The sequence below is a fragment of the Pseudomonas bohemica genome (assembly GCF_002934685.1).
Taxonomy (GTDB): Bacteria; Pseudomonadota; Gammaproteobacteria; order Pseudomonadales; family Pseudomonadaceae; genus Aquipseudomonas; species Aquipseudomonas bohemica.
The window spans coordinates 7,762-65,432 of record NZ_NKHL01000103.1 but is presented as its reverse complement, the minus strand read 5'-3'; the positions used below and the strand labels follow the sequence as shown (position 1 = coordinate 65,432).

Sequence of the window (57,671 nt, the reverse complement as noted above, 5' to 3'; positions counted from 1 at the left end):
CTCGACGAAATCGCTGCCTGCGTAATGCTGCTCAAGGCAAGCGTGCAATCTGCCGCCGGTCAAGCCCGACGACAGCAGACGCAGTTGCAGCGCAATGGTCAGCACGATGCCCTGACGAAACGAGCCGTAGGCCGGGATGAACACGGGCCGCTCGAACAGCCCGCTGAACTGCTGGATCTCCGGCACATGTTTGTGCGCAAGGCCCAGGCCGTAGATCAGGAACGGCGTCGCTTGCGCGGCGTCCGGCCCTTCGAATTCATCAACGCCGGCGCGGCCTTTGCCCGAGTAGCCCGACACCGCGTTGATGCTGACCGGGTAGTCCCGAGGCACCAGGCCTGCATCCAGCAGAGGACGCAACAGGCCCACCGCGCCAGTGGGATAGCAGCCGGGATTGCTGACCCGTTTGGCCGTGGCGATGGCCTTTTGTTGCGCCGCGCTGATCTGCGCGAAACCGTAGACCCATTCAGGGTCGGTACGATGCGCCGAACTGGCGTCGATGACCCGCACGGCTGGGTTTTCAATGCTGGCGACCGCGGCGCGGGCAGCGTCGTCCGGCAGGCACAGGATTGCGATGTCACAGGCGTTGATCGCGGCCATGCGGCTCTGCGGATTCTTGCGCCGGTCTGCGGGCAAGGTGACCAGTTTCAGGTCGGCGCGGCCTTGCAGCCGTTGGTGGATCTGCAGGCCCGTGGTGCCTTGGTCGCCGTCGATAAAAACCACTGGAAGCGTCATGTCCGAATCACTCTGAAAATCATCAATGGCGATCATCTTCGGGCCGCGCGTAAGATAGGAAAAGTTGAATTTAACAATGATAGGATTCAGTTTTTCTGAAGATAGAACCCTTATGCGCGAAATCAGCCTGGACCGTTTACGTACGCTGGTGGCGATTGCCGACCATGGTTCGTTCGCCGAAGCGGCGCGGGTGCTGAATCTGGCGCCGCCGACGGTCAGCCTGCATATCGCCGACCTCGAAGAACGAGTGGGTGGCTCGTTGCTGTCGCGCACCCGAGGCCGGGTTCAGCCGTCGGCCATTGGCGAAACCCTGATCGAACGCGCCCGGCGCCTGCTCGCTGACGCCGAGCAGGCCCTCGAAGACGTGAAGCGTCAAGTGCAGGGGCTGGCGGGAAGGGTGCGTCTTGGCGCATCGACCGGGGTCATCGCGCAGCTGATACCTCAGGCGCTGGAAACCTTGAGTCAGCACCATGCGGGTATCGATGTGCAGGTCGCGGTTCTGACCTCGCAGCAGACCTTGCACAAGCTTGCCGATGGCAGCCTGGACATTGGCGTGATCGCCTTGCCACAGGCACCGGTCAAGGGGCTGACGATCAGACCCTGGCGACGGGATCCGGTCATGGCGTTCGTGCCGGCGCGCTGGGTGTGTCCCGATGTGATCAGCCCTGGTTGGCTGGCAGGGCAGCCGCTGATTCTCAACGACAACAGCACCCGGCTGTCGCGCCAGGTAGCGGAGTGGTTCGCCAGCGAGGGCCCGCAGCCGACGCCGCGCATTCAGCTCAATTACAATGATGCGATCAAGAGCCTGGTCGCCGCGGGTTATGGCGCGACGTTATTGCCCCACGAGGCGTCCACTCCATCGCCGGAAAGCCGCATCGTCATGCGTTCGTTGCAACCATCATTGTGGAGAGAACTGGGCATCGCGCACCGCACCACAGAGATCGAGCGTTCGACGGGGCATGTGCTTGAGGTGTTGTGGGGGCTGGAGGCGTTGTAGCGTTGCGGGCTTCTGTAGCAGCCCGGCGCGCCGGCAGTGGTTTTTTTGCTCAACCACCGCCTGCGGGCCGAGTGCTACCAAAGCAAGCGTCGATCAGTCGTTGCTGCTCAACCGATGCACTTAACAGGTTATTTCTGAGTGCATTTGCCGTCGGTCCACGCGGCTTCGTCCAGTGGCGTCAGACCCGCCATGACGAAAGCGCTGCAGGCGAACTTACGACCACGGGCGGTGGTGGCGTCGTAGGTCAGCTGGGAGCCGCCGATCGAGTTCTTCTTCTGATAGTTGATGTTGGAAACGGTGATTTCATCCGAGGACGCCAAGCCCAGGGTTTTTGCCGTTTCGGTCTGCATCTGGATCATGTTGACCTGCGTCGAACCGCAAGCGGACAGCAGAACGGTAATCCCGGCAAGCGCCAGAGTGCGTGGCATCCATTTATACATTTTCATTCTCCATCCAAAAGTAAGGTCAGTCGTGGCTTTTAAACGCTGGCTCAGGGGCAGCACTGGACATCGCGGCTGTCGCAGCTATTGACGTGCTGGCTGCGCGAGATAAAGCACAGCCTTCTTGATCAGTTGAGTCTGTATTCCGAGACGACACCGTCGATGACATCCACATTGACGGTGGTATGGCTCGTACGTTGATCTGTCGTATTGGCACCCGTTACGTTGCTCACATCGTTGGTCGCGCTGGGGACGTTGGAACTGACGCCGTACATGGCAAGACCGGTATCGACCGGCACATGCTTGTAAACGGTTGGATTCATGGGTCTATTCCTTTGGGTACAACTTCCGGCAGGCGGCGAGCATGAGCGATTCAGTTCTTATTGTGTGCCTGCTCAGGATGCTTCTCGAAGGATCATCTGAACGGGCAAAGAGCTCAGCGCGAAGAAGATATGACCATTTGGTTCCGGCTGCAACACACAACGGATCCAATGTTTGTGACGCATGTCTCAAAACGGATACAGTTGATAGCAATGCGCTATTAAATATGGTTGTCAGGATTATTGCCCGAACCGACTCGTTAATTCCTGTGAAAGCCTGTCCGAACCTCTGGCCAACGGGGCGATCCCGCTAATGTCACCGGCGGGTATTTTCCGGCCGAAGTCGATGCCAGCTGGGTTCGCGCCAAAGAGCTGCGTTGCTTGCCGGGCTGCCTGGGCCACTGTGGGTCAGCGTCGTTTCGTCGGCACCAAAACCACGCAGCCGCGCTTCATCGGCGAGCACTACCTTGGGTTCAAATAATCTCAATCTGCGTTCAAAGCGGCGGTTTACAAGGCCGGCGTCATCGTGGCCCACGTCTTGCTTGGAGTGAATCCAAACTTGGATACAAGATGGAATTCACCATGCACAGCGCCTCCAATCCCCTGTTCGGACTGACCGTTAATGAATGGCTCGTCGCCTATCAAAGCCGCGAACTGACGCCGCAAGCGCTGCTGGCGCTGCGCGATGCCTATCCCCAACCGGATAACGCCTGGATTTCCCTGGTTAGCCAAGCCCAACTCAACGTGCAGCTGGCACACCTGGCCAGCCGGCTCGAAGCGGCGAATGGCGATCTGAGCCAGCTGCCGCTGTACGGCGTGCCATTCGCGATCAAGGACAACATCGATGCGGCCGACTGGCCCACTACCGCTGCGTGCCCCGAGTTCGCCTATACCGCCAGCGACGACGCGACGGTGTTGGCTCGTTTGCGCGCGGCCGGTGCCATTCTCATGGGCAAGACCAACCTCGATCAGTTCGCCACTGGGTTGGTGGGGACGCGCTCACCTTATGGCGCGGTGCCCAACAGCATCAATCCGGACTACGTCGGTGGCGGGTCGAGCTCAGGCTCGGCGTCGGTGGTTTCCCGCGGGCTGGTGGCGTTCTCTCTGGGCACCGACACGGCGGGGTCCGGTCGCGTCCCCGCAGGCTTTAACAACATCGTCGGGCTGAAGCCGACCAAGGGGCGTCTGCCCAATACCGGGCTGGTCCCGGCGTGTCGCACCGTGGATTGCGTTTCGGTGTTCGCCTTGACCGTCGAGGACGCCGAGTGCGTTGCCGGTATCGCCGAAGGTTACGATGCGCGCGACGCCTATTCCCGGCGCAATCCCAATACTGCGCCGGTGGGTTTTGCCCAGGCGGTGAAACTGGCAGTGCCCGATACGCTGGAGTTCTTTGGCGATGTGCAGAACCAGACGGTTTATGAAGCGGCGCTGCTGACCCTCAGCAAGATGGGCGCCGAGATCACCCGAATCGACTTCACCCCGTTCAGGACCCTGGCCGAACAGTTGTATAACGGCCCCTGGGTCGCCGAGCGTACGGTGGCGCTGGAATCGATGCTCGAAAGCAACCCGGATGCGATCAACCCGGTGGTGCGAGGCATCGTCGAGAACGGGCGTGGTTACAGCGCTTGCGACGCTTACAAGGCCGAATACCTGCGGGCGACGCTGAGTCGCCAGATCAACGATGCACTGGCCGGGTTCGACGCGATGGTGGTGCCGACTTCAGCAACCCTTCGCACCCTCGCCGAGATGACCCAAGAGCCGGTGCTGTACAACTCGCAGTTCGGTTTCTACACCAACTTCACCAACCTGGCGGACCTCTCGGCCCTGGCGCTGCCGGCGGGGTGGCGCGCCGACGGATTGCCTGCGGGAATTACCTTGATCGCCCCGGCCTGGCATGACGCCGCATTGGCAAATTTTGGCAAGCGATGGCAAGCGCAACTGGGATTGACGATGGGTGCAACGGGACGTGCGTTGCCGGCGCCTCCTGCGGTGAAAGGTCAAGCGAAGGGCTGCGTGCGGGTTGCGGTTGTGGGTGCGCACCTGACCGGCATGCCGCTGAATGCCCAGCTGACCAGTCGTGATGCGGTTTTCGTCGAACAGACCCTGACCGAAGGCGACTATCGTCTGTATGCGCTGCCCGGCACCGTCCCACCTAAACCCGGACTGGCGAAGGCGCAATCCGGGCAGTCGATCATCGTCGAGTTGTGGGACATTCCGCTGGCGCGCTTTGGTGAATTCGTCGCTGAAATTCCCGCACCGCTGGGCATCGGCAACCTCAGGCTGATTGACGGACGCAGCGTCAAGGGCTTCATCTGCGAACCCTGGGCGCTCGACGATGCGCTGGACATCACCGCATTCGGCGGCTGGCGCGCTTACATCGCCAGCCTGAAAAAAGCCTGATCGGTCCCTGAATGTTTAGCCGGATAGAACGTATGCAGATCGCTCATTCGAAAAAGCCCAAGGATCGCCCGGACAACATGGTCGAGCGCATTTATCAGCAGCTCAAGGACGACATCTTCGAGTTCCGCCTGCTGCCCGGCGATCGGTTCAGTGAAAACGAGGTGGCCGAGCGGGTGGCGGCCAGCCGTACGCCAGTGCGTCAGGCGTTGTACCGGCTGGAGCGCGAAGGCTATCTGGAGGTGTATTTCCGCAGCGGATGGCGGGTGAGGGCGTTCGATTTCAATTATTTCGAAGAGCTCTACGACGTGCGCATCGTTCTGGAGAGCGCTGCCGTGGCGCGACTGGGGTCGCTGGATCTGGTCGGTAATGCGGTCATCGACGAGTTGAAAACGTCCTGGCTGATTGCCGAAACGGAGCGGCTGCAGGACGCGGCGCAGGTGTCAGCCCTGGATGAGCGTTTTCATTGTGCGCTGGTGGAGGCGGCCGGCAACGGCGAAATGGCCCGCATGCACTTGGGCATCACCGAAAAAATCCGCATCATCCGCCGCCTGGATTTCACCCAGGCCCCACGTATCGACGCGACCTATGCCGAGCATGGGCAGATTCTCAACGCCATTGTTCAACGCCGCACGGAACAGGCCCAGCAGTTGTTGAAAAGCCATATCGAGATCAGCAAGAAAGAAGTGCGCAAGATCACCCTGCACATGCTCTATATGGCACGACAGCAAAATCAGGCTGCGCGGTGAAGCCGATGCCACCGCATGCTCGGAATGTGCTGCCGGGGCCCGGCCGCTGGTCTCAGGCCGATTCGTAAGGCGTGTAATCCACGTACCCTTTTCCATCGCCCCCGTAATAGGTGTCGCGGTCAGGGATGGTCAGGGGCCAACCGTTTTTCAGGCGGGCGACCAGGTCGGGGTTGGCGATGAACGGTTGGCCGAAGGCGGCGAGGTCGATCAGGCCGGCATCTACCAGATCCTGGGCGCGTTCCAGGGTCATGTCTCCGGCAAGTATCAGCGCGGTCTGGCCCAACTCGGCCTTGCACTGCTTGAGCAGCGAACGCAGCGCTTCCTCTTGAGCGTCCGAACCTGCGGCGGCGAGGAAGAAATGGGTCTGGTCCATGACGTGGACGTAGGCGATGCCCCGTTGGCTCATGCCCGCGCACAACGCCGAATAGGTCTCGTCGATTTCAGGGTATATCGGCATATCGAACAACTGCCCGTAAGGCGAAATGCGAATACCGACTTTGTCGGCGCCGATTCGCGCGGTCACCGCGTCCACAACTTCGAAGACGAAGCGCAGGCGGTCTTCCAGGTTCCGTGCCGAGTAGCGGTCGGTGCGGTCGTTGACCAGCGGGTTGAGGAACTGCTCGATCAGATAGCCGTTGGCGCCATGGATTTCCACACCATCGAAGCCTGCCGCAATGGCGTTCTCGGCCGCCTGGGCGAAGTCTTCCACCACACGGCCCACTTCTTCGGTGGTCAACGGACGCGGGGTCGACGTTGCCACGAAGCCAGGCTGGCCGCTTTCGTCGTAACCAAAGGCGACGGCGCCTTGAGCCGGTTTGTTGGTGGAGCTGACGGGCGCCTTGCCGTCGATCTGGATCGAGGTGTGGGACACCCGGCCTACGTGCCACAGCTGCGCGAACATCCTGCCGCCGACGCTGCGCACCGAGTCGGTCACCAGCTTCCAGCCCTTGATTTGTTCGGCGGTGAAGATCCCCGGATTGAACAGATACCCCTGGCCCTCGCGGGAAATCGGCGTGCCTTCGGAAACGATCAAGCCCGCCGTGCCGCGCTGGGTGTAATGCAGGGCTATCTGTTCGGTGGCGATATCGACTGGCGCGCGGGAGCGGGTCATCGGGGCCATGACGAAGCGGTTGCTCAGCCTCAGGCCTTTGAGCTCGTAGCGCTCGAATAGATTGATCATCGAAAAGTCTCGTGTGCGGAAGGCAGGTCCCGTTGCGCTCGATTGCGTCAGCGGCAAAGCCATCGTGAAAGATGCAGCGATGGTAGGAGCTTGCTGAAGCAGCCACAATGCACCGCATTAGCAAAAGACCATTGCGATTTCAGCAATCAAGACGAGGCATTTTGATGCACCTCAAGGCCCACAGATTCTTCGCCATGGTCGCAGTGACCGGTAGCTTCTCCGCGACGGCGCGGCATTTTCAGGTTCCGGCATCGTCGGTTTCGCGCTTTATCGCAGCCCTGGAACGCGAGGTTGGACAGCAGCTGCTGTATCGCAATACCCGCGCTGTGAAACTGACAGAGGCTGGCGAGCGTTACTATCTGCAAATCCGCGAAGTACTCGAGTTGCTGGATGCCGCGGACGAGGAAGTCACCGGCAAGGGCGCGGAGATCCGTGGACTGGTGCGAATCAACGCGCCGGTCGCCCTGGGCCATCTGCACATCGTCAATCTGTTGAACGGGCTGTACGAGCAATACCCGGGATTGACGGTCGAGCTGACCGTCACCGATGCCTATATCGATCCGGTCCAGGAGGGCGCCGACATCACCTTCCGCGTCGGGCACATGGAGGATTCGGGGCTGATCGGTCGCAAGCTTTGTGACCAGCAGCATGTGCTCTGCGCAAGCCCCGCATATTTGCAAAAGTATGGCGAGCCGACCACCCCGCAGGATCTGCACAACCACTGTTGCCTGGTCTACAAAGGCTCGGGCGGGGCCCAGCGCTGGCATTTCCGCCATCCGCAGACCGGCACGCTGGAAATCATCGACGTCAATGGACCTCTGCGCAGCAACAACGCTCAGGTGTTGGTGGAGGCGACGCTGGCTGGGCGAGGGATTGTGCTGTTCCCTGCATGGCTGTTCAGCAAGGCCAGTTTTGCCCAACACAAACTGGTCAGGCTGATGCCGGAGTGGGGCGGTTCGGTGGAGCAGGTGCAGAGCCAGATCTACCTGCTGTCACCGGAGAACCGCCTGCGTTCGCAGAAGACCAGAGCGGTGTGGGATTACTTTATCGAGGCAATCGGTTCGCCGCCGTATTGGGATGATCTGGAGAGTTAGCTGGGCGACATGTCCACAATTCACGCAGACCTGTTCGCTGCTGTCGTCGCCTCCGACGTCTTCCACACAGTCTGCACAGGGTTAGCGTCAGGCTGAAGATGCGCGACCGACAGCAAACCTTTGCCAGCTCGGAGGTCGGGCCGCCCCGATCATCTCGGGTTGCGCCTTTCTTCCACCTCGGCCAACACCGCCAGATCCATCTCGCCCTGGCCGCGTTCGACCGCGTCCTGCAGGTTGGCGCGGACCCGTTCGGCGGTGGGCATTTCTATTGAAACCTGACTGGCCGCCGCGAGTACCAGCTCGACATCCTTGAGACCCAACACCGCCTTGAACGCTGCCGGTTCGTAACGGCGTTCGCCGATCAAACCGCCGTAACCCGCATACACCGGGCCGGGGAAGATGGTGTTCGACATCAGGTCCACCAGATCCTTCGACGCCAGACCGTGACGGGTGACCAGCACCGCCGCTTCGCTCACCGCCTGCACTGCCGAGACGATAAGAAAGTTGGCCGCCAGCTTCATCGCGTTGGCCGCCGACGCCTTGCTGCCCAGCGGCCAGGTCGTGCGACCGATCAGATCGAACAATGGCTGCACCTTGCCGAGCGCCTGCTCGGGGCCGGCCGCCAGAATGTTCAACTGAGCTGCTGCCGCGACATTCGGTCGACCCAACACCGGTGCGGCAATGTACTCCACACCCTGGGCCTCGTGCAGATCGGCCAGTTCATCGGCGAAGGCCACCGAAATGGTCGCCATGTTGACGTGGATCAGCGGCGCCTTGAGCTGCTTCAACAGCCCGGAATCCACCACTACCGAACGCAACGCCTTGTCATCGGCGAGCATGCTGAACACTACGTCGGCGGCGAACGCCTGTGCTGGCTCTGAAACCGCTTTGGCGCCGAGTTCGACCAACGGCTCAGCGGCTTGAGGCGAGCGATTCCAGACCAACAGTTCGTGCCCACCTTTCAACAGATTGGCCGCAATGGCCTGCCCCATGTTGCCAAGACCCAGGAAACCGATTTTCATCCGATGTATCTCCGGTAAGCAGTGAGGAGGTGATGTGCGCAGTTACGCACTCTAGCACCCTCATTGGCGCTCACCGAACCCTCAGTCGGCGTGATCGTCCGGCCCGTCGTGCAGCTGATGAAAGATATTGCGCTTCATGCGAATGAATTCCGGGTCCATGACCATGTCCAGGTTGCGCGGGCGGCCGATGGGCACGTCGAGCACTTCCTTGATCCGCCCGGGGCGTGCGCCCATGACGAAGATGCGGTCGCCCAGCAGGATCGCCTCGTCGATGTCGTGGGTCACGAACAGCACGGTTTTCTTGCTGTGTTCCCAGACCTTGAGCAGCAGCTGCTGCATCTGCAAACGGGTCTGGCTGTCCAGTGCGCCGAAGGGCTCGTCCATCAGCAGAATCTGCGGGTCGTTGGCCAGCGCCCGGGCAATCGCCACGCGCTGCATCATCCCGCCGGAGAGCTGCTTGGAGTAATTGTCGGCAAAGCGTCGCAGGCCGACTTCGTTAAGGTAGAACTCGACGATTTCCTTGCGCTCGGCGGCGGGCATGCCACGACGCTTGAGACCGAATTCGATGTTCTTGCGCACGGTCAGCCAGGGGAACAGCGTGTAGCCCTGAAATACCATGCCGCGATCGGCACCGGGCCCATCGACTTGCTGACCGCCAACGTAGATATCGCCCGAGGTTGGCTCGGCCAGGCCCGCGGTGAGGTACAGCAGGCTGGACTTGCCGCAACCCGAAGGGCCGACCAGCACCGCGAATTGCTGGTCGGGCACTTCGAAAGAAACCTTGTCCAGCGCGGTGAACGTGCCACCCGACGGAGTCTTGTATTGCAGGGTGACGTTGTCGACGCGCAGACGCGGTGTGGCTGTCGCAGCGACAGGCGTCATCGCCGGAGCTGTCCGTAGCGGGGTTGGGGAGCTTGCGTTTACTGAGCCCATGCGGCCACCTTCAAGCGGAGGAATCTGAAAAGTTGATCGGTGATCAGGCCCAGCAGGCCGATGACGGCGATCGCCAGAAAAATCACATCGACCTGAAAGCCACGCATGGCCTTCAGACTCAGGTAGCCCAGGCCGCTGGAGGCCGCGACCAACTCGGCCACCACCAGATAGGTCCAGGCCCAGCCCATGGTCACGCGCAGGGTGTCGAGCACGCCGGGCAACGAGGCTGGCGCGATGACGTGCAGCACCGCGTCGCGGCGCGTGGAGCCCAGGGTGTACGAGGCATTGATCAGGTCCTTGGAAATGCCCTTGGACACGTCGGCGATCATTACCAGTTGCTGGAAGAACACGCCGAAGATGATGATCGACACTCGCTGCTCCAGACCGATGCCGATCCACAGGATGAACAGCGGCACGAACGAGGTGACCGGCAAATAACGGATGAAGTTGACCAGCGGCTCGAGGAATGCCTGGACTACCCGGAAGCTGCCCATCATCAAGCCGATCGGCACCGCGACCACCGAAGAGATCACGAAGCCGACCATCACCACTTCCACACTGGCCCACACATGCGGGCCGAGGGTGCCGTCACGGGCCAGGCGCATTGCGGCATCGAACACCGCACCCGGCGTCGGCAAAAACATCGCCGGCACCACGCCGCCATAAGAGAGCGAGGCCCACAGACCGATCAACAACACCCACGCCAGGCCGCTGGCGCTCCAGATCACCTGCGCCGGCAGACTGGTCTTGGGCGTGAGGCAGCGGTTCAGCCACGAATTGCGCTTGGACATGACGTGCTCCTGATTTATTTCGGGCTGATGAAGCGGTTGTCGATCAGGTCGCTGTAGCTCACGTTGTATGGCTTGCCCTGCAACTCGCTGGCAGTTTCGTTGGCCAGCTTGATCACGGCCGCCGCATCGCCGGTGCTGCCGTTGCTGCCTAGCAGTTTTTCGCTCATGGCCTGGTCGTAGAAACGCACGCCCTTGGCCGCGGATTCCAGCTCGGCCGGGTCAGCGAGATAACCACCCACGCCCTTGGCCATGATCGCATAGGCTTCCTTCGGATGATCCTGGGTGTACTGCACGGCCTTGTAGAGACCTGCGACCAGTGCCTTGACGTCAGCCTGTTGCTTGTCGACTACATCGCAGCTCAGGGCCACCACATCGACGATCACACCGGGTGTCGAGCTGCTGTCGACCAGCACCTTGCCTTGCTGCTTGTTGCGCACGGTTGTCAGGTGCGGTTCCCAGGTCACGGCAGCCGGCACGCGGCCGGCGATGAAGGCGGTGGCGGCGTCGTCAGCGGTCATGTTCTGGATGGTCAGGTCGCTCATCTTCATGCCGGCGTTCTTCAGCAGATAGTTGAGCCAGAACTGCGAGACCGACCCCTCGTTGACGGCCACGGATTTGCCTTTGAGGTCCTGCAGGCTGTTGACGTCCTTGCCCACCAGCACGCCGTCGCCGCCATAACTTTCATCCAGCGCCGCGACGGCCTTGAAGCAGAATTGCGGGCGGTATTTGAGGATTTCATCGAGGGTCGAGGCCGAACCGGACAACTTGCCCGAGGCTTGGGCGGCCATGTACATCGAGGCTTCTTCGATGGTCGGCAACTCGACGGTCAGGCCCTGGTCCTTGAAGTAGCCCAGGTCTTTGGCCAGATACAGGGTGCCGTAGCCCACCCAGGTGGTGTGACCGATGGACAGCGTGCCGGCCTGGGCCCCGCTGGCAACGCCGGCAGCGATTGCAGTCAGGGCCAGCGGACGCACGCAGCGCGATACGAAAGACTTGATCATGGAGCACTCCCGGAATGGTGGTTTTTTAATTCGAATATTTCTCGGGGCAGTGGGGCTAGACGCCAAAAACAAAACCGCTCGTGGCCTCTGACGGACCTTTTGCCTCTGTGGGGCGAAGTGATGTTGGCCGATGTCGGGGGATAGGAAAATTAGTAAATATGTGGTCCCTGATGAGGAAAAAACTGGGGTGGGAAACGGGGGCTAAAACGTGTTCGAAGCTGGGGCGCGGACAATAAAAACGCCGCTTCCCGGTGCAGAAAAGCGGCGTTTCATAGGTCAGCGGTGTTGCACTTACCCTGGAGCAGTCCGGCTTGCTGGCGGCTGCGATCCCGAATCCACCACCGGCGGTGAGGCAGATTCATCTGTGGGAGTGAGGGTGCTCACGAAAGCTGACTTTCAGGTGCTGAAGGTGCAGCGAGTTGACCGGCCTGTTCGCGAGCACGCTCGCTCCCAGGGGTGAATGCATGAGCCCGCAAAATCATGTCAGCCGCCTTCTCGCCAATCATGATGCACGGCGCGTTGGTGTTGCCGCTGATCAGGGTCGGCATGATCGAGGCGTCGACCACACGCAGGCCCTGTATGCCATGCACCGTCAGATCAGCCCCGACCACGCTCATGGCATCGACGCCCATCTTGCAGGTGCCCACCGGGTGGAACACCGTGGCGGCGTATTCGCGCACGTAGGCCATCAGTTGTTCGTCGGTCTGCACCTCGGCGCCGGGGAGCATTTCCTTGCCACGAATGCCATCGAACTGCTGGTCGGCGAGAATCCTGCGCGCCAGTTTCAGGCCCTCCACCAGCACCTTGGCGTCTTGCGGGTCGGAGAGGAAATTGAAGTCGATGACAGGCTTACCGTCGCGATCCAGACGGAGCTCGCCGATGCTTTTGGGCCGCAGCACGCAGGTGTGCACCGCATAGCCGTGACCCCATTCGAACAGACGTCCGCGATGGCTGCGGTAGCCCGGCACGAAATGAAACTGCACGTCGGGCAGCGCATCTGCCAACGGTGTACGCGCAAAGCCGCCAGCCTCGACATAGTTGGTGGTCAGCCAGCCCTTTTTGCCGAACAGATAACGCAAAGGCGACAGCACGATGCTCGGCAACGAGCCCAGTGAGAAGCCCAGGGTCAACGGGCTTTTCGAGCGAATGGTGATCAGCCCGTCGAGGTGGTCCTGCAGATTCTTGCCAACGCCGGGCAGGTCATGCTCGACCTTGATGCCGGCGTTTTTCAGCTCCTGCTCAGGACCGATACCCGACGCCAGCAGCAGGCTCGGGCTGCCCAATGACCCCGCCGAAAGAATCACCTCGTGCCGCGCACTCAAGGCCATCGCTTGACCGTCCGAAACCACTCTGACGCCCTTGGCCACACGTTCTTCCAGGATCAGCGATTGCACTGAACAATCGGTGATCACGGTGAGATTGGGGCGGTCCAGAACGGGCGCGACAAAGGCGCGATAACTCGACAGTCGTTTGGCATCCTTTTGCGTCAAGTTGTAGATCCCACAGCCCTCGAGCTGCTCGCCGTTGAAATCATCGTTGGTGCGGATGCCGATGCGCTGTGCGGCTTTGACGAACAGCTTCGACACCGGATTGGGATCGCGCGCCGCTTCGACGTTCAGCTCACCGGTCGTGCCATGCAGACGCGGGTCCTGGCCAAGCCGGTTGTTCTCGGACTTCTTGAAGTACGGCAGCACGCTGTTCCAGTCCCAGCCAGCGCAGCCGGCCTGCGCCCAGCGGTCGTAGTCGCTGGCGTGGCCGCGAATGTAGATCATGCTGTTCATCGAGCTGGAGCCGCCCAGCGCCTTGCCACGCGGGGTGTGCAGCGAGCGGCCGTTGAGGTTCTTCTGCGGCGCCGAGAAGAAATTCCAGCTGTACTTCCTGCTTTTGTACAGCGTGATGGTCCCGGCGGGCGTCTGGATGCGCAGGCTGTTATCATGACTGCCGGCTTCGATCAGGCAGACGCTGACAGCAGGGTCGGCGCTCAGACGATTCGCCAGCACGCAGCCTGAAGAGCCGGCACCGACGATGATGTAGTCGTAATCGGTTTTCATGCGTTTCTCCCCAGAGTGCCCAGCGCTTGCTTGTGGCCGCGGATGCGGTTGCGGCGACGGCTGGCCAGGTAGTAAACCGGCGAGATCACCACCAGGCCGACGATCCACGACACGTCCGCGCCGCCCATGGCTTTGGCGATGACGCCGGTGTACAGCTCGGTGGCCATGAACGGGATCTGCACCAGAATGCCCAGCACGTAGCAGCCCACCGCTGTCCAGTTGAAATAGCCATAGATCCCGCCGTCGCGACGGAAAAACGAGGCTACGTCGTAGCTGCCGTGGGCGACCAGGTAATAGTCCACCAGGTTGATCGCAGTCCACGGCACCAGCACGTACAACAGCAACAGAATGAAGTTGGTGTAGTTGGCCATGAAGTCGTCCTGCCCCAGCAATGCCAGCGCCAGCGAAATCGAGAACAGCACCAGCGCGGTGATCGCGCGGGAGAGGGCGCCGGCTGACCATTTCGGCACCAGCGTCTGGCCGACTGTGATCGCCGAAAGGGTGCCGCAATACAGGTTCATCGCGTTGGTGGCGGCGATGCCGATGGAGAACACGGCGACCACCAGGGTGGCGATGCTGCCGGTCATTTCGATCAGCCCGGCAATGATGTCGCCTTCGACACTCAGGCCGACGATCACCCCCAGCGCCATCGGCAGGATCGAACCCAGGCAGCAACCCCAGTAGCTTGACCAGAACGCCGCCTTGCCGCCGGTATCCGCCGGCATGTAGCGCGAGTAGTCGGAGACATAGGGCGCATACGCCAGTTGCCACAGCGCAGCGATCGACAGCGTTCCCAGAAAGCCGGCGAGGTTGGTTTCGTTACGCTGCAAAAAGTCCGCGGGCAGGCCATGCACGGCAACGATCCAGACGAAGCACAGCAGCAGAATCGCACCGGACAGGTACGACATCACGCGGGTGTAGGCGTGGATCAGGCGATAGCCGAACACCGTCGCCACCACACTGATCAGCCCCACCAGCACGATGCCCTGGTTGGTGCTGAACAGCGGATATTGGCTGTGCAGCGACTGCCCGCCGAGCACCAGATTGGAGGCGAAGAAGCCCAGGTACATGACCACCACCAGCGCGACCACCAGCAGCGAGCCGTAGGAGCCGAACTGCCCCCGGGTCTGGACCATCTGCGGCACGCCCAGTTGCGGGCCCTGCGCCGAATGCAGGGCCATGAAGATCCCGCCGATCAGGTTACCGAGGATCAGTGCGATCATTGCGCTCATGAACGGCAGCTTGAACACTGTCACCGCCAGGGCGCCGGTGACCACGGTCAGCAACATGATGTTGGAGCCGAACCAGATGGTGAACAGGTCGCGAGCGCGGCCATGGCGCTGGTCGAGGGCGATCGGCTGGATGGTGCTCAGCTCGAGGGTTGCCGCTCTGGAGTCGTTGTTATTCATGCTTGATTACTCACGTAGCGCCCTGGCAAGAATGCCGAGGCATGAATTTTTCTGCGGGGAAAATCGTGGCTGACCCAACCTCGACACTGCCGCCTGGGCGTGCTGCAGGTTCACGTTTCAGGTTCACGTTTCAAGGGCATGCTCAAGTTCCATGCCAACGCCTCAGCGCAACTGGAACCAGGTGGTCTTGAGCTGGGTGTATTTGTCGAATGAATGCAGCGACAGATCGCGCCCGAACCCGGATTGCTTGCCGCCGCCGAACGGCACGCAGACGTCCAGCGCATCCACCGTGTTCACCGAGACCGTACCGGCATTCAAACGAGCGGCCACACGATGCGCGCGGTTGAGGTCGTCGCTCCACACCGAGGCCGCCAGCCCATAAATGTGATCGTTGGCCATTTGCACCGCCTGATCCTCATCGTCGAACGCAGTAATCGCCAGCACCGGGCCAAACACCTCTTCCCGGGACAAACGCATGTCCGGCGTAACGTGAGTGAACAGGGTGGGTTGAATGAAGTTGTCCGAGCCGTTGATCACCACCCGCTCGCCGCCTGCGACCGGACGTGCGCCGCTGCGGCTGGCTTCGCCGATGTAGTCCATCACTCGCGCCGCTTGGCTCGCATCGACGATTGCGCCCGTCTTGCTGGCCGGATTCAGTGGGTCGCCAGGCTGCCACTGCCTGGCTTTTTCGATCAAACGCTCGACGAACTCATCATGAATCGAGCGCTCTACCAGCAACCGCGAGTTAGCCGAGCACACTTCGCCCTGATTGAAAAAGATGCCGAACGCGGCTTTCTCGGCAGCCAGGTCCAGGTCCTGGCAATCGGCGAACACCAGATTCGGGCTCTTGCCGCCGCACTCCAGCCACACCTGCTTGAGGTTCGACTGCGCGGCGTATTGCATGAAAAATTTGCCTACCTGAGTCGAGCCGGTGAATGCCAGTGCATCGACATCCGGGTGCAGGCCCAGCGCGCGACCTGCCTGTTCGCCGAGGCCTGTGATCACGTTGAACACACCTCCCGGCACGCCGGCCTCCAGCGCCAACTCCGCTAGACGCAGCGCCGAGAACGGCGACTGTTCAGCAGGTTTGAGGATCACGCTATTGCCGGCGGCGAGGGCAGGGGCGAGTTTCCAGGCCGCCATGTCCAGCGGGAAGTTCCAGGGCACCACCGCTGCAATTACGCCCAGTGGCACGCGGGTGATGGTCGCCAGCGTACCGGGGCCGGTGGGGGCGACCTGATCGTACAGTTTGTCGAGGCTTTCGGCGTACCAGGCGAACACCTGGGCGGCGCCGGGTACGTCGATGCTGTAGGCGTCCATCACCGGCTTGCCCATGCTCAGCGAGTCGAGCAGCGCCAATTCTTCGCGATGCTCCAGGATCAATGCCGACAGACGCAGCAGAATCGCCTTGCGTTCACGGGGTTGCATGCGCGCCCACGGGCCGCTTGTGAAACTGTTGCGCGCGGCGCGCACGGCGGCATCGACATCGGCATCCGAGCACGCGGCAACATTGGCCAGCAGGGCGTTGGTGGCCGGGTTGATCACCGCGAAGGTCTCACCACTCTGTGCCTGTCGGGGCTTGCCCGCGATCAAGGCGGTGTCGATCAAACGTTGATTTTCAGCCAGACGTTGCCAGCTTTTCAGATCCGTCACTGCACACTCCTTCGGTAGCCTCTGTGGGCCATGTTCACGATCAGTGCTGCCGATAGTGGGGGATGTGGGGAGGGCAGGAAATTATTAAAAATGTCGTTGCTATCGATAAAAAAGCTCGCCTGAGATGCACCTTCATGGTGCTTGGATGCACCGCTTTGAGCTCAGTTTTTTTAGTTTCAATGGGGAGGAATTTGCTTGTTTCCCGAAGGCTGTGAACGCCGCAGAATAGCGCGCAGGATCCGAGGTTATGGTTCACCCCTTTCGAGGTAACAATGGCAGCCTACAACCTGCGACAACTCAAGTATTTCGTCACCACGGTGGAGTGCGGCAGCGTTGCCGAGGCGTCGCGCAAGTTGTACATCGCCCAGCCTTCGGTCTCGACCGCGATCAAGCATCTGGAAGAAAGCTTCGCCGTGCAGCTGTTCATCCGCCACCACGCCCAGGGCGTCTCGCTGACCCCCAGTGGTGCACGGTTCTATCGCAAGGCTCAGGAACTGCTGCGCGTGGCCCATGAATTTGAGCAGAATGCCCTGGCCGACAACGACGTGGTGGCCGGGCAAATCGACATTGGTTGTTTCGAAACCGTCGCGCCGCTGTATCTACCGCGGCTGATTGCCGGCTTTCGTGATCGCTGGCCGGGGGTGGAAATCCGCATCCGGGACGGTGAGCAGCAGGAGCTGGTGCAGGCCCTGACTTCCGGCAGCATCGATCTGGCGATTCTGTATGAGCACGACTTGGACAGCACCATCGACACCGCACCCTTGATGGCGCCGCAACAGCCCTATGCACTGCTGCCGGAGGGGCATCGTTTCGCCAATCAGGCCAAGGTTTCGCTCAACGATCTGGTGCTCGAACCGATGGTGTTGCTGGACGTGCAGCCGAGCCGAACCTACTTCGTGAGCATTTTCGAAGAGCGCGGGCTGACTCCGCATATCCAGTTCAGCTCGCCGTCGATCGAGATGGTCCGGGGCATGGTAGGGCGTGGTTTCGGCTTCTCTATCCTGGTGACCCGGCCGAAATCCGAATACACCTACGACGGGCAGAAAGTGGTGTGCGTGCCGCTGGCCGAACAGGTCACCGGCTCCGGCCTGTCAGCCGCCTGGCTGCGCCGCTCGCAATTGACCAAGCCTGCGCAATTGTTCGTTGATCATTGTCGGGAAGAGCTGGCGCCGAAATGAGCGTCGTCCCTGCGAGGCTTTGTGACGGATGCCGATCAGCGGGTGAAGGCATAACCTGTGGGAGCGCGCTCGGCCGCGATAGCGTCGGATCAGCAACATGGGTAGCGACTGATGCAATGCATTCGCGGGCAAGCGCGCGCCTTCGGCAGATTCTTGGGCGCAACTTAAATATGTGATCCTGGTCAGCTCTGCAATGCTTCAATCATGCGCCGCAACATGGCATCACACGCATTCATCTGCTCGACACTGACAAACTCATCCGGCTTGTGTCCCTGATCCATGCTTCCCGGCCCGCAGACCACGGTAGGAATACCGATGGCATCGAACAGCCCACCCTCGGTGCCGAACGCTACGGTGGTGAACGCCTCCGACCCGCAAAACTGAGCAATCAACTGCGCGGCCTGACTTTTCGCATCGGTGGCCAGCCCCGGATAGGCCGACAGCTCGGAGAAACGAATGTCACTGTCCGGATTGACCGCCTGCATGCGAGGCAGCACCTGTTCCTTGGCGTACTGTTGCAATTGCTGAGCGACTTCAAGTGGGTCATGGGCAGGCAGCGCGCGGACTTCAAAATCGAATCGGCAATCGGCAGGGACGATGTTCAGCGCCTTGCCGCCACTGATCACGCCGGTCTGCACCGTGGTGAACGGCGGATCGAAGCGCGCGTCATGCAGTTGTGGCGCCCGCAGGGTCGAGCCAATGCGTCCCAGTTCGCCAATCAATTCGGCCGCGTACTCGATGGCATTCACGCCCTGGGGCGCATAGGCCGAATGACAGGCCGCGCCACGCACATCGCAGCGCATCGCCAGTTTGCCTTTATGACCCAGCACCGGCTTTAGTTCGGTGGGCTCGCCGATGATGCACAACAGTGGCTTGACCGGCCGCCGCTCGAGTTCGGCCAACAGCGAGCGCACGCCCAGACAGCCGACTTCTTCGTCATAAGACAGGGCGATGTGTACCGGCATGCGTAATGGCGCAGCCAGCAGTTGGGGCACGGCCGCCAACACACAGGCGATGTAGCCTTTCATGTCCGCCGTGCCGCGCCCGAACAGCTTGCCGTCCTTTTCGCTCAGCTCGAACGGCGCCACGGTCCAGGGTTGCCCGTCCACCGGCACCACATCGGTATGGCCGGACAGCACGATGCCCGGAACATCCGCGGGGCCAAGGGTCGCGAACAGGTTGGCCTTGCTGCGCTGCGCGTTGTAGATCAGCTCACAGGGCACATCCAGCTGGGCCAGACAGTCCCGAACGAACTCGATCAGTTGCAAATTCGATTCGCGGCTGGTGGTGTCGAAACCCACCAACGCGGCCAACATATCCCGACTACTGCTCATGCATTCAACCCCGGTTCATTGCTCGGCGTGCTATTCATCACCCGGCACACCATAGCTGGGGGCCTTGGTCGGGTCGAGGGCGCGGGTGATGTAGTCCTGCATCTGCGGGCGGTAATCGGCCCACAATTGCTCCAGTCTGCCGATGGGGTCTTCATCGGCCCAATCCACCCGCAGGTCGACGATGGGCCAGGTCAGTTCGCCTACCACCACCAGCGCTGCTGAATGCACAGGGCCAGCCTCGCCACCAGCCGCCACCGCCGCCTGCATCGCCGCGATAAGCCGATCTGCCAGTTGCCCGCCGCTGTTTTCGAAGGTGCGCACCAGCGTGTCGATCACCGCGCGATCGGCCAACATGTTGCCCGCGCCGACGCATTGCTCACCGGCCAGTGCGTTGTGCGTGCCCAATGTCTCGCTGCCGCTGAAGTGTGCGGTTTGGCCTAGATGGTCAATGGCAGTCAACTGGCGAAACTGGCTGTAGCCGTTGCTGGTCAACGCCTGATCCAGCGCCTGGGCCGGGGATAGGCCGCCTTCCATCTGGTCGAGCACCTGCGGACCGAGGGCGGGCAGGGTGATGTTCTGGGTGGCCACCGCGCCTACACCCGGACGCAGCCAGGGGCAGCGCGCGCCGACGGCAATGCTCGATGAGCTGATGGCGATGCCCAGTTGTCCTGTTTCGGCGCAACGGCCGACGATTGAAAACGTCATGGTGTGTTCGTCCTGTTTCGTCCTGACCCGCCATCCGGCGCCCGGGCCGCTTATCTGAGGCTGCCTGGGCGGGGATGGGACATGACTGCATTCTGTAGACGCGCAGCCGTGGGCGAAACGAGGTTTTTTGTGGAGCCTAATTACGGAAAAACTTCTCAGAGATTGCTTGAGAGAACCCTTGAGCGAGCTCTGGAGCGAGCGCCTGAGAAAGCCACTCGCGTTACAGGCGCCCGTATTCCCGCGCCGTACGGTCCACCGCGATACGCGTCTTGTCGACCAGCTCGTCCAGTTCGGCGCGGGTGGCGATCAGCGCCGGGGCCATGATCATGCGGCCCAGTGTCGAGCGAATGATGATGCCTTCCTCGAATCCGATGGTGCGGCAACGCCAGGCCATGTCGTTTTCGTCGGCGAAGCGTTTGCGCGTGGCCTTGTCCTCGGCGAACTGCAGCGCGGCCACCAGCCCCACGCCTTGGACCTCACCCACCAGCGGGTGCTTGCCGAACACCTCGCGCAGGCAGTTCTGCAGGTACGGCCCGGTATCGGTTTTCACCTGATGGACTACCCCTTCGTCGCGCAATGCCTTGAGGTTGGCGATGGCGACAGCAGCGGCCACCGGATGCCCGGAGTAAGTCAGGCCGTGGGCGAACACGCCGCCTTTGTCCACCAGTGCTTCGGCCATGCGTCGCGACAGGATCAGCCCGCCCATGGGGATGTAGCCCGAGGTCAGGCCCTTGGCAATGGACAGCGTGTCCGGTTCGAAGCCGAACACCTGATGGGCAAACCATTCGCCTGTGCGCCCGAACCCGCCGATCACTTCGTCGGCGCACAACAGCACGTCGTACTTGCGGCAGATGCGCTGGATTTCCGGCCAATAGGTTTGCGGAGGAATGATCATCCCGCCTGCGCCCTGGAAGGGTTCAGCAACGAACGCTGCGACGTTGTCGGGCCCCAGTTCCACAATCTTGTCTTCCAGTTGCCGAGCCGCGCGCAGACCGAATTCTTCAGGGCTCAGATCGCCTTCGTGAGCGAACCAGTAAGGCTCGTCGATGTGCGCGACGTCGGGAATCGTGCCCCCCATCTCGTGCATGAACCTCATCCCGCCCAATGCCGTCGCGGCCAGGGTCGAGCCGTGATAGCCGTTCCAGCGGCCGATCATCACCTTCTTCTCGGGCTTGCCCATCACCTGCCAGAACTTGCGCACGGTGCGGATCAGCACCTCGTTGGCCTCGGAGCCGGAGTTGGTGTAGATCGCGTGGCTGTAATGGGCGGGCAGCAGGCTGAACAGCAGCTCGGACAGCTCGATCACGGCCGGGTGGGTGGTGTGGAAGAACATGTTGTAGTAGGGCAGTTGCTCCAACTGCGCACTGGCGGCCGCGGCCAGATCCTTGCGCCCGTAACCGAGGTTGGTGCACCACAGCCCCGACATGCCGTCCAGATAACGCTTGCCGTCGTTGTCCCACAGCGTAAGTCGATCACCTCTGACCATCACCCGCGGGCCTTCCGCGTTCAGCGCCTTTTGATCGACAAACGCGTGGATGTGGTGGGCGGCATCGGATGCCTGGTAATCACGGGTAGTGCGGCTTGGATCGAGGTCAATGGACATTGTGCTTCTCCAGGGTGATGGTGCCCTTGACCTGCGTTTATTTTGTGAGCGGACGAGGGCGTGCCGGGGCTTCGGTGTGAGATAATTTTTGGCATGTAAAAATATTTTTGTAAAGAAAATATTTGTTGATGAAAAGGCTTTTCCGTAACCTGCAGGGCGACCAAAACCGGCTCCAAGGGCGATATGACAGGGCTTAGAGAAAGGCAAAAAGAACAGCGCCGCCAAGAGATCGCTGAAGCCGCGTTGACCTTGTTCAAGGCGAACGGTTTCGGCGCTACCACCCTTGAGCAGATCGCCAATCAGGCAGGTGTTTCGGCGCCCACGGTGGTCAATTATTTCGGCGGCAAGCAGGAAATCCTCCTGGCCCTGCTCAAGGCGCCCGACGAACAGGCCATGCGCGAGGCAAGGTCGAATCTGGACGACAACTCCGACCCCCTCGACGCCCTCTGCGAACTCGAAGACCTGATGACCCGCTACCAACTGCGAGCCATGCCTGCGTCACTTTGGCGTGAGCTGGCGCCATTTCTGTTCACCGGCGAACTCTCTCAGGCGTTTCAGCCCTGGAATGGCGCGGTAGTCGAAGAGGCCAAGGCATTGCTGGTGCATTTCCAGAAGCTGGGCAAGATCCGTGAGTCAGTGGACATCGAAGTGGCCGCGACCCTGTTCAATCAATACGCGAATCTGGCGTTCATACGCCTGGCCACTGAGGCCGTCCCGGACCGTGAGGCTCATGCGGCGCATATGCGCAGCGTATTGGGGTTGATGTGTAGCGGGATGTTGAACCAATAGACGTTGCCCGCCCGTTGAATTTTCGTCGTAAGGAACCGCATCTCATGAGTCTGGAAGTGTTCGCGATCATCATGCTGGGCGCGGTTCTGCATGCGTCCTGGAACGCCGTGGTCAAGGGGGGCGGGGACAAGCTGCTAACCACTTGCATGATCACCTCGGTGGCGGCAGCCATGGCCTTGGTTGTCATCCCTTTTCTTGACTTGCCGGCCAAAGAAAGTTGGCCCTTTCTGGGCTTGTCCGTTGTTTTCCAGGTGCTGTATTTCGTGCTCGTGGCCACAACCTATCGGATTGCAGACATGAGCCAGACCTACCCGATCATGCGTGGCACCGCGCCGTTACTGGTTGCGACGGTGAGCTTGATGCTGTTCCCGGAAACCCTGTCGACATTTGCATGGATTGGCATTGCCATCATTTGCGTCGGCATCCTGTGCATGGCAGGCAGGCCCGCGAGGGCCCAGAGAAAGGGTGTGCTGCTCGCCCTGATCAACGCCTGTGTGATCGCCGGTTATACCTTGATCGATGGTCTGGGCGTACGTCGATCCGGCGCGCCTGTGGCCTACACGCTGTGGATATTCCTACTGACCGGAATCCCGCTCGCTGCATGGGCCCTGACCCACCGTCGAGCGGCGTTCCGCACTTACGTCGCGCGCAACTGGCGGCTGGGAGTCGTCGGCGGCGTCGGCACGGCGGCGTCCTACGGTCTGGCGCTCTGGGCGATGACACAGGCGCCGGTCGCCGTAGTCTCCGCGCTGAGAGAGACGTCGATCCTGTTCGGCGTCGCGATCTCGGCACTGGTGCTCAAGGAGCATCTGCCGCGCATCCGCAGTGTCGCGGCCTGCATCATCGCCATCGGCGCCATGGTGCTGCGTCTGGGGTGAGGGCTGTCGGGACGGGAGCGCTTGAGCGTGGCTGGGCCGCCGGGCAAGCTTAAGGTCCAACCCAGTGCGCCCAACCCCCTAACATTTTCCTGCTCTGCGACGACAAAAATCATAATTTCGCTATCCCCTGATCCTGCACAGAATGCGTCCACACCCGCCTTCGTGAAGGACACAGGTATGACAGCTGCAAACATAGAAATCGATACGCTCGTGGTCGGCGCAGGTCAAGCTGGCGTAGCCATGAGCGAGCATTTGAGCAACCTGGGCATTGCTCACCTGGTCCTCGAGCGCAGCCGGATTGCCGAGGCCTGGCGCACCGGGCGCTGGGATTCGCTGGTGGCCAATGGGCCGGCCTGGCACGATCGTTTTCCGGGGCTTGAATTCGACGATCTGAGCCCGGACGGTTTCGCTCCGAAAGAGCGGGTCGCCGATTATTTCGAGGCCTACGCCCGCAAGTTCAACGCGCCGATCCGCACTGGCGTGGAGGTGCGCAAGGTCGAGCGCAATGCCGGGCGGCCGGGTTTTACGGTCGAGACCTCCGAGGGCGTGATCCAGGCCAATCGTGTGGTGGTCGCGACCGGGCCGTTCCAGCGCCCGGTGATCCCGGCCATCGCGCCGAGCGACGAACACCTGACGCAGATTCATTCCGCACAGTATCGCAATCCACAGCAGTTGCCCGCAGGCGCGGTGCTGGTAGTCGGCGCCGGGTCTTCCGGGACTCAGATCGCCGATGAACTGCAGCGCGCCGGTCGCCAGGTCTACCTCTCGGTGGGCCAGCACGATCGTCCGCCGCGCGCCTATCGCAATCGCGATTTCTGCTGGTGGCTGGGGGTGCTCGGCGAGTGGGACCAGGCGGCGATGAAGCCAGGTCGCGAGCATGTCACAATTGCAGTCAGCGGCGCCCACGGCGGGCGTACCGTGGACTTTCGCGAGCTGGCCCAGCGCGGCATGAAGCTCGTCGGCGTGACCCGCTCGTTCGACAACGGCGTAGTGCGCTTTCAGCCCGATCTGGCCGAAAACCTCGCCCGTGGCGATGAGAACTACCTGGCCGTGCTCGACGCCGCTGACGCCTATATCGAGCGTAACGGTCTGGACTTGCCACTCGAACCGCAAGCGCGTCGTGTGTTCCCTGATCCTGAGTGCGTGAGCAACCCAATTCTTGAACTGGACCTGGCTGCCGCTGGCATCACCACGATCATTTGGGCCACCGGTTTTGCCACCGATTACAGCTGGATGAAAGTCGATGCATTCGATGCCAAGGGCAAGCCGCAGCATCAACGTGGGGTGTCGACGGAGTCGGGGATCTACTTCCTCGGCCTGCCGTGGCAGTCGCGCCGCGGGTCCTCGTTTATCTGGGGTGTCTGGCACGACGCCAAGTACGTGGCCGACCATATCGCGACCCAGCGCAAATACCTCGAGTACCGCGATGCCTCGCAGCGTCACGCTGAGCAGCCTGTCGCCACGGTCGCGCCGACGCTTGGCAACCCCGTAACCGCTTGATCCCTTTAACCGCGCCGACCCTCGCTCGGCGGCGCGCCTGTTTGTTCCCAAGGAGCCTCCGATGGCACAGCCCACCCACACCCGCATTCGCATGTTCAACACCAAGGAAACCTACCCGAACCAATCGCTGGATAACGACCTGTGCCAGGCCGTGCGCGCGGGTAATACGGTCTACGTCCGCGGCCAGATCGGCACCGACTTCGAAGGCAATCTCGTAGGGCTGGGCGACCCACGCGCTCAGGCCGAACAGGCGATGAAGAACGTCAAGCAACTGCTGGAAGAGGCGGGCTCGGATCTGTCCCACATCGTCAAGACCACCACCTACATCATCGACCCTCGCTACCGCGAGCCGGTGTATCAGGAAATCGGCAAATGGCTCAAAGGCGTCTTCCCGATCTCCACCGGGCTGGTGATCTCCGGTCTCGGCCAGCCGCAATGGTTGATGGAAATCGACGTGATTGCGGTGGTGCCGGATGATTGGAAGCCGAGTGAGAAGTGATGTGAATCAGGGGCGATGCGAGCTTGAAAGCTCGCGTCGCATGGGCAGCTGCAGGCGCTACATGCTTAGGATTTTTACCAAGGTTTTAACTCCTTGATAGAGCTTATCTTGCTGTAGCGTATGTCCGCGCTCTCCGAAAAACTTTTAATTTTTGATTTTATGCTCTCGCTAAAAAATACCAGGATTTGTCCTGCTTCTGTGTTGTACGAATAACTGACTAGAAATGAGCAGTTGTTGGCTAGTAATCTAGTTATAAAGGCTGCAGGAATTCTTTTTCCTTTTGGTACTTCAAGTAGCGCAGGCTTTACACGTTTTGGTGTTAGAGCTTCCGATTTTCCATATTTGTGACGAAGGGCCTGCATTGCTTCTGCTTTTTGGTAAGTTAATAACTCGGCTTCCATTTTTCGAATACAATCCTGACCCTTAAAGAAATAAACCCCTTCGGCGACAGGGGTGTCCACGTCCATGAGCGTTTCGCGGTCGGGGTGCCAGTAAACTAGGGGTGGTAACACCTGGTTGAGCAGCCGTTTCGCGTTCGCGGTATGGAAACCATAGGGTCCGTACCCATATCTGTCTACATCGTACTGATAGCAAACACAGTAACCTTGAGCCAGACTTAATGACTGAGTGAATATGTCCTCTTGCTCAATCGGAAATTCTATTACTCGTTCCATAATCACCCTACCAAGTAAATACGATCTGCTCGCCTTTAGAGTTAACGGCGTGGATATGCCCTGACTCGTGATGTTTTGGTATTCCGGGTTTGCCTGCATCCGGGTGGCCGTCTGGGTGTTCGAAATAAGAAACACCCTTGTCCTTATGCTCCCTGCCTACTGACCGTGCGCCTCGGAGCTTCATTTGATTCCAATTTTCCCCCCTGCTCGAATCGTTGACCCGGTCAATATCAATGATGTCGCCGCCTCTAGATAGCCTAGGCACCTGTGCATGATTTTTTGCTAAGGAATATGCATGTCGACGATTGCGAGCATTGACGACGGTGCAACTCCAACCCCATGGATCCACCCACCCAATCGGATTCGGCGCGTACTGATAGAGATTAAGCCCACCCGCCAACCCAATCGGATCCGGTGTTGTAAATCGCCCCACATCCGGGTCGTAGAACCTGAAGGTGTTGTAGTGCAGTCCGGTCTCACGATCAAGGTATTGACCCTGGAATCTGAGGTTCTGCTCTACAGTGAAGTGCGGTTTACGATGCTCCTCGACGGTTTTGCCCCACACCTGATAGCGCGCCTGCCAAACGCTGAGGCCGTCGGCTTCGGTGAGTTGTTCGGGAAGGCCGTTTGGGTCGTTGTGGTAGTAGCGGATGTATTGAAAATTGTCGTTGCTATCGACGCGGGCGAGAGGGTCGTAGCCGTCGGCGTAGACGTAGAGGCTGGTCTGGCTGTTGCTAAACTCCTGCAAAAGACGCAGGCCGTCCCAGGTGAAACGGGTTTCACTGAGCGGGGTGCCGGTTTGACTGCGTTCGCTTTTGCCGATACGTCGCCCCAGCGGGTCATAGCTCATGCGCACGACGTTGCCGTTGGCATTGTGCACTTCGACCAGGCGGCTTTCGGCGTCATAGACAAAGTGCTGGATGCCGTATCGCGTGCTGCGTTTTTCGATCAGGCGGCCAAACGCATCGTAGCGGTAGCGCTTGTCCTGAAAAGCCAGCAACTTGTTATGCCGCACCGGACCCGCGCCGGATGGTGAGCCGTCCAACACGTTAGCGGCAGCGTCATAAGCGAAGATTTCGAGTTGTCCGGCCAGGTCGTCCTGGCTGGCCATGATGCGAGCCGTCGAGTCGTAGTGCAGCAGGGTTCGAGACTCGTGCGTGCCGTTTCGACTGAGTCGACTAATCAGATTATCGGTGTGATCGTAGTCGTATTCTTTTTCCCGATCGCCCTGCAACTCTGCTGACTGGCCGACCGCAGGGCGCAACTTGGAGCGCAAACGTCCACTGCGATCGTACCGGAAATGGGTGCTGATTTGGCCCTGAGTGCGCAGCACTTCGCGGTGCAGGCGATCGTGTTCGAAATCGCAGATGACCGTGCCGTCCAAATTGATTTGGTGCACATGGCCACTGCCGTAATGCAGACGATTGAGCCAGCGGCCATCAGGCAAGTGCGTTTGAATCCGGTTACCGAGTTCGTCGTAATGATGCTGCAGGATGCCGGAGGCGGTCTGTTCGGTGAGCAGTTGGCCAAGGGCATCGTAGGCAAATCCTACGCTCTGTTGCTGGCCTTCTGGATCGGTGAAGGTCACCGCAGTGAGTTGGTCGAGTGGGTTATAAATGTATTCGGTGCGGCCGTCGGCGGTGACCTTTGCTCTCAAACGACCGAGCGCATCGCGTTCCAGCGAATGAACCAGGGCATTGGGCGAATCGTCCGCGAGGTCACCGCCTGGCGGGGCGGGCAAGTGCTCTACCCGAACCGGATTGTCCAGTGCGTCATAGCGGTACCGCCACTGGCTCCCATCCAGATCCTGCCGGGCAATCAGGCGATCACCCGCGTCCCACGCAAACCGATAGCTCTCGCCATTTTCATTGGTCAGCGCCAGCAAACGGGAGTAGGCGTCCAGAGTAAAGTGCACCTGCCGTTGATGTGCATCGACACGCTGCCGAACTCGACCGCGTCGGTCATATCGATAGGTCGTGGTGTGACCGGCTCGATCGACATAACCGGTGAGCAGCCCGCTGGCATTACGCAGATACCGTTCTATCCGGCCATCAGGCTGCTGGCTTTGCAGCAGTCGTCCTTGGGCGTCGTGTACATAGGTCGTGCATTCACCCGTCGCGTCGGTGATGCTCCGCAGATAGCCGCGCCGGTCATAGCTGAACCTGGTCGCATACCCCGAGCAATCTACATGCTCGATCAATTGCCCCAAGCCATTCCAGCGCAGCTTTTTACGTTTATCCGTGGCGTCGATGATCTCGATGACCTGGCCGCGTTCGTCATACCGATACCGGGTCACATGCCCCAGCGGATCGGCCTGATGGGTGCAGTTGCCGCGGGCGTCGTAGCGGTATTGCCAAGCATTGCCTACTGCGTCGGTTACTACCTGCGGCAGCGACCAGTGCTCCAGCCATGACGTCGAATCGCAACGCCCCAGTGGATCCTCGGTCGAGCTGAGGTTGCCCGCTTCATCGTAACCGTACTGCCACCGCCCGCCTTGCGGATCGACCGCGCCGAGCAACTGGCGCTCGTCATTCCATGAAAACTGCCAGGTCTGGTCGAGGTTGTCGGTGTATTCGGTGATCTGCCGCTGAGGGTTCCAGCGCCGATGGCTGACGCGGTTCAGACCGTCGGTGATCTGCGTGGTACCGGCACTCAGGTCGTAATCGAATCGATATTCTTCACCGTCATCGGTCCAGTGACGAATCACACGCCATTCGCGATCATCGACCAGCGCCCATGCGTAAAAACACCGCAAACCGGTGGGCAATTGATGCTCCACCATGCGCCGCCCACTGTCGTAAGCGAAGCGCCTTTGCACGTTGCCGGCTGCATCGCGCACTTGCGCCAGGTCGCCGCGAGCGTCGTAGGTATAGCTCGCCAGAATTTCGGCATTCAAGTCGGGATAGACTCGCTCGATGCGTTCAAGCCGGCGAGGCCATTGCACGGAATAAATCAGGGCAACTCTCAACACTCGCTGACTGTCGTACAGCTGCGTGAGTCGATGCTCGGCGTCATACTCCAGACAAATCCGATTGTCGTTCCGGTCCCCCAGTTGGATCAGGCGCAAAACCGAAGGGTTGGCGACAGCAGGGTCGAACAGGCGATATCGCCCATCCTCACTCTCGATCAGCAGTCGGCCATCATCATGGCGCCTAACCGCCAATCCTTCGCCCGCGCTGAATGACGCACTGCCCAACTCGATCGTACCCATGTCGATCCGACGCGCCTGTTCGTCGATATAGGTCAGTCGTTCTCCGCCCTCCGGGTGCGGTTCAACATGCACACTGACCTCGAAGGCCATACTCCAGCCCGCTCCGAACAGTCCGTCCTGACGCTCATCCCGGCTGTTGTAAAAACGCTGCCACTCAATGGGCAGGACGCCCGGCAAGGTAACGTCCAGCTCTTCGGCCCCGCTCAGCACCTTGGCACCCGTCGCGGCATGTACAGGATGCGGCGAGCCTGATACCGCACGACTCAGCGCCGCCGCCACTTGGCTGACGCCGTACGCATTGATCCCGCTCATCACCATGCAGGGCAAATTGCTGACGAACTTGCGCGGCCCACCCTTGAAGATCATCAGCGTATTGACCGCCAACCCCACGCCAGGCGTCTTACCGCTGCGAATCGGGCGCACCACCTGCTTGTCACCACCAATGCGCACGTTCGGGGAGACGTGTACCGAAGACACCACCGTCGCATCGCAGGTGCTGCGATCGCCACTTCGCACTGCGGGCTGGCCATTGATGAACACCCGGTCCGAACCTTCGGCGATGTACTGCGCCGGCATGGGTGGATGGCGCTCGCAGATCACTTGATCCATCGACTTCGGTAACGCTCCAACGGCGGGCGAGGCCACCGTGGGCCGCCACAGCTCGGAGAAAAACCCCTGGTCGATGTCCAGGAAGGTGCCTTCGGGCGCGGGATCGTCGGGAAGGTCAGCCGCGCCGGGCGAGATAGCACCCGCTGCTCGCGCCGCAGGCAGGCCGTTGATGAAGACGTTGGAGGAACCGCTGCTGATATGCGCATGCACGGTCGGCGGAAACAGAGCATTAGCCAGGTTTTCGCAGAACTGGCTGATACGCTCGTCGGCGCCGGTGAGGTTCATGCCCACGCCTACAGCCACGCCGACGACAGCACCCAGTACGCAGGCGCCCAGCCCGCCCGTGGCCAGGGTCAGGCTGGTCGCGCCGATGACGGCAGCGCCCACGAGCGCGCCGACGGCGACACCGGCGACCACCTCCAGTACGCCACCCAGGACATCTGCCATGATCGAACTGTGGGCGAGGGCATCACCCTGGCGGGCGGCCCAAAAAGCGTCAGGCATTGCGTATGATCCGCGCTGAGAAAGCGCCGGAATCTAAGGGCTTTGGGCTCTGCTGTCTGAGCGCAGAAACACAAAAAGCGCGGACTGCGCGCTTTTCAGAAGGAGACTACAAAGCTCGACTTCGTAGTCCTATCGATGCGACAAAAACGTCTGACAAATAAGGCGCTAATGGGCAGCCCCGCCTTTGGTGCCGCTGGGCAGCGTTTTGGTCAACATCACGGCGACCATGCTGATACCCAACGCCAGGCCGACAAAATGAAACGCATCGTTGTAGGCCATGATCGCGGCCTGTTGATGGGCGATTTCGCTGAGCTTGCCCAGGGCCGCGGTTTCGTTGCCCAGGCGCTCTGTGAGCTGGGCCATGCGTTCGGCGACTTGCGGGTTGGCTGGCGAGACCGATTCGCGCAGGTAGTCGAAATAGGTCTTGGTCCGTGCGTCCAGCAACGTTGCCAGCAGGGCGATGCCGATGGCGCCGCCCAGATTGCGCAATATGTTGAACAGGCTCGATGCGGAGCCAGCGTCCTGCGGCAGGATGTATGCCGTGGCGATCAGCGAGATGGTTACCATGATCAGTGGTTGGCCCAACGCTCGGATGATCTGGATATGATTGAATTGCGGTCCGGCGAAATCCGGGTTCAGCACGCCGGACGAAAAGCTCGCAAGGCCGAACAGCCCGAACCCCAGCGTACACAGCAGCTTGGGCGAAATGATCTTCATCAATTGCGGCACCAGCGGAATCAGGAACAGCTGCGGCACGCCCATCCACATGATCACTTCGCCGATCTGTTGCGCGTTGTAGCCCTGAATCTGCGCCAGATAGAGCGGCAGCAGGTAGATCGAGCCGTACAGCCCGACGCCCATCCCTATGCTGGAGATACTCGACAGGCCGAAGTTGCGGTTGCCGAGGATGCCCAGATTGATCAGCGGTTTGGGTTTGGAGAACTGAATGATGACGAAAGTGATCAGGCTGAGCAGGGCGACGCTGCCGAGTGTGACGATCAGACTCGATTCCAGCCAGTCCTTGCGATGGCCCTCTTCGAGAAATACCTGCAGGCATCCGAGACCGACGCCCAATGTGACGATGCCCGCGTAGTCGGTGCTCTTGAGCAGTTCCCAGTGTGGCGCTTTCTTCTCCAGGCCATACATCAGGCCGGCGATCATCACCAAGCCTGGCGGGATGTTGATATAGAAGATGTACTCCCAGCTGAAATTTTCCATCAGCCACCCGCCCAGGGTCGGGCCGATGGAGGGCGCGAAGGTCGCAGTCATCGCGAACAGCGCCATGCCCTTGGCCCGATGATGTTCCGGCAGTTTGATCAGCGTCAGGGTGAACGCAAGCGGAATCAGCGCGCCCCCGGTGAAGCCCTGCATGGCGCGGAACACGATCATGCTTTCCAGGCTCCAGGCCATCGAGCACAGCAGGGATGACACCAGAAAACCCAGCGACACCCACACCGCCAGTCGCCGCGCCGAAAGCAGCTGCACCAGCCAGGCGGTGAGCGGGATCATGATGATTTCTGCCACCAGATAAGAGGTGGAAATCCACGAGCCCTCTTCCAGAGTCGCCGACAGCGCGCCCTGAATGTCCTTGAGCGAGGAGTTGGTGATCTGGATGTCGAGCACCGCCATGAACGCGCCCAGCATCACGCTCATCACCGCGATCCAGTCGCGCCGGCTCGGTTCGCCGACCGGACGAAGCAGCGCATCACCGGCCACTTTGCGGATCAGCTTCAGGATGACTGCCAGGTTTGATGTTGACCGAAACCGTCACCGACATCCCCGGGCGAATTCTGCCGTGCAGCGAGTTGTCAGGCGCAAACGTCAGCTTCACCGGAATGCGCTGCACGACCTTGGTGAAGTTGCCGGTGGCGTTGTCCGGTGGCAACAGACTGAACTGCGCCCCGGATGCAGCGAACAGGCTATTCACCCGCCCTTGAATCGGCGTGCCGGGGAAGCTGTCGAAGATCAGCTCGGCGTACTGGCCGATCTCCATGTGTTCGATCTGGGTTTCCTTGAAATTGGCCTGCACCCAGATGTCTTCTGCACCAACACCTCACTGACCCGAGCGCCAAGCTGGCTCGAAACCCGAGTGATTTCACCCTGAACATAAGCATTGTCGGTGGTCTGGTAAAAACGTCCTTTTAAGTACCACTGGGCGAAGAAGGCGAGGGCGATCAGCAGGACCACCCCGAAAAAGATGAACAGGCGGCGTTTGAGTTGGGCAGGCATGGTTGTTCTGAATTATTGGAATGTAAGGAAATTTATGAGCAAACCAGGTCTGGAACCTAGCCATCGTTGCAAAAATGACTGGAACTGATAACTGCGTATTCATTTTTAGCGTAATGCTGTGGGCTAACGATGCTGCATTGCCCTTCGCGCTAATCTGCGCCATGCCCGGTCGCGATGCTGGAGCCGCGAGGGCTGCGCCTGTTAAGATTCGCGGCTTGTTCGACCTATTTGGAATTTTCCATGACCACCGTTCGTACCCGCATCGCGCCATCGCCTACCGGCGACCCCCACGTTGGCACGGCTTATATCGCACTCTTCAACTACTGCTTTGCCAAGCAGCACGGCGGCGAATTCATCCTGCGCATTGAAGACACCGATCAGCTGCGCTCGACGCGCGAGTCCGAACAACAGATTTTCGACGCACTGCGCTGGCTCGGCATCGAGTGGAGCGAAGGCCCGGACGTCGGCGGCCCGCACGGCCCGTATCGTCAGAGCGAGCGCGGTGACATCTATAAGAAGTACACCCAGCAGTTGGTCGACGCCGGCCACGCCTTCCCGTGCTTCTGCACCGCCGAAGAGTTGGACCAGATGCGCGCCGAGCAGATGGCCCGTGGCGAAACCCCGCGCTACGACGGCCGCGCGCTGCTACTTTCCAAGGAAGAAGTCGAACGTCGCCTGGCTGCGGGTGAGCCTCATGTGATCCGCATGAAGGTGCCAAGCGAAGGCGTGTGCGTGGTTCCGGACATTTTGCGTGGCGAAGTCGAAATCCCATGGGACCGCATGGACATGCAGGTACTGATGAAGACCGACGGCCTGCCGACCTACTTCCTGGCCAACGTCGTCGACGACCACCTGATGGGCATCACCCATGTGCTGCGTGGCGAAGAATGGCTACCGTCGGCACCGAAATTGATTCTGCTGTACGAGTATTTCGGCTGGGAAAAGCCGGCACTGTGCTACATGCCGCTGCTGCGTAATCCGGACAAGAGCAAGCTGTCCAAGCGCAAGAACCCGACTTCGGTGACGTTCTACGAGCGCATGGGCTTCATGCCTGAAGCGATGCTCAACTACCTGGGCCGCATGGGCTGGTCGATGCCGGACGAGCGCGAGAAGTTTTCGCTACAGGAAATGGTCGACAACTTCGACCTCAACCGCGTCTCCCTGGGCGGCCCGATTTTCGACATCGAGAAATTGTCCTGGCTCAACGGTCAGTGGCTGCGCGAACTGCCGGTCGAAGAATTTGCCGCGCGGGTGCAGAAATGGGCGTTCAACAGCGACTACATGATGAAGATCGCGCCGCACGTACAGGGCCGCGTCGAAACCTTCAGCCAGGTCGCACCCCTGGGCGGTTTTTTCTTCGCCGGTGGCGTGAACCCGGATGTGAAACTGTTCGAGCACAAAAAACTTTCGCCGGAGCAGGTGCGTCAGGTGATGCAGCTGATCCTGTGGAAGCTCGAATCCCTGCGTCAGTGGGAAAAGAACGGCATCACCGGCTGCATTCAGACAGTGGTCGAGCACCTGCAGCTCAAGCTGCGTGACGCCATGCCACTGATGTTTGCCGCGATCACGGGCCAGGCGAACTCGGTCTCGGTGACCGACGCGATGGAAATCCTCGGCCCGGATCTGACCCGCTACCGTCTGCGTCAGGCGCTCGACCTGCTGGGGGGCGTATCGAAGAAAGAAAACAAAGAGTGGGAAAAGCTGCTCGTTGCCATCGGCTGAGTGAGGGCCGGTCGTTGTGCGTTGCGTAGATGGAGCTTGCAGCGACCGGCGATGCCGAGGCTTTCCCAGGTAAAGAACCGGGGAGGGCGGTAAGTGATTGTTATCCCGGAAAATTCTTTTGAAATATGTTTAAAAAAAGTTTGACAGGTATTCGGGTCGCACTTAATATGCGCCCCGTCCACACGGCAACACAGAAACACCGCGGCAACGCAGTGGTGATGTGACAGTGTAATGTGGGGCTATAGCTCAGCTGGGAGAGCGCCTGCATGGCATGCAGGAGGTCAGCGGTTCGATCCCGCTTAGCTCCACCAATTTAGAAGCTTCAAGGTTGGCTACACTGCTTTGAGGTTTGTACCGTAAGTCGGAACCAGCACCGATCAGGTACACAAAGGGTTACGTCCCCTTCGTCTAGTGGCCTAGGACACCGCCCTTTCACGGCGGTAACAGGGGTTCGAGTCCCCTAGGGGACGCCAGTTTCACCGAGAGATGCCGCAAGGTTGATCTCCGCCGCGAGGCGCTAAATCTGGGGCTATAGCTCAGCTGGGAGAGCGCCTGCATGGCATGCAGGAGGTCAGCGGTTCGATCCCGCTTAGCTCCACCAAATTTGCCAGGATTCGTCGAGAGGTTAATGACGGATTCGACAGAAGGTTTGCGTCCCCTTCGTCTAGTGGCCTAGGACACCGCCCTTTCACGGCGGTAACAGGGGTTCGAGTCCCCTAGGGGACGCCACGATTTCTCGCTCTGCGAGACCAAGGGTCATTCGATTATTGAATGGCCCTTTTGTTTTTTTGGGCTTTTATTTTTCCCGCCTCGAGCTGGGCGTTCAGGCCCGTTACCCGCGGCCATCTCTCGACTTAAGCACTGTTGGACGGTATTCGGTGAAGCGACGCCCGGATCTGTGGGAGTGAGCTTGCTCACGAAGACGTCCGCAAGATCGGCACATCTCCAGCAGCTGAACCTGCGCATTCGTGAGCAAGCTCACTCCCACACGGTGCGTGCAAGACAGTAGAGTCAGGAGTGCTTCCCCTTGTCATCGCAGATGATGCAGATAATATTACTGCCATCATCCGGGAGGCGGACATGAACGACAAAAAAGCACAAACTCGCGAACGCATCCTCGGCGCGGCCAGCGCAGCCCTGATTGCGCGCGGTCCTGTCGAGCCCAGTGTCAACGAGATCATGGGCGCAGCTGGCTTGACGGTGGGCGGGTTCTACGCGCATTTCGACAGCAAGGAAGCCCTGATGCTAGAGGCTTTCAGCCAGTTGCTCGGCGAGCGTCGCGAGATGGTGGGGAAGATCGACGATCGACTGCCCGGCGAAGAGCGACGTGCCTTGCTCGCTGCCTTTTATCTTTCGCGCAAACACCGGGACGCCGGAGAACACGCCTGCCCATTGCCCACCGCGATCGGGGAAATGGCGCGTTTATCGGATGACTTCCGGGGCGCCTTGTCCGAGCACATCGAACTGATGGTCGCGCAACTGGCTTCAAGCCCGGAGGAAACCGACAAAACCCTGGCCGATATCGCGCTGATGCTCGGCGGCCTGGCGCTGGCCCGCGCCTTGGGCCCCAACGAGCTGTCGGACCGGGTATTGCGAGCTGCCAAGTCGGCCATGCAGTGAGGCGTTCAGGTCAGATCGAAGCCATCGTTCGACGCTTTTGGTTACACTGCGCCGCGAATGCATTCATGAGGGACAGGAGCGAGGATGGTCTGGGATCTGGCAACGCCGTTTGTCATCGACCTGCGGGTGGGCGAGGGCGACATCGATGGGTTGGGGCACGCCAATAACGCCGTGTATGTCACCTGGCTTGAGCGTTGCGCGTGGCGTCACTCGCAAACCCTGGGACTGGACCTGACCGAGTATCGGCGTCTCGACCGGGCGATGGCGGTGGTCCGGCACGAAATCGACTATCTGGCCAGCGCCTATCAGGATGACGAATTGCAACTGGCGACCTGGATCGTCGATTGGGATCAGCGCTTGAAAATGACCCGCCGCTTTCAGCTCAAGCGACCAAGCGACGGCATGACGCTGTTGCGCGCGCAAACCACCTTCGTTTGTATCGAACTGTCCAGCGGCAAGCCCAAACGCATGCCGACCGAGTTCATCGACGGTTATCGACCTGCGCTACAGATGGCCGTTTCTTGACGCGCGGCCCGTTCACAATCCAGTTCCCGCTGCGTAAACTGCCGAACTTTTTTTCGAGTGTTATCCATGCAAATTGCCCTGGCGCCCATGGAAGGTCTGGTCGACGACATATTGCGCGACGTGCTGACTCAGGTTGGCGGCATCGATTGGTGCGTGACCGAATTCATCCGGGTGACCGAGCGTCTGTTGCCCGAGCACTACTTCCACAAGCTCGCCTCTGAACTGCTCACCGACGCGAAGACCCGCGCCGGTGTGCCGTTGCGTGTGCAGTTGCTGGGCTCCGATCCGGTGTGTCTGGCTGAAAATGCTGCATTCGCCGCCGAATTGGGTGCGCCGGTGATTGACCTGAACTTTGGTTGCCCAGCCAAGACGGTGAACAAATCCCGGGGTGGGGCAGTGCTGCTTAAAGAGCCGGAACTGCTGCACTCGATTCTCAGCCATGTACGGCGGGCGGTGCCTGCGCACATTCCGGTCACCGCCAAGATGCGCCTGGGCTACGACAGCACCGAACCTGCGCTCGATTGCGCCCGGGCGCTGGAAGCGGGCGGCGCCGAGCACATCGTGGTTCACGCGCGAACCAAGGTCGACGGCTACAAACCGCCTGCCCATTGGGAATGGATCGGCAGGATTCAGGACGTGGTGAAGATTCCAATCATCGCCAATGGCGAGATCTGGACGGTCGATGACTGGCGCCGCTGCCGCGAAATCTGCGGCGCCCGTGACATCATGATCGGCCGTGGCCTGGTGGCGCGACCGGACCTGGGGCGGCAGATCGCAGCAGCCAAGGCGGGGCGGGAGGTTGTCGAGATGACTTGGCAGCAACTGCAACCGCTGCTTCGGCACTTCTGGCTCCAGGCGCTGGCAAAGATGACGCGGGTCCAGGCGCCGGGTCGGCTCAAGCAGTGGGTCGTGCTGTTGACCAAAAGCTATCCTGAAGCCACCGTGCTGTTCGATGGCCTGCGGCGCGAGACAGACTGCGAGCGGATCAGTCAAATGCTCGGTGTCAGCCAGCCAGAAGCGGCCTGAGAAAAGATTTTCATAGCGACTCTTGAAACAGAAGTGACTGTCCTTATCTAGGGATTACGCGATGCCGAACTCGGGTCGCGGAGACAACCACTTGCTGATTTTTCAGGAGATTCACATGACTACTAACGCATTTTCTCTGGCCCCACTTTTCCGTTCATCCGTGGGCTTCGACCGCTTCAACGATCTGTTCGAATCGGCGGCCCGTAATGAGTCGGCCAGCACTTATCCTCCCTACAACGTCGAGAAACACGCAGACGATCAATACCGTATCGTCATCGCGGCTGCGGGTTTCCAGGAAGAAGACCTCGAGCTGCAGGTCGAGAAGGGAGTGTTGACCGTCACCGGTAGCAAACGCGAAAAAGAAAAAGCCGCTGAAGGCGTGACCTTCCTGCATCAGGGCATTGCCCAGCGTGCTTTCAAGCTGTCGTTCCGTTTGGCCGACCACATCGAAGTGCAGAACGCCGCGCTGGCCAACGGTCTGCTGAACATCGACCTGCTGCGCCTGGTGCCGGAAGAAGCCAAGCCAAAACGCATTCAGATCAACGGACAGAAAACGCTTGCACATTGATCTGTAGCCGTTAACGAAAAAGGCGTCCCTCGGGACGCCTTTTTTGTTGTTTCTCATTGTGCCACTACGGGTGCACACGCCCACGCAGCAACGCCTCGAACCGCTCCAGCGGCAGCGGCTCGCTAAACAGAAACCCCTGATAGAAATGGCAATCGAGCTGCGCCAGAAAGTCCAGCTGCTCCTGCTTTTCCACGCCTTCGGCAATGATCGCCAGATTGAGGCTCGCGGCCATGGCAATGATGGCGCGGACGATTTCGGCGTCGTTGGGGTCGCTGGTGGCGTCGCGGACGAAGGATTGGTCGATTTTCAACGCGTCCACCGGCAGGCGCTTGAGGTAGGTCAGCGACGAATAACCGGTGCCGAAATCATCCATCGCAAAGCTGATGCCCAACTGTTTCAACTCGAGCATCTTGGCGATGGTGTCTTCAAGGTTCTGAATGACGATGCCCTCGGTGATTTCCAGTTTGAGCATGCGATTGGGCAGCACGCAGGTTCGCAGGCAGCGTTCGACTCGCTCGACGAAATCGGTCTGACGAAACTGCCGGGGGCTGATGTTTACGCACAGGCTGAAGTCCTGGCCATCGATCATGCCTTTGCGCAGCAACTGACTGCCAGCCCTGCAGGCTTCCTCGAGAATCCAGTTACCCACCTCCAGGATCATCCCGCTTTCTTCCATGACCTGAATGAAGTGTTGGGGCGGCAGGCTGCCAAGGCTCGGGTGCTGCCAGCGCAGCAGGGCTTCGGCGCCAATGATCCGGTTGCCGCGGGTATCGACCTGAGGCTGATAACTGAGGCTGAATTCACCGCGACTCAGGGCCAGGCGCAGGTCGTTTTCCATTCGCAGACGGTCACTGGCGGCCTGTTGCATGGTGCTGTGAAACATCTGCGTGGCGTTGCGCCCTGAATCCTTGGCCCTGTAAAGGGCAATGTCGGCGCGTTTGAGCAGGTCGGCGGGGGTCGAGCCATGATCCGGAATCAGCGCCACGCCGATGCTGGGCGTGACCTGCAGACGCTGACCGTCAAGGAGCATCGGTTCGGCCAGCAGCCCGCGCAGCGTGTCGGCCAGGGTGCGCACCTGCTCGATGACCTCGGCCTGGGTGCCTTCCAGTCCGCTGATCAGAACCACGAATTCGTCACCCCCCAGGCGCGCCACGGTGTCTTCCAGTCGCACGCTGACCTCAAGCCGTGCCGTGATGATCTTCAGCACGCTGTCACCCACGGGATGCCCAAGCGAGTCGTTGATGTGCTTGAAGTGGTCCAGATCGAGGAACAACAGGGCGCCGCGCAAGTTACGGCGCTTGAGCAGGGAGATCTGCTGACTGAGGCGATCCATCAGCAGCGCACGGTTGGGCAGGTTGGTCAGGGAGTCGTGGTAGGCCAGGTGCTGAATCTGCGCCTGGGCGCGCTTTAGCACGCCGATATCGCGGGCGGTGATCAGTAAACAATCCGTGTCGTCGAGCACCAGCGGGTCAATCGATACGTCAACGGTGATGATGTCGCCATTCTTGCCGCGTCCCAGCAGCTCGCGGTTATGCACTTCACCGTGCTCTTCAACGTCCTGAATCAGGCGGATGCGCTGGGTGATGTCGGCCATGATCACGAACTCGAATACCGTACGCCCCAGCACTTCGCTGGCGCTGTAGCCGGTCAGGCGGCAGAAGCCGTCATTGACCTCCAGGTAACGCCCGGTGGCTTTTTCTGTGATGATGATGGCGTCCGGGCTTGAGTGAAACGCTTTGGCGAACTTCTCTTCGCTGGCCCTGAGGGCTTGCTGGGCGCGTTTGTGTTCGGTGTTGTCGATGAAGGTGCTGAGCAGGTAATGGCCATCGCTCAGCTCGATTTTCTGAGTGTAAAGGGTGCCTTCGCGGGTGCGTCCGTCCCGCGCCTGCCACTGGCTCTCGAGGCTGGCCGGCTCGACGGTGGAGAACGTTCGTTCCAGCGCCGTCTGCCGTTGTCGCGGATCGACCCATAGCTCGATTTCCAGCGTCGTGCGGCCGATGCACTCATCCATCGACCAGCCGAAGGTGCTCTCGAAATGCCGATTGGCGTTGCAGATCAGACCGTCGTCGAAGCGCGTCAGTAACACCACGTTGGGGCTGAGGTTGAAAAGGGCGGCGAAGTGTTGCTCCGACTCTTTTGCCGTCAAGGCCAGACCGGTCATTTGAAGCAGCGCGCTGTCGGCGATTGTAGGCATGTGATCACGAGCCTTCGAAAGTGAAGCCGGTATGACGATCAGTGAGCATCACCTCAGGCCATGTCCGCCTGGGCATCCAGCAGCGCCATGAAGGCCCTTGCGGCGTTCGATAGCGTGCGTTCCGTGTGGACAATGTAGCCTAGCTGGCGACGCAGCTGTATGCCCGGCAACGGAATACGCCTGACCTGCTCATCGAGCATGGTTCTTGGCAGCACACTCCATGCCAGTCCGATGGACACCATCATCTTGATCGTCTCCATGTAATTGGTGCTCATGGCGATGTTCGGCTTGATCCCCTGGGCCTCGCACAGGTCGCTGACGATGTGGTGAGTGAAGGTGTTGCCGCCGGGAAACACCGCAGGATAACCAGCGATATCAGCCAGGCTCACATCGGCAGTGTTGGCCAGCGGGTGTTCAGGCGCCGCGACGAAATCCAGGGGATCGTCCCAGACCGTTACGGCCTTGACCAGCGCGTGCGGTTCGGGCGCCAGGGTGATCACCGCCAGCTCCGCGCGTCCGTGGAGGATTTCGTCGTAGGCCACTTCCGAATCGAGAAACTCGATGTCCAGCGCGACGTTGGGATAGGTGCGGGTGAATGTCCTTAATAAGGAAGGCAAGCGATGCAGGCCGATGTGATGGCTGGTCGCCAGGCTCAGTCGACCGCTGACTTCTCCGGTGAGGTTGGTCAGTGCACGGCGCGTATCGTCAAGCACGTTGAGAATCTGATAAGCGCGGGGCAGAAGGGCGCGTCCGGCTTCGGTCAGGCTGACTTCCCGACCCAGGCGATCGAACAGGCGGACATTGAGTTGTTGCTCCAGCCCCGCGATGCGTTTGCTGACCGCGGGCTGGGTCAGGTGCAGGCGCTCGCCGGCGGCCGAGAAGCTGCCGGTCTCGGCAATGGCAATGAAGGCATTGAGGTTCGCCAGATCCATCTCGAATTCCTGTTGGTTATCCAAAGCATGAAAAATATGAATTTGAGTTATTTAAGCATATTCCATAGCATCTTCCCCACAAGCCAAGGGGTCTTTGCAGCGTCGTCGTGATGACGCTGAGCACGACATGGAACACGCTGATCAGGGTGCCAGGAGTGGACGGGCGGGCTGCGACGATTCATGGTCACATGCAGTGAAACAGTGAATTTGAGTGGTTGGCCAACGTCTCGTAGCATCCCTCCCACGAGCCGGGGGATCGCTGACATGTCGCTATGATGTCGATGACCCCAGGGCATAGAAACAAGCTGATGAGGAAAACGTCTGATGACCGGCAAAACGCTCTACGACAAGCTCTGGGATTCGCATTTGGTCAAGCAGCGCGATGATGGTTCTGCGCTGCTTTACATCGATCGTCACATCATCCATGAAGTGACCTCGCCACAAGCGTTCGAAGGCCTGCGCCTGGCTGGCCGCAAACCGTGGCGCATCGATGCCAACGTCGCCACCGCCGACCACAACGTACCCACCACCCCGGACCGCAAGGACGGCGTCGACGCTATCGTCGATCAGGTATCGCGTCTGCAGGTCCAGACCCTGGACGACAACTGCGACGAGTACGGCATCACCGAATTCAAGATGAACGATGTGCGTCAAGGCATCGTCCACGTGATCGGCCCTGAGCAGGGCGCCACCTTGCCGGGCATGACCGTGGTCTGCGGCGACTCCCACACCTCGACCCACGGCGCGTTCGGTGCCCTGGCTCACGGTATCGGCACTTCCGAGGTCGAGCATGTGCTCGCCACCCAGTGCCTGGTCGCCAAGAAAATGAAAAACATGCTGGTGAAAGTCGAAGGCAAACTGCCGTTCGGCGTCACCGCGAAAGACATCGTGTTGGCGATTATCGGCAAGATCGGCACCGCTGGCGGTAATGGCCATGCCATCGAGTTTGCCGGCAGCGCCATTCGCGACTTGTCCGTCGAAGGCCGCATGACGATCTGCAACATGTCCATCGAGGCTGGCGCTCGCGTCGGTCTGGTGGCTACAGATGAGAAGACCGTTGCCTACGTCAAGGGTCGCCCATTCGCACCGACAGCCGAGCAGTGGGACGCAGCGGTCGAGGCGTGGAAGGATCTGGTTTCCGACGACGATGCGGTGTTCGACACGGTAGTCGAGCTCGACGCCGCGCAGATCAAGCCGCAAGTGAGTTGGGGCACTTCGCCGGAAATGGTTCTGGCCGTTGATCAGAATGTGCCGGACCCGGCGCAGGAAACCGATCTGGTCAAGCGTGGCTCCATCGAGCGCGCGCTGAAGTACATGGGCCTGAAGGCCAATCAGGCGATCACCGACATTCAGCTGGATCGCGTATTCATCGGTTCCTGCACCAACTCGCGGATCGAAGACCTGCGCGCTGCGGCAGACATCGCCAAGGGCCGCAAGGTCGCCTCGACCATCAAGCAGGCGATCGTTGTCCCCGGCTCGGGCCTGGTCAAGGCGCAGGCCGAGAAGGAAGGCCTGGACAAAGTCTTCATCGAAGCCGGTTTCGAATGGCGTGAGCCAGGCTGCTCCATGTGTCTGGCGATGAACCCGGACCGCCTGGAAAGTGGCGAGCATTGCGCGTCCACCTCCAATCGAAACTTCGAAGGCCGTCAGGGTGCCGGTGGTCGTACTCACCTGGTCAGCCCGGCGATGGCGGCGGCGGCGGCGGTCAATGGCCGTTTCATCGACGTCCGCACCATGAGCCAGCAATAAGGAGCCCAGCATGAAGCCTTTTACTCAACACTCAGGTCTGGTTGCCCCGTTGGATCGTGCCAACGTCGACACTGACCAGATCATCCCCAAGCAGTTTCTGAAGTCGATCCGTCGCACCGGTTTCGGTCCGAATCTGTTCGACGAATGGCGTTATTTGGATGTCGGGCAGCCGTATCAGGACAACTCCAAGCGCCCGTTGAACCCTGATTTCGTGCTCAACCACGAGCGTTATCAAGGTGCCAGCGTGTTGTTGGCTCGCGAAAACTTCGGCTGCGGTTCGAGCCGTGAGCACGCGCCCTGGGCGCTGGAAGAGTACGGTTTTCGCAGCATCATCGCGCCGAGCTATGCCGACATCTTTTTCAACAACAGCTTCAAGAACGGCCTGCTGCCCATCATCCTCAGCGAAAGTGAAGTCGACGAGCTGTTCAAGGCGGTTGAAGCCAAGCCCGGCTACCAGTTGAAAGTGGACCTCGAGGCGCAGACCGTGACCGGTGAAAACGGCAAGGTCTACACCTTCGAGATCGACGCTTTCCGCAAGCACTGCCTGCTCAACGGTCTGGATGACATCGGCCTGACCCTGGTGGACGGCGATGCGATTGCCGCGTTCGAGAGCAAGCACCGCGCCAGTCAGCCATGGCTTTTTCGCGACGTGTGATTGATATGTCCGCGTGTGGCAAACACGCGGTCTCTATGGGAGTCAGCTTGCTGACGAAGAGGCAGGCACAGCCGCCACATCCCCGGCGGCTGACTTCTCCTGCGTGAGCGAACTCACTCCCACAGGTCTCTCGGTGTTGATGATTGCGTGGGCGGTCATTTCAGCACCCGCTTTTTCAATCGACGCTCCTGCAGCGCCGATGCACATATTGAAACGAGGGTTTTATGAGCAAGCAGATTCTGATTCTCCCAGGTGATGGCATCGGTCCGGAAATCATGACCGAGGCGGTCAAGGTGCTGGAGCTGGCCAACGAGAAATATCAGCTGGGTTTCGAATTGAGCCATGACGTCATCGGTGGCGCGGCCATCGACAAGCATGGCGTGCCACTGGCCGACGAAACGCTGGCACGCGCCCGTGCCGCCGACGCGGTGCTGCTGGGCGCAGTGGGCGGCCCGAAATGGGATGCCATCGAGCGTGACATCCGTCCTGAACGCGGTCTGCTGAAAATCCGTTCACAACTGGGTCTGTTCGCCAATCTGCGTCCGGCGATTCTCTACCCGCAATTGGCCGATGCCTCGAGCCTCAAGCTTGAGATCGTCGCTGGCCTGGACATCCTCATTGTTCGCGAGCTGACCGGCGGTATCTACTTCGGCGCGCCGCGGGGTACCCGCGAGCTGGAAAACGGCGAGCGCCAGTCTTACGATACCCTGCCGTACAGCGAGAGCGAGATCCGCCGTATTGCCCGCGTCGGTTTCGACATGGCACGCGTACGTGGCAAGAAGCTGTGTTCGGTGGACAAGGCCAACGTGCTGGCTTCCAGCCAGTTGTGGCGCGAAGTGGTCGAGCAAGTGGCCAAGGACTATCCGGACGTCGAGCTGAGCCACATGTACGTGGACAACGCCGCCATGCAACTGGTCCGCGCGCCGAAGCAGTTCGACGTAGTGGTTACCGACAACATGTTCGGCGACATCCTGTCCGACGAAGCGTCGATGCTCACCGGCTCCATCGGCATGCTGCCGTCGGCGTCGCTGGATTCGAACAACAAGGGCATGTACGAGCCTTGTCACGGTTCGGCGCCGGACATCGCCGGCAAAGGCGTTGCCAACCCGCTGGCGACCATCCTGTCGGTGTCGATGATGCTGCGTTACAGCTTCAATCAGCACGCTGCAGCGGACGCCATCGAGAAGGCCGTAAGCCTGGTTCTGGATCAGGGCCTGCGCACCGGTGATATCTGGTCCGACGGTAATGCCAAGGTCGGTACGCAAGAAATGGGTGACGCCGTAGTCGCCGCGCTGCGCAATCTGTAATATCTCGGGCCCACTGCTGCAAGATCGAGTCGAAAAGCTCTCTGCGGTAAGGGGCCCCACTTTTAATTAAGGTGTAGTTGCGATGAAACGTGTAGGTCTGGTCGGTTGGCGCGGTATGGTTGGTTCCGTGCTCATGCAGCGCATGCTGGAAGAGCAGGATTTCGATCTCATTGAGCCGGTTTTTTTCACCACCTCCAACGTCGGCGGACAAGGTCCGTCGGTGGGCAAGGATATTGCGCCGTTGAAAGATGCCTACAGCATCGACGAGCTCAAGACCCTGGACGTGGTGCTGACCTGCCAGGGCGGCGACTACACCAACGAGGTGTTCCCCAAGCTGCGTGAAGCGGGCTGGCAGGGTTACTGGATCGACGCGGCCTCTTCCCTGCGCATGCAGGACGATGCAGTGATCGTTCTGGATCCGGTCAACCGCAAGGTTATCGACCAGCAACTGGACAGCGGCACCAGGAACTTCATCGGCGGCAATTGCACCGTCAGCTTGATGTTGATGGGCCTGGGCGGTCTGTTCGAGGCCGGTCTGGTGGAGTGGATGAACGTCATGACGTATCAGGCGGCCTCCGGTGCCGGTGCGCAGAACATGCGTGAGCTGATCAAGCAGATGGGCGCCATCAACGCGTCGGTCGCTGACGATCTTGCCAACCCTGCCAGTGCGATCCTGGACATCGACCGCAAAGTCGCCGAAGCCATGCGCAGCAACAGCTTCCCGACCGAGAACTTTGGTGTGCCGTTGGCGGGCAGCCTGATCCCGTGGATCGACAAGGAGCTGCCGAACGGTCAGAGCCGCGAGGAGTGGAAAGGGCAGGCGGAGACTAACAAGATTCTCGGTCGCTTCAATCGTCCGATTCCGGTGGATGGTATCTGCGTGCGCATCGGCGCCATGCGTTGCCACAGCCAGGCGCTGACCATCAAGCTGAACAAGGATGTGCCGATTGCCGATATCGAGGGGATGATCAGTCAGCACAACCCCTGGGTGAAGCTGGTGCCGAATAACCGTGAGGCGAGTATTCAGGAGCTGAGCCCGACGTCGGTGACCGGAACGTTGAATATTCCGGTGGGTCGCTTGCGTAAGCTGAATATGGGCTCGCAGTATCTGGGAGCGTTTACGGTCGGCGACCAACTGTTGTGGGGCGCGGCCGAGCCGTTGCGTCGCATGTTGCGGATTTTGCTGGAGCGCTGATTCAGCGTTTTTCGGTAGAGATAAAAAAACCGCCTGTCTAGGGCGGTTTTTTATGGGTTTTTGGAATGTTTGGCACTCCGTCGTCGGTGGGCATGATTCCGGCGACTCAAACCCGCTCCGGCGGTGGATCATCCTTGCGGCGGCGCAGCAGGGTGCCACGTTTCCAATGCTCGCCATACCGAATCGCTGGCGTCTCGATATAACGGTGGGTCAGCATGGACACCACCAGCACGGCCACAACGACTAACAGCAGCAGCAGGTTGTCATTCAGCGCGCTGCCTGAGCTCAGATAGCGCACCACTGTCCCGCTCGTCTCGCCAGCCTTGTCTACCAGCAACGGGTAACCGCTGAATTTCGCCGCCACCGTCAGCGCGGTCCCCAGGACGAAGATCACCGCCGCATGGGTCAGGTAAATCGACAGCCATAGCTGCCCCAGCGCCGGAAACGCTCGCAAACGCAACACCTGCGAAACGAGCCCCGCTTCTTGCGAAAAGACCAGAATCGCGACACAGAACAGCAACCCTAATTCGATGGTCAGCTGTTGCTCGCCTTCGGTCATCACCCAGTAAATGCCTCCCAGCACGGCTACCTCCAGCAGCGTAGCAATGATTGGCCCCGGCATCGAACCCCACAAACGTGCATAAATCCGATAAGTGATCGCGCCAGCGAAAAAGCAGGAAACGCCCCACAACACATTGCGCGGGATCAGATTGAAATCCTGGTACAGCCCCACGAAAGCGAGCACACACAGAAGCGAGAAAAGTTTGCGTGCAAGACTTGGGACGGTGAACAGGATCAGCGCGAACAGCCCCCAGATGTAGAACTGCACGCTGATGAGCCAGGATGGGTAGTTGAACGACAGCGCGTTGAAACCCGGCCACCAGGCCTGAATCAGCAGCAGGTTGGGCAGAATCTCCCCAGGCGCACGGTCGCCGCTGAACGCTGGGTAGTTCAATGACAGCCCGTAGCGTTCCAGCCCCAGCTTCAGGCATTCGAAGCCGATGAAGAACAGCAGTACAGCCACATGCAATGGCATCACGCGGCAGGCGCGATTGACCACGAACTCGCGCAACTGCCGTGGCGACTGGATATGGTCGCAGTAGCGCCGGTAAATCAGAAACCCGCTCAATGCGAAGAAGAAGCCCGCGAACTGGCTCGCGTTCCGAAAGAACGTCAGCTCGGTGATGCTGCGCTCGATGTGCGAGTGATGAACGATCAGGGCCAGGGCACAAAGGCCGCGGAAGCTGTCGAGCACGAGGAATCGCTTCATCTCAAAGGTCCTTTTGCAGATGAGTGTTGATGGAATGGCAGTATTGCGGTGCGCAGGCCACACCGGTCCGAACCCGAGGGCGGGCAGGGAGAATTGCGGGGAAGTTACCACCTTCGGCACGGAGGGCTGATGAGGGGTGGTGGCGCGTGGCGGGTCGTTCAGGAGCCGGGCTATGGCGGGGCAAAACACCTGTAACAGCACGCCTTGCCTGCGGCGACGCTTGCCAGCCAAAAGTGACCTGGAAACGCTCTGCCGCGAGTATGCCCCAGACGTTTACGCAGGTGCCACCGACGATTCACCAGTGCGCAGACACGTTCGTCGAATAATTTACATAAATCCCAATATATGAGCAGTTAAATTACATATTGAGATGATTCTGCTTTCAGGTTTATAGTTCGTCTCGCATTCACTCATTAATAACAATCAGGTGAAGCCATGCAGGCGCAATTGATCGCGCTCGATTGGGGAACGACATCCCTTCGTGCTTATCGACTCGGCGAACAAGGCCGGGTACTGGAACAACGCTCGCTTGGTGCGGGCATCATGCAACTGCCGACGACGGCAAGGCCCATTGCCGGACAGATGTGCTCGGACGGGTTCGAACTGGCTTTCGATGAGGCCTGTGGCGACTGGCTCGACGCTCAACCGAATCTGCCGGTCGTTGCGTGTGGCATGGTAGGCAGTGCGCAGGGCTGGCGCGAAGCGGTGTATCAGCAGACGCCCGCCAGCGTCGGCGCGCTCAGCAACGCACTCGTGACAGTGCGCAGTGCGCGCGGGGTCAATATCCACATCGTGCCCGGCGTGTTGCAGCGCTCGGAGCTGCCCAACGTCATGCGCGGCGAAGAGACTCAAGTCCTGGGCGTCCTCAGTTCGCTGTCCGCCAGTGAAACCGACAAACCGCTGCTAATCGGTCTGCCCGGCAGTCATTCGAAGTGGGTGAGGGCGGTGGACGGGCGGATCGTGCATTTCGATACGTTCATGACCGGCGAGGTGTACGCCGCGCTGTCCGGCCACACCATTCTCGGCCGCACGATGCAGCGCAGCGACACGTTCGATTGCGCAGCGTTCGATCGTGGGGTCGGCGTTGCGCATTCGCCTGAAGGCGCCACCGGCCCGCTGTCGACCATCTTCAGTACGCGGACCCTGGGCCTGACCGGCGTGCTCAACGGTGCCCAGCAGGCCGACTATCTATCCGGCCTGCTGATCGGCCATGAGATTGTGGCCCTAAGCCAATTGCTGAACCAGACCGAAGCCTCTCTGCCAGCAGTGATTCTGATCGGCAGCGGCCCGCTGCTCGAGCGCTATCAGCGCGCGCTGGACGCCAACGGCTTTGCGCAGGTGACCTTCGCCGAGCACGCCACGGAGCGTGGCCTGTGGCAAGTCGCTGTGCAGGCCGGTCTGATCGCATCCCCTTCTACGGCCGGTGTCCGGCCCCTTCATGTCGAGAACTGAAATGCTCAAACAAGCCCTCGCGCAAAACGGCCTGGTCGCAATTCTGCGCGGACTGCGCCCCGAAGAAGCCCCGGCAATCGGTGATGTTCTGTACACCGCCGGTTTTCGCGTCATCGAAGTGCCGCTCAATTCCCCGCAACCGTACGACAGCATCCGTTTGTTGCGTCAGAGTCTGCCCGCCGATTGCCTGATCGGTGCTGGCACTGTGCTAACCACGGAACAAGTACGCCATGTGAAAGAGGCGGGCGGGCAGGTCATCGTCATGCCTCACAGTGATCCTGAAGTGCTGCGTGCCGCCAAGTCCGAAGGCTTGCTGCTGTCACCCGGCGTGGCGACGCCGACAGAAGCCTTCGCCGCGCTGGCCAATGGCGCCGACGTACTGAAGATGTTCCCCGCCGAGCAGATGGGACCGGCCGTGGTAAAGGCATGGCTGGCGGTGTTGCCTGCCGACACCGTGTTGCTGCCTGTGGGTGGCATCACGCCGGACAACATGCAGGTCTTCCTCGATGCAGGGGTGCGTGGTTTCGGTCTGGGCTCGGGCCTGTTCAAACCCGGCATGAGCGCCGACGACGTGGCTGAACGGGCCAAGGCCTATGTCGCCGCGTGGAATCAGTCCCGTCCCGCGAGCAGCAAATAGCCTGATTTTGTCGAGCCGCCCATGGCGCGCCGTTGCTGGCAACTGTTTTTGAATACGCGTCTTCGAACAAGCATCCTCGAATAAGAGAGATATGAGATGAAAATCACCAAACTCACGACCTTCATCGTTCCGCCGCGCTGGTGCTTCCTCAAGGTCGAAACCGACCAGGGCGTTACCGGTTGGGGTGAGCCAGTGGTCGAGGGCCGTGCGCACACGGTCGCCGCTGCCGTTGAAGAACTGTCCGACTATCTGATCGGAAAAGACCCACGCAACATCGAGGACATCTGGACCGTGCTCTATCGTGGCGGTTTCTACCGTGGCGGGGCTATCCACATGAGCGCCCTGGCGGGTATCGACCAGGCGTTGTGGGACATCAAGGGCAAGGCACTGGGGGTTTCGGTCAGTGATCTGCTGGGCGGCCAGGTGCGTGACAAAATTCGTGTGTACTCATGGATCGGCGGCGACCGGCCGGCTGACACCGCGCGTGCTGCCAGGGAAGCTGTCGAGCGTGGTTTTACGGCGGTGAAGATGAACGGCACCGAAGAGCTGCAATTCCTCGACACCTTCGAAAAGGTCGACTTGGCTCTGGCTAACGTCGCCGCCGTGCGTGATGCGGTGGGCCCCAACGTCGGCATTGGTGTGGATTTCCATGGTCGGGTGCACAAGCCCATGGCCAAGGTGCTGATGAAGGAGCTGGACCCGTACAAGCTGATGTTCATCGAAGAGCCGGTGCTCAGCGAGAACTACGAAGCGCTCAAGGAACTGGCGCCGCTGACCAGTACGCCGATTGCGCTGGGCGAACGTCTTTTCTCGCGCTGGGACTTCAAGCGTGTGTTAAGCGAAGGTTATGTCGACATCATCCAGCCGGACGCTTCCCACGCGGGGGGTATCACCGAGACGCGCAAGATCGCCAACATGGCCGAAGCCTACGACGTGGCGCTTGCTCTGCATTGCCCGCTGGGGCCGATCGCGCTGGCGGCGTGCCTGCAACTGGATGCGGCCTGCTACAACGCGTTCATTCAGGAGCAGAGCCTGGGGATTCACTACAACGAGAGCAACGACCTGCTCGACTACATCAAGAACCCTGGAGTTTTCGACTACGACAAAGGCATGGTGAAAATCCCCAACGGTCCGGGGCTGGGAATCGAGATCAACGAGGAATACGTCAAGGAGCGCGCGGCCATCGGTCATCGCTGGCGCAACCCGATCTGGCGTCATGCCGATGGCAGTTTTGCCGAGTGGTGATCAGTTCTCCCTGACGCGATCGTTGATCGTTCCCACGCTTTGCGTGGGAATGCAGTTCCAGACGCTCTGTGTCCCTTGTGACGCACAGCGTCATTCATGGCATTTCCACGCAGAGCGTGGGAACGATCAACGGCAAAAAAATTACAGACCTCAGACAACCATAAAAAGAGGCACTCCCCATGCGCACACAGACCTTGCCGCAGGCGCGGGCGATCGCCGCGACGCCGACCCGCAAACGCTTCTTCATCATGGTGCTGCTGTTCATCACCGTGGTCATCAACTACCTTGACCGCAGCAACCTCTCAATCGCCGCTCCGGCCCTGACCAGCGAACTGGGCATCGATCCGGTCCACGTCGGCCTGGTGTTCTCCGCATTCGGCTGGACCTACGCTGCCATGCAATTGCCCGGTGGCTGGCTGGTTGACCGGGTGCCGCCGCGCATCCTCTACACCGTGGCGCTGGCGCTGTGGTCGGTGGCAACCGTCTTTCTCGGCTTCGTCGGCAGTTTCATAGGGCTGTTCATTCTGCGCATGGCCGTTGGCGCGCTGGAAGCGCCGGCTTACCCGATCAACAGTCGAGTGGTCACCGCCTGGTTCCCGGAAAAGGAGCGCGCCACCGCGGTCGGTTTCTACACCTCCGGGCAGTTCGTCGGGCTGGCCTTCCTCACCCCCGTACTGGCCTGGCTTCAGGCGACTTTCGGCTGGCACATGGTATTCGTCGCGACCGGGGGCTTGGGCGTCCTCTGGGCGGTGATCTGGTACATGGTCTATCGCGAGCCGCGTGATTTCAGAGGCGTGAACCAGGGCGAAATCGACCTGATCAGCGAAGGCGGCGGTCTGGTGGACATTCAGACCGATACGGCGAAAGACAAGGGTGGGTTTAGTTGGCAGGATCTGGGCATCGTGCTCAGCAAGCGCAAGCTGTGGGGCATCTATCTGGGCCAGTTCTGTCTGAATTCGACCCTGTGGTTCTTTCTCACCTGGTTCCCGACGTATCTGGTCAAGTATCGCGGCATGGATTTCATCAAGTCCGGTCTGCTGGCCTCTCTGCCTTTTTTGGCGGCCTTTGTCGGCGTGCTTTGTTCAGGCTTTTTCTCGGACTGGCTGATTCGTCGCGGCTACACGGTAGGCTTCGCGCGAAAGCTGCCGATCATTGCCGGGCTGTTGATTTCGACCTCGATCATCGGTGCCAACTACGTCGAATCCACCCCGCTGGTGATCGCCTTTCTGGCGCTGGCGTTCTTCGGCAACGGCCTTGCGTCGATTACCTGGTCGTTGGTGTCGACACTGGCGCCGGCCCGCCTGCTGGGCCTGACCGGTGGCACCTTCAACCTGATCGGCAACCTGGCCGCCATCGCCACGCCCATCGTCATCGGCTTCCTTGCTTCCGGGCAATCCTTCGCCCCGGCGATTACCTACATCGCCGTGCTGGCCCTGCTTGGGGCGCTGTCCTACATCCTGTTGGTGGGCAAAGTCGAGCGGATCGAGCTGTAACCCTTGGCACCGAAAACAGCTGGCGACGATAATGCCGCCAGCTTCTGATTCGATAAGGCGTGATATGCAAGACACTTCCGACCTCAAAGACGCTCCCGACCTGAAAGGCCACGGGAGCATGCCTGGCAAGGACGCCGCACCCACTGGCACCCAAACCCTGCTGCGTGGCCTGGGTGTGGTGCAGGCGGTCGCCAGCGGTGCCCGCGATCTCAAGGAAATCGCCCGCTTGATCGGCACCACGCGCAGCACGACCCATCGGCTCGCCAGCTGTCTGGTCGAAGAACGCTATCTGCGGGTGCTGCCGCAAGTGGGCTATCTGTTGGGGCCCAAGCTGATCGAACTGGGTTTTCAGGCACGCGAAGAGCTGCCGCTGGCGATGCTGGCCCGGCCATTTCTCGATGAGTTGTCGGCACTGACCGGCGACACCGTGCATCTGGCGGTGCGCGATGGCGATGAAGTGTTGTACCTGCACAAAAACCCTGGCCGCAACGGCCCGGAAATGCGTTCGAGGGTGGGCCATCGCATGCCGCTGGCACGTACCGGCATTGGCAAGGCGCTGCTGCTGGACAGCCCGGAAAGCGAGTGGCGAAAGCTGTATGACGTCAGTGTGCCGCAATTGACGAGGAACCCGCTCTGGCCAGCCCATCAGGAGCAGACCTGGGAGCAGGTGCGCGAGCGCATGCACGAGTATGTGAAAGGCGGGTATGCGTTCGATCTGGAGGACAACGAACCGTCGATTCGTTGCGTGGCGGCGCCGATTCGTGATGCCGGCAAACACATCGTCGCCGGGATCAGCATCGCCAGTACGGTGCCATACATGCCGCTGGAAAAGATGGCCGAGCTGGTGCCGGTGATCAAGGAGACTGCGGCGCGGCTGTCGGCGGAGTTGGGTGGGTAAGACGCACTTTACCTTGTAGGAGCACGCTTGCCCGCAATTGCGATCTGTCTGCAGCAAAAGGCTGTCTGACACGACGCTATCGCGGGCAAGCGTGCTCCTGCAGAGAGTGGTTACGCCTTCAACGTCGCCATATCGATCACGAAACGATACTTCACATCCCCCGCGATCATGCGGCTGTACGCTTCGTTGATGTTCTTGATATCAAGCATCTCGATGTCACAGCTGATGTTGTGTTCGGCGCAGAAATCCAGCACTTCCTGAGTTTCCGCGATGCCACCGATCAAGGAACCTGCCAGGACGCGGCGTTTCATCACCAGATTGGCTGCATGCAGCGCCGGATCAACCGGTTCGATCAAACCCACCAGAATGTGCACGCCGTCGAAGCGCAGGGTTTCCAGGTAGGGGTTGAGGTCGTGCTGCACCGGAATGGTGTCGAGCAGGAAGTCGAAGTGACCGGCCGCGGCCTTCATCTGATCGGCGTCGGTGGATACGATCACGTGATCGGCGCCCTGACGACGGGCTTCTTCCGCCTTGCTCGCCGAGCGGGTGAACAACGTGACTTCAGCCCCCATGGCCTTAGCGAACTTGATACCCATATGGCCCAGACCGCCCATACCCAGTACGCCCACCTTGTCGCCAGCTTTCACGCCGTAGTGTTTGAGTGGGGAATAGGTAGTGATGCCGGCGCAGAGAATCGGTGCGGCGGCGGCCAGGTCCAGCTTCTCGGGAATGCGCACCACGAAGTGCTCGCTGACCACGATGCTGCTGGAGTAGCCGCCCATGGTGTTGGTGCCGTCGATGCGGTCCGGGGTGGCATAAGTCAGGGTCGGGCCTTCCAGGCAGTACTGCTCGAGGTCCGCGGCGCAGGCTTCGCAATGACGGCAAGAGTCGACCATGCAGCCGACGCCGACCAGATCACCGACTTTGTGCCTGGTGACGTTGGCGCCGACTTCGGTGACCTTGCCTACGATCTCGTGGCCCGGCATCAACGGATAAACGGCGATACCCCATTCGTTGCGTGCCTGGTGAATGTCTGAGTGGCAGACGCCGCAGTAGAGGATGTCGATGGCCACGTCGTCCGGGCGCGGACTGCGGCGGTTGAAGGTCATGGGGGCGAGGGGCGCAGTGGCCGATTGGGCGGCATAACCGATAGCTGTGTACATGTGAAACCTCGCAGAAACGATGACAGTTGAGGCCGTGCATTCTGCGCAGCAAGGGCTTTTGCTGCCATGACCATTCCTCCGCGTGTCATGCCTAATCCTCCGGAAATGCCTTTCCGGTGGCTGCGTTGTGCCGCAGATCTGCGATGATGGCAGTGTCTAATCCTCTGTCCGGTTGCCCATGTCTCTGACCCTTCACTCCGACGCCAATGCCACGCTGGTTTCCCTGATCAAGCCGCTAGCCTCACGTCCCGGCTTCGTCGACACGCGTGTCCCGGGTGTGCAGGCGATGTCCTGGGACTACTACGTCGCCAGCAGCCCGCAGATCTACGAGCCGAGCCTGGTGATTCTTGCCCAGGGCAGCAAACTGGCGCGCCTGGGGTCGCGGACCCTGGAATACGGCGCCGGTCATTATCTGGTGCAGGCGCTGTCGGTGCCGTTCATGTGCGAGACCTTCGCCACGCAAGAGGAGCCCATGTACGGGGTGGCGGTGATGATCGACCGCACGGTGCTGAGTGAGTTGGTCCAGGCCATGGGGCAGGCGCGGGATGTCACGGTGCGGGCGCAGACCCCGGAATCCATGAGCTCGGCCGAACTGGATGCATCGATGCGCGAGAGCGTCGAGCGTCTGCTGCATTGCCTGCACGACCCGCTGGATGCCCAGGTGATGGGCCCGGCAAGGGTGAGAGAGGTCTTGTATGCGGCGCTGCGCGGCCCCCAGTCGGGTGTGCTGCGGGCGCTGGTCGAGCAACAGGGGCATTTCGCGCGTATCGGCGCGGCGTTACAACATCTGCGCGATCATTACAGCGAAGCGCTGAGTGTCGACGACCTTGCCCGTTGCGCCAACATGAGCGCATCGACCTTTCACGAGCATTTCAAACGCAGCACGATGCTGTCGCCAGTGCAGTACCTCAAGCGCCTGCGGCTGCTCAAGGCTCAGCAGATGCTGATCGGAGAAGGCATGGGCGTGGCCCAGGTGGCGCACAAAGTCGGGTATCAGAGCACATCGCAGTTCAGCCGTGAGTACAAGCGCTACTTCGAGCGTAATCCGGGAGAAGAAGGAGAGCGGCTGAGGATTTCGGCTTAAAACAAGAAAGGCGCCTTGATCGGCGCCTTTCTCGCAGCTTGCAGATTACAACGCGCTGCGGCGTTTTTACATATTCGGGTAAGTCGGCCCGCCCGCACCCTCAGGCGTTACCCAGGTAATGTTCTGCGACGGATCCTTGATGTCGCAGGTCTTGCAATGCACGCAGTTCTGCGCGTTGATCTGGAATCGTTTGGCGCCGTCTTCCTGCGTCACCACCTCGTACACGCCAGCTGGGCAGTAACGTTGCGCAGGCTCGTCGTATTTGGGCAGGTTGACGTTGATCGGGATGCTCGGATCCTTCAACTTCAGGTGGCAAGGCTGCTCTTCTTCGTGGTTGGTGCCGGAGATGAACACCGAACTCAGTTTGTCGAAGCTCAGCTTGCCGTCCGGTTTCGGGTAGTCGATCCGCTTGGAATCGGCCGCCAGCTTCATGCACGCATAGTCAGGCTTGTTGTCGTGCAGGGTGAAGGGGATCTTGCCGCCGAACAGGTTCTGGTCGATGAAGTTGAAGGCGCCACCCAGGATCGGACCAAACTTGTGAATCGCCGCGCCGAAGTTACGGCTGGCGAAAAGCTCTTCATGCAGCCAACTGCCCTTGAATGCATCGACGTAGCCGTTCAGTGCATCGCCGCCTTCGTTGCCGGCGAACAGCGCGTCAGCCACCGACTCTGCCGCCAGCATGCCGGACTTCATGGCCGTGTGGCTGCCCTTGATCTTGGCGAAGTTGAGGGTGCCCAAATCGCAACCGATCAGCGCGCCGCCCGGGAAGACCATCTTCGGCAGCGAGTTCAGGCCGCCCTTGGCGATCGCGCGCGCACCGTAGCTTACGCGCTTGCCTCCTTCCAGATACTGCTTGAGGATCGGGTGATGCTTGAGGCGCTGGAATTCGTCGAATGGCGACAGGAATGGGTTGGCATAGGACAGATCGACGATCAGGCCGACCACCACCTGATTGTTTTCCAGGTGATAAAGGAAGGACCCGCCGGTGTTCTCGGTGCCCATCACGTCCAGCGGCCAGCCGGCGGTGTGCACCACCAGGCCTTGCTGATGCTTGGCCGGATCGACTTCCCAGATCTCCTTGAGGCCGATACCGTAATGCTGGGCATCGGCTTCGCTGTCCAGATTGAAGCGTTTGATCAGTTGCTTGCCGATATGGCCGCGGCAACCTTCGGCGAACAGTGTGTACTTGCCGCGCAGTTCCATGCCAGGGGTGTACAGGCCCTCTTTCGGATTACCTTCGCGATCGACGCCCAGATCACCGGTGATGATCCCGCGGACCACGCCGCTTTCGTCGATCAGCGCTTCCTGAGCGGCGAAACCCGGATAAATTTCTACGCCCAGGTTCTCGGCCTGCTGCGCCAGCCAGCGGCACAGATTACCAAGGGAAATTATGTAGTTGCCTTCGTTGTGCATGGTCCTGGGCACGAACGCACCAGGCACTTTGGTGCCGGCTTCGGCGCTGGTCAGCACATAAATGTCATCGCCTTTGACCGGCGTGTTCAGCGGGGCGCCCAATTCTTTCCAGTCAGGAAACAGCTCGTTCAGGGCACGCGGTTCGAACACCGCGCCTGAGAGAATATGAGCGCCAACTTCAGAGCCTTTTTCCACCACGCAGACGCTGATTTCCTGGCCAGCTTCGGCGGCCTTCTGTTTCAGACGGCATGCGGCGGACAGCCCGGCGGGGCCGGCTCCGACGATGACGACGTCGAATTCCATAAATTCGCGTTCCACTGGCTATCTCCTGATCAAGGCTCAACGGTATTTTTTTATAAGTAGCTGAAAACCGACACGCGGAACGGTTGTCATCCGGGCGTCATCTTAAAGGGGCGCATTATATCTACACCACCTTGCAGGTCCAATACAAACGTTTGTTTGAATCAGCTGAAACCCTGATAAAACATAGGGAGACGGCTTGTGACTGGCGTTTTTGTCGTATTGACCGCACTAGGCGTTCCGGTCAAGATACGGGCGGTTTTACGCTCGCCGTAGGCTGACCGTTGGTAGGAGAACCCCTCTGAAAACGACGCGAGTGCCGTGCAGCAGACCTGCTTCATCCCCCGGAATCGGCAGGCGGGGAGCAGTTTACACGCATGGCCTGCGTATGACTTGGCCTGGAACGGGAGCGCGGTTGTTTTTTGCTGAACTCACCGTTAGGCAACGACGAATACGCTGTTTTCAAAGGTGTTCTTTACACTGACGTGTACCCATCGCCAGGCTTGGCCTGGCGACTTCTTTTCACCGGAGAGTAACGAGGAATCCATGAAGGTTCTTGTAGCTGTCAAACGAGTGGTCGACTACAACGTCAAGGTTCGCGTCAAAGCGGACAACTCCGGCGTCGATCTCGCTAACGTAAAAATGTCGATGAACCCCTTCTGCGAAATCGCCGTGGAAGAAGCCGTACGCCTGAAAGAGAAGGGCGTTGCGACCGAGATCGTCGTCGTTTCCATTGGCCCG

At 60.3% G+C, this 57,671-nt stretch carries 46 protein-coding genes, 4 tRNA genes and 2 pseudogenes (1 of these 52 running past the window's edge); 29 read left to right on the top strand and 23 right to left on the bottom strand.

The window, feature by feature from the left end; genetic code table 11:
• Window positions 1-732: the 5' portion of an N-acetyl-gamma-glutamyl-phosphate reductase gene (argC, locus tag CE491_RS11280; protein ID WP_110948460.1), read on the bottom strand. It extends 192 nt beyond the left edge of the window; the window shows 732 of its 924 coding nt (coding positions 1-732); its start codon is at window positions 730-732; its stop codon lies off the left edge, out of view.
• A 112-nt stretch (window positions 733-844) separates the two neighbouring features.
• Here argC and CE491_RS11275 point away from each other — a divergent pair, with 112 nt between their 5' ends.
• The gene (locus CE491_RS11275; RefSeq protein ID WP_110948427.1) at window positions 845-1,729 is read left to right on the top strand and encodes a LysR family transcriptional regulator; all 885 of its coding nucleotides are present in this window, start codon (window positions 845-847) and stop codon (window positions 1,727-1,729) included.
• A 128-nt stretch (window positions 1,730-1,857) separates the two neighbouring features.
• On the opposite strand, the gene CE491_RS11270 is transcribed toward CE491_RS11275, so the two are convergent.
• Both CE491_RS11270 and CE491_RS11265 read right to left on the bottom strand, forming a co-directional pair.
• Window positions 1,858-2,169: a hypothetical protein gene (locus tag CE491_RS11270; RefSeq protein WP_110948426.1), complete on the bottom strand. Its 312-nt coding sequence runs from the start codon at window positions 2,167-2,169 to the stop codon at window positions 1,858-1,860.
• A gap of 128 nt (window positions 2,170-2,297) precedes the next feature.
• The gene (locus tag CE491_RS11265; RefSeq protein WP_110948425.1) at window positions 2,298-2,492 is read right to left on the bottom strand and encodes a hypothetical protein; all 195 of its coding nucleotides are present in this window, start codon (window positions 2,490-2,492) and stop codon (window positions 2,298-2,300) included.
• A gap of 579 nt (window positions 2,493-3,071) precedes the next feature.
• On the opposite strand from CE491_RS11265, the gene atzF reads away from it, so the two are divergent.
• Both atzF and CE491_RS11255 read left to right on the top strand, forming a co-directional pair.
• On the top strand, window positions 3,072-4,889 hold the full coding sequence (gene atzF / locus CE491_RS11260) for an allophanate hydrolase (protein WP_110948459.1): 1,818 nt from the start codon (window positions 3,072-3,074) through the stop codon (window positions 4,887-4,889).
• 32 nt (window positions 4,890-4,921) lie between these two features.
• A complete protein-coding gene (locus tag CE491_RS11255) occupies window positions 4,922-5,635 on the top strand; it encodes a GntR family transcriptional regulator (RefSeq protein WP_110948424.1) in 714 nt (237 codons plus the stop codon).
• A 52-nt stretch (window positions 5,636-5,687) separates the two neighbouring features.
• Here the strand turns inward: CE491_RS11255 and CE491_RS11250 are convergent, their stop codons facing one another.
• Window positions 5,688-6,815, bottom strand: a complete 1,128-nt coding sequence (locus CE491_RS11250; protein WP_110948423.1) for an alkene reductase — start codon at window positions 6,813-6,815, stop codon at window positions 5,688-5,690.
• Between the two features lie 164 nt (window positions 6,816-6,979).
• On the opposite strand from CE491_RS11250, the gene CE491_RS11245 reads away from it, so the two are divergent.
• Entirely contained in the window at window positions 6,980-7,909 is a 930-nt protein-coding gene (locus CE491_RS11245) for a LysR family transcriptional regulator (RefSeq protein ID WP_110948422.1), read from the top strand.
• 149 nt (window positions 7,910-8,058) lie between these two features.
• On the opposite strand, the gene CE491_RS11240 is transcribed toward CE491_RS11245, so the two are convergent.
• The 7 genes from CE491_RS11240 to CE491_RS11210 form a co-directional block, all read right to left on the bottom strand.
• A complete protein-coding gene (locus tag CE491_RS11240; protein WP_267894484.1) occupies window positions 8,059-8,940 on the bottom strand; it encodes an NAD(P)-dependent oxidoreductase in 882 nt (293 codons plus the stop codon).
• 72 nt (window positions 8,941-9,012) lie between these two features.
• Window positions 9,013-9,864, bottom strand: a complete 852-nt coding sequence (locus CE491_RS11235) for an ABC transporter ATP-binding protein (RefSeq protein ID WP_110948420.1) — start codon at window positions 9,862-9,864, stop codon at window positions 9,013-9,015.
• Window positions 9,852-10,655, bottom strand: a complete 804-nt coding sequence (locus CE491_RS11230; protein WP_110948419.1) for an ABC transporter permease — start codon at window positions 10,653-10,655, stop codon at window positions 9,852-9,854. The genes CE491_RS11235 and CE491_RS11230 overlap by 13 nt, the downstream gene beginning before the upstream one ends.
• Before the next feature lie 14 nt (window positions 10,656-10,669).
• Window positions 10,670-11,656 (bottom strand): ABC transporter substrate-binding protein, encoded by a 987-nt coding sequence (locus CE491_RS11225; RefSeq protein ID WP_110948418.1) that lies wholly within the window; start codon window positions 11,654-11,656, stop codon window positions 10,670-10,672.
• A 380-nt stretch (window positions 11,657-12,036) separates the two neighbouring features.
• Window positions 12,037-13,707, bottom strand: a complete 1,671-nt coding sequence (locus CE491_RS11220) for a GMC family oxidoreductase (RefSeq protein WP_110948417.1) — start codon at window positions 13,705-13,707, stop codon at window positions 12,037-12,039.
• Window positions 13,704-15,116, bottom strand: a complete 1,413-nt coding sequence (locus CE491_RS11215) for a purine-cytosine permease family protein (protein ID WP_110948416.1) — start codon at window positions 15,114-15,116, stop codon at window positions 13,704-13,706. Before CE491_RS11215 ends, CE491_RS11220 begins: the two co-directional genes overlap by 4 nt.
• Before the next feature lie 162 nt (window positions 15,117-15,278).
• Window positions 15,279-16,769: an aldehyde dehydrogenase gene (locus CE491_RS11210; RefSeq protein ID WP_110948415.1), complete on the bottom strand. Its 1,491-nt coding sequence runs from the start codon at window positions 16,767-16,769 to the stop codon at window positions 15,279-15,281.
• A 272-nt stretch (window positions 16,770-17,041) separates the two neighbouring features.
• On the opposite strand from CE491_RS11210, the gene CE491_RS11205 reads away from it, so the two are divergent.
• Window positions 17,042-17,947 (top strand): LysR family transcriptional regulator, encoded by a 906-nt coding sequence (locus CE491_RS11205; protein ID WP_110948414.1) that lies wholly within the window; start codon window positions 17,042-17,044, stop codon window positions 17,945-17,947.
• 182 nt (window positions 17,948-18,129) lie between these two features.
• On the opposite strand, the gene argE is transcribed toward CE491_RS11205, so the two are convergent.
• The 3 genes from argE to CE491_RS11190 all read right to left on the bottom strand — a co-directional run bounded on the left by argE (window position 18,130) and on the right by CE491_RS11190 (window position 21,589).
• Entirely contained in the window at window positions 18,130-19,281 is a 1,152-nt protein-coding gene (argE, locus tag CE491_RS11200; protein WP_110948413.1) for an acetylornithine deacetylase, read from the bottom strand.
• Between the two features lie 30 nt (window positions 19,282-19,311).
• Window positions 19,312-19,986: a DUF1028 domain-containing protein gene (locus CE491_RS11195; protein WP_110948412.1), complete on the bottom strand. Its 675-nt coding sequence runs from the start codon at window positions 19,984-19,986 to the stop codon at window positions 19,312-19,314.
• Window positions 19,987-20,206: 220 nt separating this feature from the next.
• Complete coding sequence (locus CE491_RS11190; protein WP_110948411.1) at window positions 20,207-21,589, bottom strand: aspartate aminotransferase family protein; 1,383 nt, start codon at window positions 21,587-21,589, stop codon at window positions 20,207-20,209.
• Between the two features lie 183 nt (window positions 21,590-21,772).
• Here CE491_RS11190 and CE491_RS11185 point away from each other — a divergent pair, with 183 nt between their 5' ends.
• The 4 genes from CE491_RS11185 (at window position 21,773) to CE491_RS11170 (ending at window position 25,255) form a co-directional block, all read left to right on the top strand.
• Window positions 21,773-22,378 (top strand): TetR/AcrR family transcriptional regulator, encoded by a 606-nt coding sequence (locus tag CE491_RS11185; protein WP_110948410.1) that lies wholly within the window; start codon window positions 21,773-21,775, stop codon window positions 22,376-22,378.
• Window positions 22,379-22,422: 44 nt separating this feature from the next.
• Window positions 22,423-23,256 (top strand): EamA family transporter, encoded by an 834-nt coding sequence (locus CE491_RS11180; protein ID WP_110948409.1) that lies wholly within the window; start codon window positions 22,423-22,425, stop codon window positions 23,254-23,256.
• Between the two features lie 177 nt (window positions 23,257-23,433).
• Window positions 23,434-24,756: a flavin-containing monooxygenase gene (locus tag CE491_RS11175; RefSeq protein ID WP_110948408.1), complete on the top strand. Its 1,323-nt coding sequence runs from the start codon at window positions 23,434-23,436 to the stop codon at window positions 24,754-24,756.
• Window positions 24,757-24,817: 61 nt separating this feature from the next.
• A complete protein-coding gene (locus tag CE491_RS11170) occupies window positions 24,818-25,255 on the top strand; it encodes a RidA family protein (RefSeq protein WP_110948407.1) in 438 nt (145 codons plus the stop codon).
• A gap of 74 nt (window positions 25,256-25,329) precedes the next feature.
• Here the strand turns inward: CE491_RS11170 and CE491_RS11165 are convergent, their stop codons facing one another.
• From CE491_RS11165 to CE491_RS11150, 4 genes and pseudogenes are all read right to left on the bottom strand, one after another.
• Entirely contained in the window at window positions 25,330-25,722 is a 393-nt protein-coding gene (locus tag CE491_RS11165) for a hypothetical protein (RefSeq protein WP_199885070.1), read from the bottom strand.
• A 214-nt stretch (window positions 25,723-25,936) separates the two neighbouring features.
• Window positions 25,937-30,253, bottom strand: coding sequence for an RHS repeat-associated core domain-containing protein (locus tag CE491_RS11160; protein WP_110948405.1), 4,317 nt, complete (start codon window positions 30,251-30,253; stop codon window positions 25,937-25,939).
• A gap of 165 nt (window positions 30,254-30,418) precedes the next feature.
• On the bottom strand, window positions 30,419-31,909 hold the full coding sequence (locus CE491_RS11155) for a DHA2 family efflux MFS transporter permease subunit (RefSeq protein ID WP_199885071.1): 1,491 nt from the start codon (window positions 31,907-31,909) through the stop codon (window positions 30,419-30,421).
• A 49-nt stretch (window positions 31,910-31,958) separates the two neighbouring features.
• Window positions 31,959-32,482: pseudogene (locus tag CE491_RS11150) on the bottom strand (HlyD family secretion protein).
• Window positions 32,483-32,722: 240 nt separating this feature from the next.
• Between CE491_RS11150 and gltX the strand changes: the two are divergent.
• The 9 genes from gltX to CE491_RS11105 all read left to right on the top strand — a co-directional run bounded on the left by gltX (window position 32,723) and on the right by CE491_RS11105 (window position 37,943).
• Window positions 32,723-34,204, top strand: coding sequence for a glutamate--tRNA ligase (gene gltX / locus CE491_RS11145; RefSeq protein WP_110948403.1), 1,482 nt, complete (start codon window positions 32,723-32,725; stop codon window positions 34,202-34,204).
• Window positions 34,205-34,439: 235 nt separating this feature from the next.
• Window positions 34,440-34,515: transfer RNA gene (locus CE491_RS11140), tRNA-Ala, on the top strand.
• 86 nt (window positions 34,516-34,601) lie between these two features.
• Window positions 34,602-34,677: transfer RNA gene (locus CE491_RS11135), tRNA-Glu, on the top strand.
• A 52-nt stretch (window positions 34,678-34,729) separates the two neighbouring features.
• Window positions 34,730-34,805 (top strand) — tRNA-Ala (locus CE491_RS11130).
• Window positions 34,806-34,857: 52 nt separating this feature from the next.
• A tRNA-Glu gene (locus CE491_RS11125) sits at window positions 34,858-34,933 on the top strand.
• A gap of 351 nt (window positions 34,934-35,284) precedes the next feature.
• On the top strand, window positions 35,285-35,824 hold the full coding sequence (locus tag CE491_RS11120; RefSeq protein ID WP_110948402.1) for a TetR/AcrR family transcriptional regulator: 540 nt from the start codon (window positions 35,285-35,287) through the stop codon (window positions 35,822-35,824).
• A gap of 84 nt (window positions 35,825-35,908) precedes the next feature.
• Complete coding sequence (locus CE491_RS11115; RefSeq protein WP_110948401.1) at window positions 35,909-36,349, top strand: acyl-CoA thioesterase; 441 nt, start codon at window positions 35,909-35,911, stop codon at window positions 36,347-36,349.
• Window positions 36,350-36,415: 66 nt separating this feature from the next.
• Window positions 36,416-37,375 carry a tRNA dihydrouridine synthase gene (locus CE491_RS11110; RefSeq protein ID WP_110948400.1) on the top strand — a complete coding sequence of 320 codons (960 nt, stop codon included), beginning with the start codon at window positions 36,416-36,418 and terminating at the stop codon, window positions 37,373-37,375.
• A gap of 115 nt (window positions 37,376-37,490) precedes the next feature.
• Window positions 37,491-37,943, top strand: coding sequence for an Hsp20 family protein (locus CE491_RS11105; protein ID WP_110948458.1), 453 nt, complete (start codon window positions 37,491-37,493; stop codon window positions 37,941-37,943).
• A gap of 64 nt (window positions 37,944-38,007) precedes the next feature.
• Here CE491_RS11105 and CE491_RS11100 read toward each other — a convergent pair.
• Window positions 38,008-40,089 (bottom strand): annotated as a pseudogene (locus CE491_RS11100) (putative bifunctional diguanylate cyclase/phosphodiesterase); the annotation flags it as partial.
• Window positions 40,090-40,190: 101 nt separating this feature from the next.
• Window positions 40,191-41,069 carry a LysR family transcriptional regulator gene (locus CE491_RS11095; protein WP_110948398.1) on the bottom strand — a complete coding sequence of 293 codons (879 nt, stop codon included), beginning with the start codon at window positions 41,067-41,069 and terminating at the stop codon, window positions 40,191-40,193.
• 324 nt (window positions 41,070-41,393) lie between these two features.
• Between CE491_RS11095 and leuC the strand changes: the two genes are divergently transcribed.
• The 4 genes from leuC to asd all read left to right on the top strand — a co-directional run bounded on the left by leuC (window position 41,394) and on the right by asd (window position 45,975).
• Window positions 41,394-42,818 carry a 3-isopropylmalate dehydratase large subunit gene (leuC, locus tag CE491_RS11090; protein WP_110948397.1) on the top strand — a complete coding sequence of 475 codons (1,425 nt, stop codon included), beginning with the start codon at window positions 41,394-41,396 and terminating at the stop codon, window positions 42,816-42,818.
• A gap of 10 nt (window positions 42,819-42,828) precedes the next feature.
• Window positions 42,829-43,473, top strand: a complete 645-nt coding sequence (gene leuD / locus CE491_RS11085; protein ID WP_110948396.1) for a 3-isopropylmalate dehydratase small subunit — start codon at window positions 42,829-42,831, stop codon at window positions 43,471-43,473.
• Window positions 43,474-43,697: 224 nt separating this feature from the next.
• Entirely contained in the window at window positions 43,698-44,780 is a 1,083-nt protein-coding gene (gene leuB, locus CE491_RS11080) for a 3-isopropylmalate dehydrogenase (RefSeq protein WP_110948395.1), read from the top strand.
• 82 nt (window positions 44,781-44,862) lie between these two features.
• A complete protein-coding gene (gene asd, locus CE491_RS11075; protein ID WP_110948394.1) occupies window positions 44,863-45,975 on the top strand; it encodes an aspartate-semialdehyde dehydrogenase in 1,113 nt (370 codons plus the stop codon).
• Between the two features lie 106 nt (window positions 45,976-46,081).
• Here the strand turns inward: asd and CE491_RS11070 are convergent, their stop codons facing one another.
• Window positions 46,082-47,245 carry an acyltransferase family protein gene (locus CE491_RS11070; protein WP_110948393.1) on the bottom strand — a complete coding sequence of 388 codons (1,164 nt, stop codon included), beginning with the start codon at window positions 47,243-47,245 and terminating at the stop codon, window positions 46,082-46,084.
• A 435-nt stretch (window positions 47,246-47,680) separates the two neighbouring features.
• Here CE491_RS11070 and CE491_RS11065 point away from each other — a divergent pair, with 435 nt between their 5' ends.
• The 5 genes from CE491_RS11065 to CE491_RS11040 all read left to right on the top strand — a co-directional run bounded on the left by CE491_RS11065 (window position 47,681) and on the right by CE491_RS11040 (window position 52,970).
• Window positions 47,681-48,697 (top strand): 2-dehydro-3-deoxygalactonokinase, encoded by a 1,017-nt coding sequence (locus tag CE491_RS11065; RefSeq protein WP_110948392.1) that lies wholly within the window; start codon window positions 47,681-47,683, stop codon window positions 48,695-48,697.
• A 1-nt stretch (window position 48,698) separates the two neighbouring features.
• Window positions 48,699-49,334, top strand: a complete 636-nt coding sequence (locus CE491_RS11060) for a 2-dehydro-3-deoxy-6-phosphogalactonate aldolase (protein WP_110948391.1) — start codon at window positions 48,699-48,701, stop codon at window positions 49,332-49,334.
• Window positions 49,335-49,430: 96 nt separating this feature from the next.
• Complete coding sequence (gene dgoD / locus CE491_RS11055; protein ID WP_110948390.1) at window positions 49,431-50,579, top strand: galactonate dehydratase; 1,149 nt, start codon at window positions 49,431-49,433, stop codon at window positions 50,577-50,579.
• 179 nt (window positions 50,580-50,758) lie between these two features.
• Window positions 50,759-52,072 (top strand): MFS transporter, encoded by a 1,314-nt coding sequence (locus CE491_RS11045; RefSeq protein ID WP_110948388.1) that lies wholly within the window; start codon window positions 50,759-50,761, stop codon window positions 52,070-52,072.
• 118 nt (window positions 52,073-52,190) lie between these two features.
• Window positions 52,191-52,970, top strand: a complete 780-nt coding sequence (locus CE491_RS11040) for an IclR family transcriptional regulator (protein WP_110948457.1) — start codon at window positions 52,191-52,193, stop codon at window positions 52,968-52,970.
• Between the two features lie 110 nt (window positions 52,971-53,080).
• Here the strand turns inward: CE491_RS11040 and CE491_RS11035 are convergent, their stop codons facing one another.
• Window positions 53,081-54,133: an NAD(P)-dependent alcohol dehydrogenase gene (locus CE491_RS11035; RefSeq protein WP_110948387.1), complete on the bottom strand. Its 1,053-nt coding sequence runs from the start codon at window positions 54,131-54,133 to the stop codon at window positions 53,081-53,083.
• 178 nt (window positions 54,134-54,311) lie between these two features.
• On the opposite strand from CE491_RS11035, the gene CE491_RS11030 reads away from it, so the two are divergent.
• Window positions 54,312-55,217 (top strand): AraC family transcriptional regulator, encoded by a 906-nt coding sequence (locus CE491_RS11030; protein ID WP_110948386.1) that lies wholly within the window; start codon window positions 54,312-54,314, stop codon window positions 55,215-55,217.
• 66 nt (window positions 55,218-55,283) lie between these two features.
• Here the strand turns inward: CE491_RS11030 and CE491_RS11025 are convergent, their stop codons facing one another.
• Complete coding sequence (locus CE491_RS11025; RefSeq protein ID WP_110948385.1) at window positions 55,284-56,948, bottom strand: electron transfer flavoprotein-ubiquinone oxidoreductase; 1,665 nt, start codon at window positions 56,946-56,948, stop codon at window positions 55,284-55,286.
• A 528-nt stretch (window positions 56,949-57,476) separates the two neighbouring features.
• Between CE491_RS11025 and CE491_RS11020 the strand changes: the two genes are divergently transcribed.
• Window positions 57,477-57,671 (top strand): electron transfer flavoprotein subunit beta/FixA family protein (locus CE491_RS11020; protein ID WP_407681339.1); only part of this gene is annotated, 195 nt, incomplete at its 3' end.

What these genes read in the sequence shown, in the direction of transcription:
- CE491_RS11265 (WP_110948425.1), bottom strand. Translation starts at nt 2,492, where the DNA reads ATGAATCCAACCGTTTACAAGCATGTGCCGGTCGATACCGGTCTTGCC.
- CE491_RS11115 (WP_110948401.1), top strand. Translation starts at nt 35,909, where the DNA reads ATGGTCTGGGATCTGGCAACGCCGTTTGTCATCGACCTGCGGGTGGGC.
- CE491_RS11040 (WP_110948457.1), top strand. Translation starts at nt 52,191, where the DNA reads ATGCCTGGCAAGGACGCCGCACCCACTGGCACCCAAACCCTGCTGCGT.
- CE491_RS11275 (WP_110948427.1), top strand. Translation starts at nt 845, where the DNA reads ATGCGCGAAATCAGCCTGGACCGTTTACGTACGCTGGTGGCGATTGCC.
- CE491_RS11245 (WP_110948422.1), top strand. Translation starts at nt 6,980, where the DNA reads ATGCACCTCAAGGCCCACAGATTCTTCGCCATGGTCGCAGTGACCGGT.
- CE491_RS11190 (WP_110948411.1), bottom strand. Translation starts at nt 21,589, where the DNA reads ATGTCCATTGACCTCGATCCAAGCCGCACTACCCGTGATTACCAGGCA.
- CE491_RS11230 (WP_110948419.1), bottom strand. Translation starts at nt 10,655, where the DNA reads ATGTCCAAGCGCAATTCGTGGCTGAACCGCTGCCTCACGCCCAAGACC.
- CE491_RS11170 (WP_110948407.1), top strand. Translation starts at nt 24,818, where the DNA reads ATGGCACAGCCCACCCACACCCGCATTCGCATGTTCAACACCAAGGAA.
- CE491_RS11255 (WP_110948424.1), top strand. Translation starts at nt 4,922, where the DNA reads ATGCAGATCGCTCATTCGAAAAAGCCCAAGGATCGCCCGGACAACATG.
- CE491_RS11220 (WP_110948417.1), bottom strand. Translation starts at nt 13,707, where the DNA reads ATGAAAACCGATTACGACTACATCATCGTCGGTGCCGGCTCTTCAGGC.
- CE491_RS11175 (WP_110948408.1), top strand. Translation starts at nt 23,434, where the DNA reads ATGACAGCTGCAAACATAGAAATCGATACGCTCGTGGTCGGCGCAGGT.
- atzF (WP_110948459.1), top strand. Translation starts at nt 3,072, where the DNA reads ATGCACAGCGCCTCCAATCCCCTGTTCGGACTGACCGTTAATGAATGG.
- CE491_RS11270 (WP_110948426.1), bottom strand. Translation starts at nt 2,169, where the DNA reads ATGTATAAATGGATGCCACGCACTCTGGCGCTTGCCGGGATTACCGTT.
- leuB (WP_110948395.1), top strand. Translation starts at nt 43,698, where the DNA reads ATGAGCAAGCAGATTCTGATTCTCCCAGGTGATGGCATCGGTCCGGAA.
- CE491_RS11060 (WP_110948391.1), top strand. Translation starts at nt 48,699, where the DNA reads ATGCTCAAACAAGCCCTCGCGCAAAACGGCCTGGTCGCAATTCTGCGC.
- CE491_RS11095 (WP_110948398.1), bottom strand. Translation starts at nt 41,069, where the DNA reads ATGGATCTGGCGAACCTCAATGCCTTCATTGCCATTGCCGAGACCGGC.
- gltX (WP_110948403.1), top strand. Translation starts at nt 32,723, where the DNA reads ATGACCACCGTTCGTACCCGCATCGCGCCATCGCCTACCGGCGACCCC.
- CE491_RS11120 (WP_110948402.1), top strand. Translation starts at nt 35,285, where the DNA reads ATGAACGACAAAAAAGCACAAACTCGCGAACGCATCCTCGGCGCGGCC.
- CE491_RS11195 (WP_110948412.1), bottom strand. Translation starts at nt 19,986, where the DNA reads ATGACGTTTTCAATCGTCGGCCGTTGCGCCGAAACAGGACAACTGGGC.
- CE491_RS11105 (WP_110948458.1), top strand. Translation starts at nt 37,491, where the DNA reads ATGACTACTAACGCATTTTCTCTGGCCCCACTTTTCCGTTCATCCGTG.
- CE491_RS11160 (WP_110948405.1), bottom strand. Translation starts at nt 30,253, where the DNA reads ATGCCTGACGCTTTTTGGGCCGCCCGCCAGGGTGATGCCCTCGCCCAC.
- argE (WP_110948413.1), bottom strand. Translation starts at nt 19,281, where the DNA reads ATGAGCAGTAGTCGGGATATGTTGGCCGCGTTGGTGGGTTTCGACACC.
- leuD (WP_110948396.1), top strand. Translation starts at nt 42,829, where the DNA reads ATGAAGCCTTTTACTCAACACTCAGGTCTGGTTGCCCCGTTGGATCGT.
- asd (WP_110948394.1), top strand. Translation starts at nt 44,863, where the DNA reads ATGAAACGTGTAGGTCTGGTCGGTTGGCGCGGTATGGTTGGTTCCGTG.
- CE491_RS11185 (WP_110948410.1), top strand. Translation starts at nt 21,773, where the DNA reads ATGACAGGGCTTAGAGAAAGGCAAAAAGAACAGCGCCGCCAAGAGATC.
- dgoD (WP_110948390.1), top strand. Translation starts at nt 49,431, where the DNA reads ATGAAAATCACCAAACTCACGACCTTCATCGTTCCGCCGCGCTGGTGC.
- CE491_RS11225 (WP_110948418.1), bottom strand. Translation starts at nt 11,656, where the DNA reads ATGATCAAGTCTTTCGTATCGCGCTGCGTGCGTCCGCTGGCCCTGACT.
- CE491_RS11165 (WP_199885070.1), bottom strand. Translation starts at nt 25,722, where the DNA reads ATGGACGTGGACACCCCTGTCGCCGAAGGGGTTTATTTCTTTAAGGGT.
- CE491_RS11030 (WP_110948386.1), top strand. Translation starts at nt 54,312, where the DNA reads ATGTCTCTGACCCTTCACTCCGACGCCAATGCCACGCTGGTTTCCCTG.
- CE491_RS11065 (WP_110948392.1), top strand. Translation starts at nt 47,681, where the DNA reads ATGCAGGCGCAATTGATCGCGCTCGATTGGGGAACGACATCCCTTCGT.
- CE491_RS11205 (WP_110948414.1), top strand. Translation starts at nt 17,042, where the DNA reads ATGGCAGCCTACAACCTGCGACAACTCAAGTATTTCGTCACCACGGTG.
- CE491_RS11250 (WP_110948423.1), bottom strand. Translation starts at nt 6,815, where the DNA reads ATGATCAATCTATTCGAGCGCTACGAGCTCAAAGGCCTGAGGCTGAGC.
- CE491_RS11070 (WP_110948393.1), bottom strand. Translation starts at nt 47,245, where the DNA reads ATGAAGCGATTCCTCGTGCTCGACAGCTTCCGCGGCCTTTGTGCCCTG.
- CE491_RS11180 (WP_110948409.1), top strand. Translation starts at nt 22,423, where the DNA reads ATGAGTCTGGAAGTGTTCGCGATCATCATGCTGGGCGCGGTTCTGCAT.
- leuC (WP_110948397.1), top strand. Translation starts at nt 41,394, where the DNA reads ATGACCGGCAAAACGCTCTACGACAAGCTCTGGGATTCGCATTTGGTC.
- CE491_RS11110 (WP_110948400.1), top strand. Translation starts at nt 36,416, where the DNA reads ATGCAAATTGCCCTGGCGCCCATGGAAGGTCTGGTCGACGACATATTG.
- CE491_RS11235 (WP_110948420.1), bottom strand. Translation starts at nt 9,864, where the DNA reads ATGGGCTCAGTAAACGCAAGCTCCCCAACCCCGCTACGGACAGCTCCG.
- CE491_RS11045 (WP_110948388.1), top strand. Translation starts at nt 50,759, where the DNA reads ATGCGCACACAGACCTTGCCGCAGGCGCGGGCGATCGCCGCGACGCCG.
- CE491_RS11035 (WP_110948387.1), bottom strand. Translation starts at nt 54,133, where the DNA reads ATGTACACAGCTATCGGTTATGCCGCCCAATCGGCCACTGCGCCCCTC.
- CE491_RS11215 (WP_110948416.1), bottom strand. Translation starts at nt 15,116, where the DNA reads ATGAATAACAACGACTCCAGAGCGGCAACCCTCGAGCTGAGCACCATC.